The organism is Capnocytophaga sputigena (assembly GCF_900446695.1).
Classification (GTDB): domain Bacteria; phylum Bacteroidota; class Bacteroidia; order Flavobacteriales; family Flavobacteriaceae; genus Capnocytophaga; species Capnocytophaga sputigena.
In genome coordinates this window covers 173,015-230,685 of the sequence record NZ_UAVP01000007.1, presented here as the reverse complement: position 1 = coordinate 230,685, position 57,671 = coordinate 173,015, and the positions used below count along the sequence as shown (strand labels likewise).

55 protein-coding genes and 1 tRNA gene (2 of these 56 running past the window's edge) are annotated in these 57,671 nt (G+C 38.4%); 23 read left to right on the top strand and 33 right to left on the bottom strand.

The window, feature by feature from the left end; translation table 11 throughout:
- The 3 genes from DR017_RS04975 to DR017_RS04965 form a co-directional block, all read left to right on the top strand.
- Positions 1–516, top strand: the final stretch of a protein-coding gene (locus tag DR017_RS04975) for a bifunctional 3-deoxy-7-phosphoheptulonate synthase/chorismate mutase type II (RefSeq protein WP_002677381.1). The gene continues 564 nt to the left of window position 1, outside the view; 516 of the gene's 1,080 nt are visible here — the last part of the coding sequence; its start codon lies off the left edge, out of view; it ends in the stop codon at positions 514–516.
- A gap of 34 nt (positions 517–550) precedes the next feature.
- Positions 551–1,477: a Dyp-type peroxidase gene (locus DR017_RS04970; RefSeq protein WP_002677579.1), complete on the top strand. Its 927-nt coding sequence runs from the start codon at positions 551–553 to the stop codon at positions 1,475–1,477.
- 100 nt (positions 1,478–1,577) lie between these two features.
- Positions 1,578–4,760 carry a UvrD-helicase domain-containing protein gene (locus DR017_RS04965; protein WP_002677433.1) on the top strand — a complete coding sequence of 1,061 codons (3,183 nt, stop codon included), beginning with the start codon at positions 1,578–1,580 and terminating at the stop codon, positions 4,758–4,760.
- Positions 4,761–4,815: 55 nt separating this feature from the next.
- On the opposite strand, the gene DR017_RS04960 is transcribed toward DR017_RS04965, so the two are convergent.
- The 7 genes from DR017_RS04960 to DR017_RS04930 all read right to left on the bottom strand — a co-directional run bounded on the left by DR017_RS04960 (position 4,816) and on the right by DR017_RS04930 (position 12,815).
- Complete coding sequence (locus DR017_RS04960; RefSeq protein WP_002677362.1) at positions 4,816–5,463, bottom strand: hypothetical protein; 648 nt, start codon at positions 5,461–5,463, stop codon at positions 4,816–4,818.
- A 3-nt stretch (positions 5,464–5,466) separates the two neighbouring features.
- Positions 5,467–6,297, bottom strand: coding sequence for an FRG domain-containing protein (locus DR017_RS04955; protein ID WP_002677184.1), 831 nt, complete (start codon positions 6,295–6,297; stop codon positions 5,467–5,469).
- Positions 6,298–6,303: 6 nt separating this feature from the next.
- Complete coding sequence (locus DR017_RS04950) at positions 6,304–7,992, bottom strand: GTPase (protein ID WP_002677571.1); 1,689 nt, start codon at positions 7,990–7,992, stop codon at positions 6,304–6,306.
- Entirely contained in the window at positions 7,992–10,421 is a 2,430-nt protein-coding gene (locus tag DR017_RS04945; protein ID WP_002677410.1) for a GTPase, read from the bottom strand. Before DR017_RS04945 ends, DR017_RS04950 begins: the two co-directional genes overlap by 1 nt.
- Positions 10,422–10,460: 39 nt before the next feature.
- Positions 10,461–10,682 (bottom strand): DUF6140 family protein, encoded by a 222-nt coding sequence (locus DR017_RS04940; protein WP_002677265.1) that lies wholly within the window; start codon positions 10,680–10,682, stop codon positions 10,461–10,463.
- Positions 10,683–10,884: 202 nt separating this feature from the next.
- The gene (locus DR017_RS04935; RefSeq protein ID WP_040360662.1) at positions 10,885–11,796 is read right to left on the bottom strand and encodes a helix-turn-helix transcriptional regulator; all 912 of its coding nucleotides are present in this window, start codon (positions 11,794–11,796) and stop codon (positions 10,885–10,887) included.
- Between the two features lie 56 nt (positions 11,797–11,852).
- On the bottom strand, positions 11,853–12,815 hold the full coding sequence (locus DR017_RS04930; RefSeq protein WP_002677449.1) for an AAA family ATPase: 963 nt from the start codon (positions 12,813–12,815) through the stop codon (positions 11,853–11,855).
- 137 nt (positions 12,816–12,952) lie between these two features.
- On the opposite strand from DR017_RS04930, the gene DR017_RS04925 reads away from it, so the two are divergent.
- Both DR017_RS04925 and DR017_RS04920 read left to right on the top strand, forming a co-directional pair.
- The gene (locus DR017_RS04925) at positions 12,953–13,999 is read left to right on the top strand and encodes a WD40/YVTN/BNR-like repeat-containing protein (protein WP_002677298.1); all 1,047 of its coding nucleotides are present in this window, start codon (positions 12,953–12,955) and stop codon (positions 13,997–13,999) included.
- Complete coding sequence (locus tag DR017_RS04920) at positions 13,996–14,664, top strand: hypothetical protein (protein ID WP_040360664.1); 669 nt, start codon at positions 13,996–13,998, stop codon at positions 14,662–14,664. Before DR017_RS04925 ends, DR017_RS04920 begins: the two co-directional genes overlap by 4 nt.
- A gap of 6 nt (positions 14,665–14,670) precedes the next feature.
- On the opposite strand, the gene DR017_RS04915 is transcribed toward DR017_RS04920, so the two are convergent.
- From DR017_RS04915 to DR017_RS04905, 3 genes are all read right to left on the bottom strand, one after another.
- Positions 14,671–15,756, bottom strand: a complete 1,086-nt coding sequence (locus DR017_RS04915) for an ATP-binding protein (protein ID WP_002677472.1) — start codon at positions 15,754–15,756, stop codon at positions 14,671–14,673.
- A gap of 113 nt (positions 15,757–15,869) precedes the next feature.
- Entirely contained in the window at positions 15,870–17,285 is a 1,416-nt protein-coding gene (locus DR017_RS04910; protein ID WP_040360666.1) for a Gfo/Idh/MocA family protein, read from the bottom strand.
- A 101-nt stretch (positions 17,286–17,386) separates the two neighbouring features.
- Positions 17,387–17,581 carry a hypothetical protein gene (locus DR017_RS04905; RefSeq protein ID WP_095899110.1) on the bottom strand — a complete coding sequence of 65 codons (195 nt, stop codon included), beginning with the start codon at positions 17,579–17,581 and terminating at the stop codon, positions 17,387–17,389.
- Here DR017_RS04905 and DR017_RS04900 point away from each other — a divergent pair.
- The 4 genes from DR017_RS04900 (at position 17,573) to DR017_RS04885 (ending at position 22,345) form a co-directional block, all read left to right on the top strand.
- On the top strand, positions 17,573–18,682 hold the full coding sequence (locus DR017_RS04900) for an aminotransferase class I/II-fold pyridoxal phosphate-dependent enzyme (RefSeq protein WP_002677293.1): 1,110 nt from the start codon (positions 17,573–17,575) through the stop codon (positions 18,680–18,682). The two genes, DR017_RS04905 and DR017_RS04900, sit on opposite strands and share 9 nt — an antisense overlap.
- Before the next feature lie 197 nt (positions 18,683–18,879).
- Entirely contained in the window at positions 18,880–19,554 is a 675-nt protein-coding gene (locus DR017_RS04895) for a succinate dehydrogenase cytochrome b subunit (protein WP_002677443.1), read from the top strand.
- Positions 19,555–19,558: 4 nt separating this feature from the next.
- Positions 19,559–21,586 carry a fumarate reductase/succinate dehydrogenase flavoprotein subunit gene (locus tag DR017_RS04890; RefSeq protein ID WP_002677508.1) on the top strand — a complete coding sequence of 676 codons (2,028 nt, stop codon included), beginning with the start codon at positions 19,559–19,561 and terminating at the stop codon, positions 21,584–21,586.
- 6 nt (positions 21,587–21,592) lie between these two features.
- Complete coding sequence (locus DR017_RS04885; RefSeq protein WP_002677206.1) at positions 21,593–22,345, top strand: succinate dehydrogenase/fumarate reductase iron-sulfur subunit; 753 nt, start codon at positions 21,593–21,595, stop codon at positions 22,343–22,345.
- A gap of 72 nt (positions 22,346–22,417) precedes the next feature.
- Here DR017_RS04885 and DR017_RS04880 read toward each other — a convergent pair whose 3' ends face one another.
- Both DR017_RS04880 and DR017_RS04875 read right to left on the bottom strand, forming a co-directional pair.
- The gene (locus DR017_RS04880) at positions 22,418–23,200 is read right to left on the bottom strand and encodes a hypothetical protein (protein ID WP_146741532.1); all 783 of its coding nucleotides are present in this window, start codon (positions 23,198–23,200) and stop codon (positions 22,418–22,420) included.
- Positions 23,201–23,233: 33 nt separating this feature from the next.
- Positions 23,234–23,839 (bottom strand): DUF4254 domain-containing protein, encoded by a 606-nt coding sequence (locus tag DR017_RS04875; RefSeq protein WP_002677474.1) that lies wholly within the window; start codon positions 23,837–23,839, stop codon positions 23,234–23,236.
- 85 nt (positions 23,840–23,924) lie between these two features.
- On the opposite strand from DR017_RS04875, the gene DR017_RS04870 reads away from it, so the two are divergent.
- The 9 genes from DR017_RS04870 to DR017_RS04830 are packed head-to-tail and all read left to right on the top strand — an operon-like array spanning position 23,925 to position 30,166.
- A complete protein-coding gene (locus DR017_RS04870; RefSeq protein WP_002677460.1) occupies positions 23,925–24,479 on the top strand; it encodes a glutathione peroxidase in 555 nt (184 codons plus the stop codon).
- Between the two features lie 11 nt (positions 24,480–24,490).
- Entirely contained in the window at positions 24,491–25,666 is a 1,176-nt protein-coding gene (locus tag DR017_RS04865; protein WP_002677368.1) for a glycosyltransferase family 87 protein, read from the top strand.
- Positions 25,632–26,558 (top strand): glycosyltransferase family 2 protein, encoded by a 927-nt coding sequence (locus tag DR017_RS04860; RefSeq protein WP_002677188.1) that lies wholly within the window; start codon positions 25,632–25,634, stop codon positions 26,556–26,558. Before DR017_RS04865 ends, DR017_RS04860 begins: the two co-directional genes overlap by 35 nt.
- 16 nt (positions 26,559–26,574) lie before the next feature.
- A complete protein-coding gene (uraH, locus tag DR017_RS04855) occupies positions 26,575–26,979 on the top strand; it encodes a hydroxyisourate hydrolase (protein WP_002677529.1) in 405 nt (134 codons plus the stop codon).
- A gap of 11 nt (positions 26,980–26,990) precedes the next feature.
- Positions 26,991–27,758: a polysaccharide deacetylase family protein gene (locus tag DR017_RS04850; RefSeq protein WP_002677600.1), complete on the top strand. Its 768-nt coding sequence runs from the start codon at positions 26,991–26,993 to the stop codon at positions 27,756–27,758.
- Complete coding sequence (locus DR017_RS04845; protein ID WP_002677404.1) at positions 27,758–28,678, top strand: VirK/YbjX family protein; 921 nt, start codon at positions 27,758–27,760, stop codon at positions 28,676–28,678. Before DR017_RS04850 ends, DR017_RS04845 begins: the two co-directional genes overlap by 1 nt.
- An 18-nt stretch (positions 28,679–28,696) precedes the next feature.
- Positions 28,697–29,413 carry a bacillithiol biosynthesis deacetylase BshB1 gene (gene bshB1, locus DR017_RS04840; protein WP_002677214.1) on the top strand — a complete coding sequence of 239 codons (717 nt, stop codon included), beginning with the start codon at positions 28,697–28,699 and terminating at the stop codon, positions 29,411–29,413.
- A 7-nt stretch (positions 29,414–29,420) separates the two neighbouring features.
- Positions 29,421–29,615, top strand: coding sequence for a hypothetical protein (locus tag DR017_RS04835; RefSeq protein WP_002677630.1), 195 nt, complete (start codon positions 29,421–29,423; stop codon positions 29,613–29,615).
- Positions 29,615–30,166, top strand: coding sequence for an RNA polymerase sigma factor (locus DR017_RS04830; RefSeq protein WP_002677557.1), 552 nt, complete (start codon positions 29,615–29,617; stop codon positions 30,164–30,166). The genes DR017_RS04835 and DR017_RS04830 overlap by 1 nt, the downstream gene beginning before the upstream one ends.
- 32 nt (positions 30,167–30,198) lie before the next feature.
- Here the strand turns inward: DR017_RS04830 and DR017_RS04825 are convergent, their stop codons facing one another.
- Positions 30,199–31,557, bottom strand: a complete 1,359-nt coding sequence (locus DR017_RS04825) for a suppressor of fused domain protein (RefSeq protein WP_002677422.1) — start codon at positions 31,555–31,557, stop codon at positions 30,199–30,201.
- Between the two features lie 232 nt (positions 31,558–31,789).
- On the opposite strand from DR017_RS04825, the gene DR017_RS04820 reads away from it, so the two are divergent.
- Complete coding sequence (locus DR017_RS04820; RefSeq protein ID WP_002677338.1) at positions 31,790–32,107, top strand: hypothetical protein; 318 nt, start codon at positions 31,790–31,792, stop codon at positions 32,105–32,107.
- A gap of 52 nt (positions 32,108–32,159) precedes the next feature.
- On the opposite strand, the gene DR017_RS04815 is transcribed toward DR017_RS04820, so the two are convergent.
- On the bottom strand, positions 32,160–33,431 hold the full coding sequence (locus DR017_RS04815) for an adenylosuccinate synthase (RefSeq protein ID WP_002677160.1): 1,272 nt from the start codon (positions 33,429–33,431) through the stop codon (positions 32,160–32,162).
- 9 nt (positions 33,432–33,440) lie between these two features.
- Complete coding sequence (locus DR017_RS04810; protein ID WP_040360669.1) at positions 33,441–33,923, bottom strand: Fur family transcriptional regulator; 483 nt, start codon at positions 33,921–33,923, stop codon at positions 33,441–33,443.
- Between the two features lie 103 nt (positions 33,924–34,026).
- Between DR017_RS04810 and DR017_RS04805 the strand changes: the two genes are divergently transcribed.
- Positions 34,027–36,282, top strand: coding sequence for a helix-turn-helix domain-containing protein (locus DR017_RS04805; RefSeq protein ID WP_040361859.1), 2,256 nt, complete (start codon positions 34,027–34,029; stop codon positions 36,280–36,282).
- Positions 36,283–36,348: 66 nt separating this feature from the next.
- Here the strand turns inward: DR017_RS04805 and DR017_RS04800 are convergent, their stop codons facing one another.
- From DR017_RS04800 to DR017_RS04735, 14 genes are all read right to left on the bottom strand, one after another.
- Positions 36,349–36,852: a putative outer membrane beta-barrel protein gene (locus DR017_RS04800; RefSeq protein ID WP_002681723.1), complete on the bottom strand. Its 504-nt coding sequence runs from the start codon at positions 36,850–36,852 to the stop codon at positions 36,349–36,351.
- A 116-nt stretch (positions 36,853–36,968) separates the two neighbouring features.
- Positions 36,969–37,448: an ExbD/TolR family protein gene (locus DR017_RS04795; protein WP_002681696.1), complete on the bottom strand. Its 480-nt coding sequence runs from the start codon at positions 37,446–37,448 to the stop codon at positions 36,969–36,971.
- Positions 37,449–37,462: 14 nt separating this feature from the next.
- Entirely contained in the window at positions 37,463–38,077 is a 615-nt protein-coding gene (locus tag DR017_RS04790; protein ID WP_002681733.1) for an ExbD/TolR family protein, read from the bottom strand.
- A 6-nt stretch (positions 38,078–38,083) separates the two neighbouring features.
- Entirely contained in the window at positions 38,084–38,512 is a 429-nt protein-coding gene (locus DR017_RS04785) for a hypothetical protein (protein ID WP_002681701.1), read from the bottom strand.
- Between the two features lie 29 nt (positions 38,513–38,541).
- Positions 38,542–39,273, bottom strand: coding sequence for a MotA/TolQ/ExbB proton channel family protein (locus DR017_RS04780; protein WP_040361855.1), 732 nt, complete (start codon positions 39,271–39,273; stop codon positions 38,542–38,544).
- 65 nt (positions 39,274–39,338) lie between these two features.
- A tRNA-Ser gene (locus tag DR017_RS04775) sits at positions 39,339–39,426 on the bottom strand.
- Between the two features lie 69 nt (positions 39,427–39,495).
- The gene (locus DR017_RS04770) at positions 39,496–40,524 is read right to left on the bottom strand and encodes an asparaginase (RefSeq protein WP_002681713.1); all 1,029 of its coding nucleotides are present in this window, start codon (positions 40,522–40,524) and stop codon (positions 39,496–39,498) included.
- Positions 40,511–41,644 carry a 1-acyl-sn-glycerol-3-phosphate acyltransferase gene (locus DR017_RS04765; RefSeq protein ID WP_002681697.1) on the bottom strand — a complete coding sequence of 378 codons (1,134 nt, stop codon included), beginning with the start codon at positions 41,642–41,644 and terminating at the stop codon, positions 40,511–40,513. The genes DR017_RS04770 and DR017_RS04765 overlap by 14 nt, the downstream gene beginning before the upstream one ends.
- Before the next feature lie 72 nt (positions 41,645–41,716).
- Complete coding sequence (locus DR017_RS04760; protein ID WP_002681703.1) at positions 41,717–42,478, bottom strand: TatD family hydrolase; 762 nt, start codon at positions 42,476–42,478, stop codon at positions 41,717–41,719.
- 18 nt (positions 42,479–42,496) lie between these two features.
- The gene (locus DR017_RS04755) at positions 42,497–43,552 is read right to left on the bottom strand and encodes a PDDEXK nuclease domain-containing protein (protein ID WP_002681718.1); all 1,056 of its coding nucleotides are present in this window, start codon (positions 43,550–43,552) and stop codon (positions 42,497–42,499) included.
- Between the two features lie 3 nt (positions 43,553–43,555).
- Positions 43,556–45,193 (bottom strand): DUF6138 family protein, encoded by a 1,638-nt coding sequence (locus DR017_RS04750; protein ID WP_002681711.1) that lies wholly within the window; start codon positions 45,191–45,193, stop codon positions 43,556–43,558.
- A 170-nt stretch (positions 45,194–45,363) separates the two neighbouring features.
- Positions 45,364–46,578, bottom strand: a complete 1,215-nt coding sequence (locus tag DR017_RS04745; protein ID WP_002681692.1) for a DUF6051 family protein — start codon at positions 46,576–46,578, stop codon at positions 45,364–45,366.
- A 67-nt stretch (positions 46,579–46,645) separates the two neighbouring features.
- A complete protein-coding gene (locus tag DR017_RS04740) occupies positions 46,646–48,154 on the bottom strand; it encodes a RagB/SusD family nutrient uptake outer membrane protein (RefSeq protein WP_002681699.1) in 1,509 nt (502 codons plus the stop codon).
- 6 nt (positions 48,155–48,160) lie between these two features.
- Positions 48,161–51,169 (bottom strand): SusC/RagA family TonB-linked outer membrane protein, encoded by a 3,009-nt coding sequence (locus tag DR017_RS04735; RefSeq protein WP_050772815.1) that lies wholly within the window; start codon positions 51,167–51,169, stop codon positions 48,161–48,163.
- Positions 51,170–51,456: 287 nt separating this feature from the next.
- On the opposite strand from DR017_RS04735, the gene greA reads away from it, so the two are divergent.
- On the top strand, positions 51,457–51,930 hold the full coding sequence (greA, locus tag DR017_RS04730; protein ID WP_002681724.1) for a transcription elongation factor GreA: 474 nt from the start codon (positions 51,457–51,459) through the stop codon (positions 51,928–51,930).
- 31 nt (positions 51,931–51,961) lie between these two features.
- On the top strand, positions 51,962–52,348 hold the full coding sequence (locus tag DR017_RS04725) for an HIT family protein (protein WP_002681719.1): 387 nt from the start codon (positions 51,962–51,964) through the stop codon (positions 52,346–52,348).
- A 91-nt stretch (positions 52,349–52,439) separates the two neighbouring features.
- On the opposite strand, the gene trxA is transcribed toward DR017_RS04725, so the two are convergent.
- The gene (gene trxA, locus DR017_RS04720; protein ID WP_002681694.1) at positions 52,440–52,760 is read right to left on the bottom strand and encodes a thioredoxin; all 321 of its coding nucleotides are present in this window, start codon (positions 52,758–52,760) and stop codon (positions 52,440–52,442) included.
- Positions 52,761–52,870: 110 nt separating this feature from the next.
- Entirely contained in the window at positions 52,871–53,668 is a 798-nt protein-coding gene (locus DR017_RS04715; protein WP_002681706.1) for a proline and serine-rich protein 1 family protein, read from the bottom strand.
- Positions 53,669–53,844: 176 nt separating this feature from the next.
- Here DR017_RS04715 and DR017_RS04710 point away from each other — a divergent pair, with 176 nt between their 5' ends.
- Complete coding sequence (locus DR017_RS04710; RefSeq protein WP_002681731.1) at positions 53,845–54,315, top strand: lipocalin-like domain-containing protein; 471 nt, start codon at positions 53,845–53,847, stop codon at positions 54,313–54,315.
- 98 nt (positions 54,316–54,413) lie between these two features.
- Here DR017_RS04710 and topA read toward each other — a convergent pair whose 3' ends face one another.
- Both topA and DR017_RS04700 read right to left on the bottom strand, forming a co-directional pair.
- The gene (gene topA, locus DR017_RS04705; protein WP_002681710.1) at positions 54,414–56,900 is read right to left on the bottom strand and encodes a type I DNA topoisomerase; all 2,487 of its coding nucleotides are present in this window, start codon (positions 56,898–56,900) and stop codon (positions 54,414–54,416) included.
- A 90-nt stretch (positions 56,901–56,990) separates the two neighbouring features.
- Positions 56,991–57,671, bottom strand: the 3' end of a protein-coding gene (locus DR017_RS04700; RefSeq protein WP_002681705.1) for a translocation/assembly module TamB domain-containing protein. Its footprint extends 3,657 nt past the window's final position; only the last 681 of its 4,338 coding nucleotides appear in the window; its start codon lies beyond the right edge, outside the window; its stop codon occupies positions 56,991–56,993.

Here is a 57,671-nt window from a genome sequence, read left to right as displayed (position 1 = left end):
CAAAACAAATTCCCTAATTTGCCAATTATCTGCGACCCTTCACATATCACCGGCAAACGCGATTTGATATTCGATGTATCACAAACAGCTCTCGACCTCAATTTCGAGGGGTTGATGATTGAAACCCACTGCAATCCTGATGCCGCGTGGAGCGACGCTGCCCAGCAAGTCACCCCCGAGCGCCTTGTTGAAATAATGAACGATTTGCGTATTCGAAAAACATCTACCTCAGAAGAAGATTATGTAAGCCAGCTAGGAAATTTGCGCTCACGCATCGATATTATTGATGAGCAGTTATTGGATTTACTCAAAAAACGTATGGATATCGCCGATGAGATTGGCGGTTTGAAAAAAACAAACAACGTAGCCATTTTGCAAAACACCCGTTGGCACGAAATCCTTGGCAAAATGATTTTAGAAGGCGAACAACGCAATCTCAGTGAAGAGTTTGTTATTCAGGTATTTAAAGCCATTCACCAAGAGTCTATCAATCGTCAAGAAAGAGTCGTGAGATAATTTACCGATTTGCTAACAACTAAAAATAAAAATAATGAATTATCAAAATGTAACTGATTTGCCTAATAACAATACTGTATTTTTGGTATGGGCATTTAAGAAGAGTATAACGAAAAAACTACTAAACAGCACTTTTGAAAAAGTATGTGGGTTGGTAGGCAACCTCAACAACTCAGTAGCCGACCGCTTTCCTGAAGGTCGCGCTAGTGTAACCATAGGCATTAGCCACAGCGCGTGGCTTGCTTTGGGGCTATCCAAACCGCTCCCCAAAGAACTCAAAGATTTTCAGCCTATCAAGGGGAGTAAACACACGGCTGTAGCCACCAAAGGTGACTTGCATTTTCATATCCGCGCACACAACCAAAGTTTGGCTTACGATATGGCAGCTGCCATTAGTGAGGTAATGCAACCCATTGCCAACTGTATTGTAAACGTACAAGGTTTTAGATATTGGGACAGACGCGCTATCATTGGTTTTGTAGATGGTACCGAAAACCCTCGTGGCGCAGAACGCGAACAGTTTGCGGTAGTAGGTGATGAAGACCCCGATTACCAAGGAGGAAGTTACCTATTCGTACAAAAATACGTGCACGATATGAACGCTTGGCGTGCGCTCCCCGTTAGCGAACAAGAAAAAGTAATAGGGCGTAGCAAAGAAATGGATATAGAAATGGACGAGGATACCAAACCATCGAACGCGCACTCGGCACTTGCCAATGTAGGCGATGATTTGAAAGTAGTGAGAGACAATATGCCTTTCCACGACCCCATAAGTCACCAAATGGGTACTTACTTCATCTGTTATGCCAATACGTTTAGTACAGTAGAAAAGATGCTTACCAATATGTTTATAGGCAATCCCGCTGGCAATTACGACCGCCTATTAGATTTCAGCACAGCCGAAACAGGAACACTTTTCTTTGTACCATCTTTGGATATGTTAGATGAATTTGCAGGATAAAAGATTACTACACTTTACCAAAGTTTCACACTTTGGCAAAGTTGATTAACCTGATTGTTAAAACCTTATATTGAAGTTAGAAAAAAGCACGTGAAATAGTATGAGTCCATCAGCAAATTATACTATATACAACGCCTCGGCAGGCTCTGGAAAAACCTATAGCCTCGTAAAGGCTTACTTGCAAATTATCCTCGGCAGCAAATACCCCGATTTGTTTAGGCAATTGCTCGCCATTACTTTCACCAATAAGGCGGTCTTTGAAATGAAGAACCGCATTATTGAGCTTTTAGGCGTATTTAGTGAGGACAAAATGCTCACCAATCCTCACCCTATGTTTAGCGAGTTAGCAAAGGATTTGAAGCTCCCCGATGAGGAACTGAGAATGCGTTCAGCTAAAACTTTGGAGCATATACTGCACAACTACGCAGCCTTTAATATCAGCACCATTGATGGCTTCAACCACCAACTGATACGCCGCTTTTCACACGATTTGCACCTCAATCCTTTCTTTGAAGTGCAATTGGATAGCAAGGCTTTACTGGAGCGTGCGGTAGATAATTTGATGAGTAAAGCAGGGAATGATACTGAACTCACCCAACTACTCATCGATTTTGCCAACGAAAAAATAGACGACGACAAAAGTTGGGACACTACTAAAGAACTGCTTGACGTAGCCGAAATGCTTACTAACGAAAACTATTATGAGCCTTTACAATTGCTGAAAGACAAGGAAATATCTGATTTTAAAGCCCTCAAAAACACCCTACTCAACCAGCGCAACAATGCCCTAAAAACGATTAAAACTTCCGCCGATGACTTTATGCAACTGATGCGCGACCACAGTTTAGACAGAGGTGCTTTTAACAGAGGTTATTTATACGATTTCTTCGATAAACTCACCGTCAACAACCCTAAGGAACCTTCGTGGGGCGTTGGTTGGCAAAACAATCTATTACAAGGCGAACCGCTTTATGCTAATTCAGCAGCTAAGAAGTACGACACTGCCCTTATCGACAGTTTGCAAGAGGTGGTTGCCAACCTGTTTTTGGCTATCAAAGAGGCTTTTGGCACCCTTGCCTTTGCAAACAACGCGTTGAGATATGTTGTGCCTTTGGCTTTGCTCAACCGCATACAAAAAGAAATAGAAAACATTAAAGAAGAAGAAAACATCTTGCCTATATGGGAGTTCAACGGAGTAATTTCTTCAGAGCTCAGCAACCAGCCTGTACCTTTTATCTACGAGCGTATTGGCGAGAAATTCCGTCATTATTTCATCGATGAGTTTCAAGATACCTCAGTGCTGCAATGGCAGAACTTTATACCACTTATCCTCAATGCAGTACAAAGTGAGGTAAACAAACAACGCGGGTCGGTATTGCTTGTGGGCGATGCCAAACAATCGATTTACCGTTGGCGAGGAGGCAAGGCTGAACAATTTATGAGTCTGTATAACAATGAAATAAACCCTTTCCTCATCAAAGGAGAAGTAAAAGACCTCAACAAAAACTTCCGAAGTTTAGAAGCTATTATCGATTTCAACAACCTTTTTTTCAACTTTGCAGCAGACCTTTTTCAAAGTGAGACTTACAAAAACCTTTATAAAAACGCTGCACAAGAATATCCCAAAAACAAAAAAGAACAATCCTTACCCAAAGGCTATTTCAATCTCTCGTTTATCACTACAGAAGAAGAGGATATGTTTACGGAAGAGAATAACAACAGCAATGCCGTTATACTTTCACCGCGCGAACGCAGCTATTGTGAAGCCATTTTAGAAAAAATAGAACACGCTAACCGTGCAGGGGCTGCCGATAAGGATATTACTATATTGGTGCGCACTAACCGCGAAGGAGCTGCCGTTGCCTCTTTCCTCTCAGAACACCAAAGAAATGTGATTTCTCCCGATTCGCTATTGCTGAAAAACGTCGCTTCAGTACAGTTTCTCGTTACCTTGTTGCGTTTGCTATACCACCCCGAAAGTGAAGAACTCAAACTGCAATTACTCTTTGATTATCTGCGTTTTAAATCGACTAAAGACCCTCACCTATTCCTCAGCAAATATGTAGAGGAGCCCGTAAATACTTTCCTTGCCGATTTTCAGTTTTCTATAGAGCTGTTCAACCAATATTCTCTGTATGAAGCAGTCGCTTTAGCGGTAAATTGCTTTGATCTCGCCCGTCCTTCCGATGCTTATCTCACTCATTTTATGGATATTGTATTCGATTTCAAGAATGCACGCAAAGGAGGTTTAGCCGATTTTTTAGAGTTCTGGGACGACCAGCAAGAAAAACTCAGTATCAGTTCGCCCGAAGGGTTAAACGCTATTACGGTAATGACAGTGCATAAGAGCAAAGGTCTTTCTGCCCCCGTGATTATCTACGCTTTCGCCGATAGCAAACTCATCGACACTCACACCGAAAAACTTTGGTTTCCCGTAGACCACGAGCAATTTAACGGCTTTGACTATCTGCTGGTAAACAGCAATAAAAGTTTAGTGAACTACGACCCGCAAGCCGAGCTACTGATGACTCAACTACACGAACAAAACCTCCTCGACCAGCTAAATGTGCTATATGTAGCGATGACGCGCCCCGAATCGTTCCTTTATGTAATCACCTCACTCCCCAAAGGCAGTGCTGGAACGTATGGCACGCTCTTTAAAGAGTTTTTAGAAAAAAACGAACAGTGGAATGAGAATGTAGTGGAATATACCTTTGGGAACCCTGTATTTCCTGAGAAGAAAGAGAAAGCAGCAGCTGAAGAATCACCTATTCCTTTTCAAAAAGGTTGGCAACAACCGAACTACAAGATTGCGACGGGAGCTTCCCTGCTATGGGACACTCACCAACAAGAAGCCTTGGAGCGCGGTAACCTGATTCACGAATTATTCTCAAAAATCACTTACGCCACCGACCTCGACACTGTACTCAACGATGCGCTACAAGAGGGTACACTCACTGCCGAACAATACGAGCTATTGCAACCCCAAATGGCGCGATTGCTCAGAGACAGCACTTTAGCACCCTTCTTTAGTGAGGACTACGAATACTTTATGGAACGTGAGTTTATAGATGCTAATGGCAACTATTTCCGTCCCGACCGACTTGCCTACAACCCCACCACTCGCGAAGTCTATATCATAGATTACAAAACCGGACACCCCAACGACCAATACCGCACCCAACTACAACATTACCAACAAAACCTAACAGCCATAGGATGGCAAGTAAAAGGAAAATACTTAGTGTATTTGGATTTAGGGGAAGTGGTAAGTGAAAAATAAAAAACCTTTGTCAAAGTTCGAGGACTTTAACAAAGGTTTTATTACTTGTTACCTATTATCTCTTACCTAATAAAATTCTTACCAACTCTTCTTTCCCGCTACGCCCTTCATATTGTGTAATAGAACGATTCCACCACGCACTATTGGGGTGAGGTACACTCTTGGTTTTGCTAAGTAAGGCAGTAGCCCCTTCTGCTTGTGCCACCCGCACAAACGACTCGTAGGCTTTTTTACTCACGAAAACAATAAGGGCAGGCTGTAGCTGTTTTTCTAAGGCTACCAACTGCTGAAAGCTACACACTTCTTCCTCCCAGCCGTTTATAATAATACTCTCACCACATACCTCAGCCGGACGCAAAAAGTAATTGCCAAAAGCTATGTACTCCAACGCCTGTGGATAATCTCCTTTGGCAAACACCTCTCCATAGATCTTACCTATATTACGGTAGATATTATGAGCAGGGTTTTTATAGTTACTTTCTATCACATCGTGGCGTATGATAGCCGCCGTATTGAGCCACGCCAGCGCCTCTGCACTAAAACGATAGCTCACCGTACTACGTTCATACCATTCCTGCCCTACCTTATGATTATAAACAGCAGGCAAATAATGACTCTCTCCTAAGAAAAGTACTTTTAAGGGTGCTTTAGGGTAAAGTTTCCCGATAAATGGAGTAAGTTCAGGGTGTAAGTTATAAATCATTTTTTAAAGATTAAAAAGCCCCCCTCTTCTCTCCATTTGAGTTTGCATTCCTAAAAAATCAGGGTAAATAGAGTAGGAGTTAATATACAATTTATTTAAAGAATCTAATAATTCTTTTTTTGCCGTTTTTTCTATTACAATCCTAAAAGAGTATTCTTTAAACTCACTTAAATCATCTAAAGGAGTCTTAACCTCCCCTTGTATGGTAAAAACCCCTCTTTGATGTAAAATCCTACTATTTGTGTAGTTAGAAACAAAAGAAACCGGTTTTTCTATATTATGTTTTTCTAATAAATTGTATCTATACTCATATTCAATAAACTCTTTTATATAGTTAAAATCATTTGTAGAAGAAAGTAAAGCTCTTGAATGTATATAGATGTCGTGTATTCTAGGATGAGCCCCATAATCAATTATTTTTCCATTATATAGCCAAGGGTTAAAAACAATAACTTGTGCATCTACTTCCTCATCTTCTTTTTCGACAGCAAAATACAATGCATTCAAAGGAGAGACTGTCCAATCTAACAAACGAGTTGCTACACCATAGTGTTGCATATCTGTTAAGATTGTCACCCTATCTTTTTCAAAATCATAACTTAAATCGTGCTGAGGACTATAATGAACAAAATCGTTCAGTAAAGATTTCTCATTCCAGTTAAAACCTTTTTTTGTAGGTCTAAATACTGTTGGTAGCAATTTGTACTTTTCTGCATTTGAATGCCCTCTAAAGAATAAATGTCTATTTTTATTACAATTAGAACTGTAATTGTAAATTTTTAAAACAACATTTAAATATTCTTCAAGTGTTTTAATTCGAAGTTCTCTTTCCATATATTTTCAATTTTCAATAATTTCAATAAAATCAATATATTCACTATCTAATTTACTGATAGCTTCTTTTAATTTTTCATTGGTGTTTGACAGATTTACTATTTCTATCTTTTGGGTGTTTAAGTCTTCTAACTTTTGCTCGTAACTATTTCTAATGTAATCACTAAACATAGTCTCAAGTTCTTTTACTATTCCCGAAACAAAATCTCTTACACTTGCAAAAAACTGAGCTTTTGCTGCTACTATTTCTTTAATACGGTTTTCTTCTTTCTCCTCTTGAACAACATCTATTACTATACCTAAGCCAGCCAAGGCTGTTCCTGCAAATTTAGCTACTTTACTTATATTTCCTGCTATTTTAATAGCTCCCCAGGGTTTAAAATTATGTCCAAAAAATTTCCCTACAGAAAGAACCGCTCGATGTAAATTACTACCACTTACAGCTTTCAATCCATTTAAAGAAGCGTTCTTTATAGCCATATTTGCTATATTTCCAGTCCCTTTTTGCAAAAAACCTAAAATATCTCGTTGTTTTTCTAAACTAACCCGTTGTGTAGCTGATAGATTGATATTACTCTGCAATTTTTTTTCAATTGATTCTTGGTAAGCCACCACAGCATCTTTCTTGCTAAATTCCTCTATTTCTGTTATTAATTCCTCATTTTCTTGTTCTATTTGACTTTCTATAATATCTTTTGTTTCTTCTACTCTGTTCTTTACATATTGGTTATATTCATCTTGTGCTCTTTCAAAATCTTCTTTAGAGCATTCCCCTATCATATTACCTACCTCATATCCCTTGTTTTTTAACTCTTGTTCCAATTTGGATATTTCGAGCCTTACTACTCGTTCTATATCTCTTTTACTACCCTTAATTTTTTTAATTCCTTGTTCTAAAAGCACTTGCAAATTAGGATCCACTTCAGACATAGCTATATCTGAAACACTTCCCTTTAGCAAACGTATAGGAGTATCAAACTGTTTTTTTATAAGGCCTTTTCTATTTACGAAGTCGTTTAACGTGCTAATAAATTTATTGAAATTACTTAATTGAATAAATTCATCATCATTATCTTCTACTCCTTCTATATAGTCTGCAGCATCTATAAAGACTACTTCAAAGTCAAAATCATACCCCCTTTCTGCAAAAATTGATTTTATTGAAGTAGTATAATTTTTTTGTAACTCTTCAAATTCTCCAGCCTCCATTGACATTTTATTTACTGCAATAAGCATTTTATCTTTCAATGCTTGGTTGTAGGCTATATCAATAAAATTTTCAAAAATTATATCATCAAACAATTGGCTGGTAATTACATAAACAATAAGGTCACTTTTTTTCAACGCTTCCTTTGTGTGTTCATCGTGTCTTTCTACTTTCCCTGCTAAAATACCGGGTGTATCAAGTAACACAATATTATTCCAACGGTATTTAGATACTTTATCGGTTGCTACATTCGCATCAATTTTAATATCTTTGTTTCCTGTAATTGCCGAAATAATAGTAGACTTACCAGAACTATATTGTCCTACAAAAGCAACTGTTAAGTCTGTCCTATTTTTCAAGGCTTCCAACTCAGCTTTTAATTTTTTCTGTAACTCTATATTATTAGTTTTTTCTAAAAGCTCATACGTTTTATTAATAAGTGTTTGCAACTTATTACTTAGTTCTGCTATTTTTAAATTAGTATTCATTATTTTATAAATTTAATGTTTGTTTGTATTATTTCTTGTATTTCTTTTTCTTCTTTTGGTGATATATTGAAATCTGTTTTCACATTCAAATAAGAATTTTTATAACTCCTGTCTATTTGAGTAGATTCTAATTTTTTGCTTATATACTCTTGTAGAACATTTCCATTAACATCTATTTTCACCTTTCCTAAGTGCTCAAAAATTCTATAAACAAAAACCTTATTTAATATTTCCTGAACAACAGAAGACTCTTGTTCAATTTCTTCAAGAATACTCTTAATTTGAAGAAGGCTATTAATTATATAGTCTAATTTTTGATTTAGCGTTCCTTGAACTTTTGAAATATTTTCAACAAAATTATCTCTAACATTTTGTTTTATTTCCTTTTCTTGTTTTTGTAACTGAGGAAGTATACCTTTTATAACTTTCTCTTTAGCTTCCTTAACTCTATCCTCTTTACTTTTAAAAAGCAAATTTCCCAATAAAGCAAGCCCTGCCCAAACTCCCAAAACCCATCCTGCAGGATTCCAAAAGTTTGCAACTGCAAAAGTAGCTAATCCCAAAGTATAATTATACCAAAAACGATAATTAGTAGTATCTCCTGTTTTGAAATTATTTACATAGGAATACTGCAATTCCATTTGTAAATCATCAAAGAATTCTTCTATTTTGCTTTTTATGTTTTTTGAAAAGTTCATTATCTCATCTTCTATCTCTATTTTTAAAGACTTAAAATAGCCTTTTCTTTCAACAAATATTTCCCAATCTTTCCCTATTTCCTTACTTTCATAATGATCATTAGCAAAATTTGAAGATAAATCCCCTCGCATTAAAACAAATGTATTCGATATAGCACTATTTATGTTCAACAAAGCTTTTTGTTTTTCTTTATCTATATCCTTATTAAGCTCTCTTTTCTTATTTTTTATTGAATTGTATAACTTTTCTGCCTTTTTTCTCTCTTGTTCAATAGAATCTTTAGTGTTCGTAACGTAATAGTTAAATCCATCTATAATATTTTGACTCTTCTTTAAGTTACCACTCCTAAAAATAGATTGTTTAATTTTTTTTGTATATTCTTCTAAGTTAGAACCTTTTGCAAGGGCTTCAATTTCTTTTTTTGGTAACTCATTTATTTTTTGATTAGCAAGAAGAGCTGCTAAAAGCTGTATAGGAATAATTTCTACCAAGTCAGGATTATAATTATTTTTAGCAATCATTTCCCTAATTCTATCAATATGACCTTGTATATTTTTATCCCCTTTATCCTCCTTCCATTGTAAAGGATTCTTTATAAAGCGGCGTAATCTTGCACTATTTTCTAAGTTTTCTTTAATATTAAGTATAATAAACATCGGCTTATTCCTATCTTTTAATTCCGATAGAAAATTAAACTCTGTTTCTTGAATAGCGTCATTTGTTACAATGTAACATATTAAATCAGCTTCATCAACAATACTCCTCGCTGTTTCTGTATCAGCTTTTCCTCCTGGAGCTCCAATACCAGGTGTATCTACAATACGAATATTCTCCCAGTTGAAAACACGATTAAATCTTGTAGTTCTTAATTTTCCAACCCCTATATCATCTGTTTCTTCTCCTGTAATTACTTTATGAAAAGTACTTTTCCCTGCTTTTGTACGTCCCATAAATGCTATGGTAAAATAATCAATAGTCTTTTTTTTCTTTTTGAGAACCTCTAAGTTATTGGAAAACTCATTTATAAAGCCATTTTTTATTTTATCCTCTAACTCTTGTACAAAAGATAAAATTTCTTCAGATTCTTTATCTTCTCTTTTATTTTTCTCAATTTTTTTTGCAGCATTTTCAATGTTTTCTATCTTTTCAGAAAGTTTTTTATTGAGTAACTCTATATTATTACTTGTTATATTTAAATCTTCCTTAGCTCTTACCCCTATTTCACGAACCTTATTAACAAATTCTTTTCCATTGAGCAAAGTGTCTTCAAAAAAATCATTTTTTGTAATAGAATATAGTCCTTTACTAATGTTTTCTTTTACATTTTGCCAAAATGTTTGTTGTTTTTCAACATACTTATTAGATGACTCTTCTATTTCGTTACATATAACTTGAGCTTCTGCAGCAGAAAAATTTATTTGCTTAATAATGTTATCTATAAATTTTCTTTCATTCTGATGAAAAAAATTATCTGCATAAGCTATTTGATATAGTACCATAACTAATTTTCTCTTTTCATCAGAAGAAGCTCTGTTTTTAAAGAGAGTTATAAGCTCATTTAAAGATTTTTTATCTTCTTCATCTGAAAGAATTTTGTTATGCTCTATTTTAACTTGCTCGCTAATTGAAAAACTCTTTTTTTGTATCTCTATTTCATTAGAGTGAATTTCATAGTCTGAAACTATCAGATATGAAGCTATAAGAAAAGAAATATCGTCTATCGTATTCATAAATATATTCTTTAGTAAAGTTTATTATTTTTTACTTTCTCACCCAATTTTTTCCACTTTCAAAGCTGTTCTTAAGATGCCATAACTTTTGCTTACATCTATGCCGTAGATGCGTTGGAAAGCGGCTATTACCTCACGACCACCATTTACTGAGACGGGGTTGGTGGTAGTTTGGGTAGGTATGTCTACTGACATTCCTGGTTCTAAGCGTATGCCATTGCTGGCTACGGTACGGGTTACGGTTACTCGATATAATGGCATAAGGTTTAATGTTTAAAGGTTAATAATGCATTTTTCTTTGGGTACAAAATTACACCCTCTCTCTGCCAAAAAGCAGCACTGTAAAAATTTTCTTCTTTTTCAGGCGACAAATGTAAAAAATATTCTTTAACAATTCCTAATAAAATCTTAATTTTAACATTTTAAGCATTTTGCCAATTTGTCATTCGTATTTTGTATTTCGTCATTCGTAATTATCCAATGCTTGTTTGAGTCGCATCACAATATGTTCGCGATACCACTGTGGTTCAATTACTTGTACGCGGTTGCCCAACGATAGTAACTTTTGGTCAAAATCGTAGGAGGGAGTAAGATGTAGGCGTATTACGAGCTCTTCAGCATTGTCAGTAAGGATTTCTTGGGAGGGGTGCAAAGGGCGTACTTTGGCATAATTACCTTGATGACAGTCAAAACGGAGAATAATATCTTCAGGTGGGTCGGGTAAGGCTATCACTCCATAGGCATTGCGAAAATGTTCCTCTACATTAAAAGGTGTAGGTGTGAATGTTTCTTTGAGAATATCAAGGTCGGTAATGCGGTCGAGTGCAAAAACACTTATAGAGGGTAAGTCGTTATTAGGCGCAGTATCACAAGCGAGGAGATACCAATGGTAATCAAACTCTTTGAGAGCGTAGGGTTGTACTGTATGAGACAAATAGGTATCTTCGCGAAATTTGTGATAGGTAAATTGTAGCAGTTGGTGATTATCAATAGCGTAGATAAGTCCGTAGAGCCAATTGAGTCCGCGTGTGGGACGTTTTTCAAAGTGTATAAAATGTTTTTGATACGGATTTTGGCGAAGCGCTTCTTGTAGCCAGTCGTTTTCTATCTGGAAGTTCTGTTCCTCGCTAAGCTCGCTCCAATTGATGGTATAGATATTGCTAGAACGAGTGTAGTTAAGCTGTATATCACGTTCAGTGAGAAGGTCGCATTTGTCGCGTTCAAAGGTGCGTTCCTTATAATTGTAAGGAATATCCTTATCCTCGAAACGGCGTTCGATATAATCTTTGATATCAGCGAAAGAAGCTCCACTATCGCCTCTGTTTTTTAAGAGCTCCAATAGGAATTGAAAACGGAGATTTTTATAATTTGCCATAATATTAATAGGGTGCAAGCCACGCAAGTAGTTAATAAATTAGTAATAAAAATGTTTTACAATGCTTTTTGAAATTCGGTTTGGTATTTATTGAAAATTTGAAAATAACGTTTCATATTCTCAAGTTCCCACCATTTAGATAAACTTACAGGGCGGGTATCAAGATTGTATATTTTTGCATTAGGAATAGAAAGCAAAAAGGGTGAATGTGTTGCAATAATAAACTGCGTATTAAAAGCTCGTGCTGAAAGCTCAATGAACTCTACTAATTTGAGTTGCGTTTCGCACGACATACTGTTCTCAGGTTCGTCTAATAAGTATAGACCTGGATTGGAAATCTGCTCCATAAGGTACATCAGTCCTGTTTCGCCATTAGAAAATGAAGGTCCTATATCCCCTATCGTTTTTTTGATGTATTGGGTATAGCTACTTTTTCGCATACTGAGAAAATCATTAAAACGTTCTATACTTGTCTCATCCTCCAAATTGATAGACTTAGGTACTATTCCTGCTGCTGCTCTCTTCTCTTCAATAATCATCTCGCTCTTAAAGCGTTTTTGGTCATCTCTAAGGCGTTTGTCTATCATTTTTTTAAACACATCATCGCTAGTAATCATCTTGCTAATTTCTAAAATATCGTACTTGTAATTAGTCTTATTCACAAGATCTAAATCTTTATTTGTATAGTGAAAATTGCTCTTAAAAGAACACATTTTTACGTATTTTTCCATTAAATAAGACGAATTGTAAGGAGCTTCTCTCGAAATATGCAATTTGTTTGAAATTACATTTAAAATAGTAGATTTACCCGAACCATTACCTCCATAAAGGATAGTAATAGGCTCAAAATCTAAACAACTAAGATGATGGGCTAAAAGGCTAAAAGGATAAACATTTTGAGCAATGTAATTAAGCGCTGGCTTTATAGGACGCTTACATTTTTTATTATAGAAAAACTTTTGTAGTTCATCTTCCTCTTCTTTTACCGAAGGAAAATAAAAAGATTCTAAGTATACCATTTTTTATTAGTTTTTTAGTTTCACGGGGCAAAGATAAGGCACTACTCTGACAAATCGTGTCAGTGATAAAAAAAATACATCCTTCCTTGGTTATTCCAACCAAAAACATTATCTTTGCCTTTGTTTATCACTGAGATATGAAACATATTGCTATTATTTTTATATTGCTTTGCCTTGTGGCGTGTAAGCACTCCAATCCTTATAAGGACACTACTATCGAATTGGTAGAAGTAAAGTCTTTTCCATTGGAGAAAATAAGCGTGCGTGCAATGGTACTCTTAGAGAAAAACGTGGCTTTTGCAGGCTCCGATGCTACCTTTGGTTTTATCAACACTCAAAACCAAACTATTGCGACTTCTAACTTGAAGAATCGTGGGGTGATTTCCGATTTTCGTGCGGTGGCAGCTACGAGTCAGAACTTTTTTATGCTCTCTATCGGCAACCCCGCATTGCTTTACAAAGCTGAACAAAGTGGTATGGAAGAAGTATATCGAGAGGAACATCCTGAGGTATTCTACGATGTATTGCGCTTTACGGACGACCAATTTGGCATCGCTATAGGCGACCCTATCGACAATTGCCTATCGGTAGTAACAACGCTCAATGGTGGACAACAATGGACGAAACTCACATGGTCACAATCGCCGAAACTCGAAGAGGGTGAAAGTGTATTCGCCGCTAGCAACTCGGCTTTGGCGCACTATGGCAACAAACTATGGGTAGTAACAGGCGGCAGTAAGAGCAGGGTGTTGTTCTCGGACAACAAGGGCTATAAATGGCAAGACCTCGCTACCCTACCTCTCGCTCAAGGTTCGGCTACTCAAGGGGCTTTCACTATAGCTTTCTACAACGACCAGCAGGGCATCGTTCTCGGCGGTGATTATGAACAACCTACAGAGCGCAAAGGCTCTGGCGCACTCACTTTCGATGGGGGTAAAACTTGGCAGCCTATCGCAACCGACAAGGCTATTGGTTATGCGAGCTGCGTGCAATACATCCCTAATAGTGAGGGAAATGCTTTAGTGGCAACTTCGCCTAATGGTCTTTTCTTCTCTAACGACCAAGGCAAGAGCTGGCAACAACTTTCGGATAAATCCTATCACGCACTCCTTTTTGTTGATGAACAAACTATGGTGGCTTCGGGCAATGAGAAAATCACCCTTTTTAGAGTTGTAAAGAAATGATGGTAAGTGAGGTAACAGCTTTGCGAAAGGCAGGTGAATTGGATGAAGCATTGCGTATCGCTCTCGAGGAATTTAAGGAAAACGATAGCAGTATCAACAAATATTCGTTGGGCTGGGTGTATTACGATTTTTGCAAGAAGGCAATAGCCGAAAACGACTTAGATGTTTTCCTGCAATATGTACAAGCTCTCAAAGACCTGCATTTCAGTACTGAAGAAGTACTCATCACCGACCAACTGCTTTGGCAATATGTAAAGCTCTTTGCTCAATTGCGCAAAACGGAAAGAACAGCACTTATTGATGTGCTGTATGAGAGTTTGAAAGGTATGTATTTCACAATGCCTTCTGAAGGGTTTTCTGCCTTAATAGAACAGTTGCACAAAGCTTATAAAGACCGTGATGAATATTTGGAAGTAATTACTGATGTAATGCCTTTTCTGCGCACTGAAGATTTTGCACCTAAATCATACCAAGGTACACTTATAACGCCTTTGGCAGAACAAATTTACCGAACTTATAGCAAACATATATTAAAAAGTGGCGATAAAGAAATTATCGCCACCTTTATACCTATCTTACATCAGTGGATGCAGGCACATCCTGAATACAATTCACTTATTTATTACTATGTGGAAATGTGCAATTTTGCGAATATACCAATGTAATAATTATCAGTTGTTCATTGCGGAACATTGGTTGTAGAGTTCACGCCACGATGCTCCGCGTTTCTTCATTACATTTTCAAGGTATTCCTTCCACACCATTTTATCTTTATCTTCATCTTTCACTACAGCGCCTTGCAATCCCGATGCTAAATCTTCATCGGTAACAGTGCCGTTGCCAAAACTGCCTGCTAATGCCATACTATTGGTGATAAGCGAAATAGCTTCAGCGGTAGAAATAACTCCGCTAGGCGATTTGAGTTTTTGTTTTTCGTCTAAAGTAGCTCCTTTGCGCAATTCGCGGAAAATAGTTACAATCTTCTCTATAGCTTCATTGCTTGGCAAGGCGGCTTTGAGTTTGTAGTTGTTAGAAATTTCGGCTACGCGCTTGGTTACGATAGACACTTCGGTTTCTAAAGTAGCAGGAGCAGGTAGCACGATAATATTGAAACGTCTTTTAAGTGCTGATGACATTTCGTTCACACCACGGTCGCGAGTATTAGCTGTCGCAATAATAGAGAAACCACGCTGAGCTGGCAATTCTTCACTGAGTTCAGGAATAGCTATATTCTTTTCTGATAGAATAGAAATCAATGCATCTTGTACTTCGGAAGCACAACGCGAAATCTCCTCAAAACGAGCGACAGTTCCTGTTTCCATCGCGCGATAAATAGGTGATTTGAGTAAGGCTTCGTGCGATGGACCGTTAGCCAAAAGCATTGCATAGTTCCACGAATAGCGTATATGTTCTTCACTGGTACCCGCAGTTCCTTGAATCACTTTGCCTGAGTCGCCACAAATGGCAGCTGTAAGATTTTCGGAAAGCCACGACTTGGCAGTTCCTGGCTCACCTATGAGCAACAGAGAGCGGTCGGTAAGGAGTGTAGCAATAGCAATTTCCACCAAACGATTATGACCGATGTACTTAGGAGTAATTTCCACCCCGCAGGCAGTACCACCAGTTACAAATTTCAACACAGCTTTAGGCGACAATTGCCAGCCTATGGGCTTTTCTTGTTTTTTATCCTCTTCTTTTAAAGCCTCTAATTCCTTAGCGTAGAGTTGTTCCGCAGGAAGGCGTAATACATTTGACATAAGCTCTATAATCCTCCCCACCTCCTCCCAAGGAGGGGAGAATGCAATATAAATAGTTAAAAAAATATATTATCCTACCCCCTCCCCTTGGGGGAGGGAAAGGGGAGGGGATACTAATTAACAAACGCGTGTTTATAGCCTTTTTGTTTATTCCAAGCACCACGAGTGAAATCAGGGATTTCTACTGGAGCACTGCCATTTTCGAGTGACAGTTTAGAAAGAGGTGCTAAGCAGCACCATTCGGCTAAATCGTATACGTCCATATCTAAAGGCAAACCATTGCGCAAACAGTAGATAAGACGGTAATCCATAATGAAATCCATGCCGCCATGTCCGCCTACTTTTTTAGCTTGTTCTTCCAAATCTTTCAATATGCGTGGTTTGTATTTTTCCATCAACGCTTTTTTAGCATCTTCAGGCATAAAGTTGTGAGCCGATAGATTTTCGTGATTAGGAACTTCAGCTTTTGCCACACTTTCGGGCTGTAACAAATAGCCTTCCATAGGGTATTTATTAGCGAAACCTTTAGTACCAGTAAGTTGATACATACGTGAATATGGGCGTGGGGTTACTACATCGTGCTGAATTTGAATAGTTTTACCTTGTTCAGTTTTAATCATTGTAATGGTAAGGTCGCCATTTTGAAAATCAGCAGCGTCTTTACCTGTTACTTTTTGGTATACTTCCTTACCTCTAAAAGGTTTAGTATCTACCGAAACCAAGTAGTTCATCTTGTCACCTCGGTGGATATTTAATGCCTGACAAACAGGACCTATACCGTGTGTAGGGTATACATCACCACGGTGTTTATGGTTATAATCAAGACGCCAATTATTCCAATATTCTGTCCAAAACTCATCGAGATTGTGGATATAAGAGCCTTCACCGTGAATCACCTCCCCTAAGAGTCCTTGTTGTACCATATTAAGAGTTGTAATCTCAAAGTAATCGTACACACAATTTTCGAGCATCATACAGTGGCGGCGTGTTTTTTCACTTGTATCAATAAGCGCCCAAATCTCATCCATATCAAGCGCTGCAGGTACTTCTATAGCCACGTGTTTGCCGTGTTGCATTGCGTAGAGTGCCATTGGGGTGTGGTGCTTCCAGTCGGTTACTATATAAACAAGATCAACATCAGGGCGTTCACAAAGGGCTTTCCAAGCATCTTCACTGCCAGTGTATTGCGGCACACGTGGGCGACCTGCTTTTTCAATTACTTGTTGAGATTTTTCCACCATTTCAGGGCGAATATCACAAATAGCGGTAATTTTAGCGCCCTCAATGTGCATATAGCGCTCCACGGCACTATAACCGCGCATTCCAAGACCGATAATCCCCACACGTACGGTGTCTAACTTATCGGTTACAAGGTTCAACACATCAGTTTGACCTTGCGTGCGCTGAGGTGTTTCTACCTTGATAGGCGTATTAGAATTTTCAGATTTAGGGTTGGTTTGAGGTTGATTGCAAGCGGTAAAACCTGCTGATAGAAAAATGCTGAGGAGCATCGAATACAATTTTTTCATAAAAGTTAAAGGTTAAAAGTGATAAGTTAAAATTTTACAATGGGCAAAGGTATAAATAATTTGTTAATTAGCAAATTAGAGAATTAGAAAAGTTTGCTTTTTCATTCAGGCATTCCAGGATACCAAGTACCACCATAGCGCGTATCTTCCCACACTTGTTTAAAATCGGGGATATTGTAATAGTTATGCTTTTTAAACTCTTCTTCGGAAGCCTTAGAATGTGGCAAAGGTAACAAATTTTCGTCATTTGTCATTCGTAATTCATCATTATTTTCTACTTTTGCAATATGAAACACATCCGAGAAAAATTAACTGAACGCCAAAAAAACAATGCCTTGCGCAAACTTAGTGAACGATCGTTTGCTATTGATTTCTACTCTAATGATTATATAGGTTTTAGCACAAATCCCACTATCACTGAACGTGTTAGCCAACTGATAAGCACCACAACACCTCACGGTGCAACAGGCTCTCGATTGCTGTCGGGAAACTCTCATTTATTCACAGAAACCGAACGCTATATTGCTGACTTTCATCAAGCTGAAGAGGCTCTTCTGTACAATTCAGGCTATGATGCCAATGTAGGTTTTTTCTCTTGCATCGTAGGTCGTGGCGATGTGATTTTATATGATAGTTATAGTCACGCTTCTATACGCGATGGCATTTCACTCAGTTTAGCACATTCGTATAAGTTCAAACACAACGATTTAGACGATTTAGAAAAATTGCTCAAAAAGTTTGCAACGGGTGACAAAACAGTGCTCATCGCTACTGAAAGTGTTTTTTCAATGGATGGTGATAGTCCGGATTTAGTGCGCTTGGTAGCTTTAGCGCAACAATATGGTGCTTATATAGCAGTGGACGAGGCGCACGCTATAGGTGTTTTTGGCAAACACGGCTGTGGATTAGTACAAGCCTTAGGATTAGAAACTGAAATCTTCGCGCGCATTGTCACCTTTGGCAAAGGCTTGGGGGCTCACGGAGCAGCGGTAGTTGCTAATGATGAGGTGATACAATATTTGGTAAACTTCTCACGCTCATTTATTTATACAACAGCTATGAGTCCGCATAGTGTAGCGACTATTCGCGCAGGTTACGAACAGTTGCAACAAACGGAGGCTATGAATGCTCTTCACCACAATATAGAATATTTCAAATCGTTGATAATCCAATACGGCATTGAAGGATTTATACCTTCCGATTCAGCTATACAAGCAATGGTTGTAAGCGGCAACGATCGCGTGAAAGCTCTTGCTGAGCGTTTGCAAGCACAAGGCATAGGGGTATTGCCTATTTTAGCCCCTACGGTACCTGCTGGTCAGGAGCGTTTAAGGGTGTGTTTGCATAGTTTTAACACCGAAAAAGAAATCAAACAATTAGTTAATTTGACAATCTGACAATTCAGTAACTAACTTCTAATTTCTAATTCCTAAAATTTGTTAAATCCTTACATTCAATGAGTAACTCGCTTCTTCTTCTTTAAACCGAATATAAATTAGTTATTTTGTGTAATTTTTGTTGTATAGATAATTAAAAAGCCTTACTTTTGTAGCGAAATTATTTAACGTAAATATATAAAAAAACTATAAAACGAATGGCAGGATTATTTAAAACATCTGTTGCAAGAAAGGTGGCGATGGCTCTCTCGGCACTCTTTCTCATTCTCTTTCTAATCATCCACTTGGCGGTAAACCTTACCTCAGTGATTAGTGAGAGTACTTTCAACGAGTTATCCCACTTTATGGGTACGAACCCGCTAATTCAGTTTGCTATGCAACCTGTATTGCTCGCTGGGGTGTTATTCCATTTCATTATGGGATTTGTCTTGGAAATCCAAAACAAAAAAGCTCGTGGTAGTGAGGCATATTACAGCTACAATGGGGGCGCTAACTCCACTTGGATGTCTCGTAATATGATCATTTCGGGAATTGTAATTCTTCTTTTCTTAGGGCTTCACCTCTATGATTTTTGGGTAGGTGAAATGAATTACAAATACATCGAGCAATTAGCTCCAGACCCTACCCGCTACTACGATGAATTAGTAGAGAAATTCCACGACCCTCTACGTGTGGGATTCTATGTATTGTGCTTTGTGTTCTTGTGCTTGCACTTGCTACACGGATTCCAATCTGCTTTCCAATCTATGGGCTGGAAAGACGACGCTCGCAAAAAACTCATCAGCAGCGTAGGTAATTGGTATTCTTACATTATCTGCGGAGGCTTTATCTTCATAGCCCTCTTCCATTACATTAAATTTTTAACAGCTTAATCTTATGAGTACATTAGATTCTAAAATTCCTGAAGGTCCTATAGCGGACAAATGGACGAAATATAAAGACCATATCAACCTCGTAAACCCTGCTAACAAACGTAATATCGACGTGATTGTGGTAGGTACTGGTTTGGCTGGTGGTTCGGCTGCAGCTACCCTTGCTGAATTAGGCTACAACGTAAAAGCATTCGCTTACCAAGATTCTCCTCGCCGTGCGCACTCTATTGCTGCTCAGGGGGGTATCAATGCCGCTAAAAACTATATGGGCGATGGCGACTCTAACTATCGTTTGTTCTACGATACTGTAAAAGGGGGTGACTACCGCGCTCGTGAGGCTAACGTGTATCGCCTTGCTGAAGTATCTGGCAATATCATCGACCAATGTGTGGCACAAGGGGTTCCTTTTGCTCGTGATTACGGCGGACTCTTAGATAACCGCTCTTTTGGTGGGGTATTGGTTTCTCGTACTTTCTATGCCAAAGGGCAAACAGGGCAACAGCTTTTGCTTGGTTGCTATTCAGCTATGAACCGCCAAATTGCTCGTGGTAAAATTGATATGTACAACCGCCACGAAATGCTTGATGTGGTAATTGTAGATGGCAAAGCTCGTGGTATCATCGCTCGTAACCTTGTTACTGGTGAAATTGAACGCCACTCTGCTCACGCTGTGGTTATCGCCTCTGGTGGTTATGGTAATGTATACTTCCTTTCAACCAATGCGATGGGCTCTAACGCTACTGCAGCTTGGAAAATTCACAAAAAAGGTGCTTACTTTGCTAACCCTTGTTTCACTCAAATTCACCCTACTTGTATCCCTCGCTCAGGCGACTATCAGTCTAAATTGACTTTGATGTCCGAATCTTTGCGTAACGACGGACGTATTTGGGTGCCTAAGAAAATGGAAGATGCAGTAGCAATACGCGAAAAACGCAAAAGACCTACTGAAATCCCTGAAGAAGACCGCGATTACTACTTGGAACGCCGTTATCCTGCTTTCGGTAACCTCGTGCCTCGTGACGTAGCTTCACGTGCTGCCAAAGAGCGTTGTGATGCAGGCTATGGAGTAAACGAAACAGGTGAAGCTGTTTATTTGGATTTTGCTTCAGCTATTGAGCGTTATGGTAAAGAACAATGTAAAATTCACGGCGTAGAACCTACTAAAGAAGAAGTTATTAAACGCGGTGAAAAAATCGTAGAAGCTAAATACGGTAACCTTTTCCAAATGTACGAAAAGATTGTAGCCGAAAACCCTTATAAAACACCGATGATGATTTATCCTGCTACTCACTACACTATGGGTGGTATTTGGGTAGATTACAACTTGATGACCACTATCCCTGGTTGTTATGCTATCGGTGAGGCTAACTTCTCCGACCACGGAGCTAACCGCTTAGGGGCTTCAGCCTTGATGCAAGGTTTAGCCGATGGTTACTTTGTATTACCTTACACTATTGGCGATTACTTAGCCGCCGATATCCGCACTGGTAAAATCCCTACTGATACCCCTGAGTTTGACGAAGCAGAACGCATCGTAAAAGAGCGCTTGGCTTACTTCATCAACAATAAAGGTACGCACTCTGTAGATTACTTCCACAAGAAACTTGGTAAAGTGATGTGGGATAAAGTAGGTATGGCACGTAACGCTGAGGGCTTGAAAGAAGCTATCAAAGAAATACGCGAAATACGCGAAGATTTCTGGAAAAACGTAAAAGTACCTGGTGAACTCACTGGTATGAACGTAGAGCTTGAAAAAGCGGGTCGTGTAGCCGACTTCCTTGAACTCGGTGAGCTCTTTGCTAAAGACGCTTTAGAGCGCAACGAGTCTTGTGGTGGTCACTTCCGCGAAGAGTATCAAACTCCTGATGGGGAAGCCCTCCGCGACGACGTGAATTACGCTTATGTAGCCGCTTGGCAATACACTGGTAATCCTAAAGAAGTAGTGAATACTTACAACCCTAGTGAAGAGGTAATGCATAAAGAACCTCTTGTATTTAAAGATATTGAATTGAAACAACGTAGTTATAAATAGAAAGATATGGCAACGATGAACCTAACACTCAAAGTGTGGCGACAAAAAAACTCGCAAGAGAAAGGTCGTATGGTAGATTATAAAGTAACCAACATTTCAGACCACATGTCTTTTTTGGAAATGTTGGATGTACTCAACGAACAACTCATTGAAAAAGGAGAAGAACCTGTAGCATTCGACCACGATTGCCGTGAAGGTATTTGCGGTATGTGCTCGCTCTTCATCAATGGGGAAGCTCACGGACCCGACCGTGGGGTAACTACTTGTCAGTTGCATATGCGTATGTTCAAAGATGGTGATACCATCACTATTGAACCTTGGCGCGCTACTGCTTTCCCCGTTATCAAAGACTTGATAGTAGATAGAACCGCTTTTGAACGCATTCAACAAGCAGGGGGATATATCTCTGTAAACACTTCTGGTAATACCCAAGATGCTAACGCTATTCCTATCCCTAAACGCGATGCCGACCGCTCTATGGATGCTGCGGCTTGTATAGGTTGTGGAGCTTGTGTGGCTACTTGTAAAAACTCTTCAGCTATGCTGTTTGTAGCTGCCAAAGTATCGCAATTTGCCCTCCTTCCTCAAGGTCGTGTAGAGGCTACCGAACGCGTACTCAATATGGTAAACCAAATGGAACACGAAGGTTTTGGTAACTGTACCAACACTGGTGCCTGCGAAGTAGAATGCCCTAAAGGTATTTCACTTGAAAATATTGCACGCCTCAACCGTGAGTACTTAAAAGCAAGCATTAGATAATTTGCCAATTTGGCAATGTAGTAATAAAAAAACTGCCTCAAATTGTTTGGGGCAGTTTTTTTTATAAGTTTCTTACCAGAAAAACCTCGAAATGAACAGTAATAGGGAGAGTAACAATATCACCAACCAAAATTGGTTTTCTCTCCAAAATACTTTAAAACCTTTTTCTTTAAATTCTCCATCAAAAATAATGTCTTTATAAGGATAATCATTGAATTTTTCGGCTTCAAATAGGGCAGCTATCACAGGTTTGGCAGAGGGGTAAGGATTATCCCCCGTAAAAGAGTTGATTGCTTCCCATACAATGGTTTCAGTAGTTTCACTTTCATCATCTATAAAAGGCGATTGTAAAAAGAAAAACAAACTGTCGCGTTGTTCCAAAGGCGTGAGATAAATAGCCATACAACAAATCATTACTTTTTGTGCTTCGGAAACAAAATTGTCTGCTTTGATATATTTCCAACATTCTCGCAGTATTTCAGGTTCATCAGAAGGCGTATCTACATCATAATCACAATTCCAATCAATATAAGCTAAAGTAGTTGCATCGGTATTGCAAAAATACACTTCTAAAAAAGATTGTATGCTTTTAAATGAAGGTATAAAAGCAGTAGCCTCCAAGTCGGTTATCACCACTTTTCCCTTTAAGAATCCTGTAGTATAAATCAATAGATAGCTATCTTCAGTATCTGTGAGGAGTGGCAATAGCTCAAACCCCATCTTAACTTGTGAAATTCTTTCTTGAGCCAGACGAAATTGTTCCTTGTTGAGTAATGTAATCCCATCTCTGGAAGCAAACAACCTTAGAAAGCTATCATCAATATCGTTTTCCCTGCAAATTTCTTTCCAATTCATAATGATAACACGTTAGTTTCACCTTCTTATCTCTTATTTACTTCCTCTCAACACTGGGTTCAACTCATCATCATTGTACATTTTCATTTGTTTATAGACTTTCATATACTTGCGACCTGCGGCAATATCGTCTAAAAGCTGGTTGAGAGCGGTAGAGAGGTCTTTTTTCTGTTCGAGGAGTACATTCAGTTTTTCTTGGCATTTAGCGCGATGTTCAGGAGTGGCATCGGGGCGGTTTACCTCTTCCTTCATATGATAAATTTTCAGTGCTAAAATCGAAAGTCTATCCACTGCCCAAGCAGGACTTTCAGTATTGATAGTAGCCTCAGGAAGTGGTTTTACCTCCTTATATAAATCCAAAAAATAACTATCTATATACTCTACCATATCAGTGCGATCTTGGTTAGAAGCATCAATTTTGCGCTTAAGGTCGAGGGCAGCCACTGGGTCGATATGTGGGTCGCGAATAATATCCTCATAATGCCATTGCACGGTGTCAATCCAGTTCTTGCGATAAAGCAAGTGATTGAGCAAGTCGGTTGAGGGATAAGGATTTACAAAAGGCTGATATACATCGTCGGCAATATGGTATTGCGCGATACTTTCTTCAAATATTTTAAAAGCTTTTTCTGAAAACATAGTTATTAATTTTTGGGCAAATATAAAGTTTTTCTTTAATAAATCAAACCTTTTGCGTAACTTTGCCACAAATTTTAATTTTTCTATGAAATACTTCACTTTTATTATCACTTTATTCATCCTCACTATGGAAAATCTACAAGCACAAAACAACGCTGATAATCAAACTATTTATCAGTTTACCGTAGAAGATATCAACGGCAAACCCTTTGCTCTTGCCGACCTCAAAGGCAAGAAAGTAATGATTGTAAACACCGCCTCAAAATGCGGTCTCACCCCTCAATACAAAGAACTCGAAGCGCTTTATCAGCAGTATAAGGACAGAGATTTTATCATTATAGGATTCCCCGCTAATAATTTCTTAGGACAAGAGCCTGGTAGCAATGAACAAATCGCTTCGTTTTGCAGTATCAACTATGGAGTAACATTCCCAATGATGAGCAAAATATCAGTAAAAGGAAAGAATATGCACCCTCTATATCAGTTTCTTACCCAGAAATCGAAAAATGGTGTAGAAGATTCTAAAGTAAAATGGAATTTTCAAAAATACCTCATCGGGCGAGATGGCAAATTAGAAAAGGTAATCGACCCTAAAACCTTACCTTCTAGCGATGAAGTGAAACAATGGATTGAAAAATAACACTGATAACAATGCTGAAAAAACTATTTGAAAATTACCGCTTTATCACGATACTATGGTTTGCCCTTGTGCTGGCAACTGTGGTACAGAACGTGTGGATAGCAGGCAAGTTCAACAACTACCTAATTTTTGACGGGGTGTTTTGGCATACCCTCAAGCAATTGCCCCTCTACCTCCCCTACCCCGATGAGTATTTTGATACAAACCATTACGGCATCTTGTTCAGTGCGGTTATTGCTCCTTTTGCCCTGTTACCCAAGTGGATAGGTTGTACTTTATGGATAATGGCAAATGCAGCTTTCTTGTATTGGGCAATTAGGCAATTGCCTCTCTCTAAAAAGGCGATTATAGCGGTACTGCTCATTGCTGCTCACGATATGTATACCGCAGCAGCTATGCAGCAGTTCAATATCAGCGTGATAGCACTATTAGTAGGTGCTTTTGTATTTATAGAACGCAGGCAGAGTCATTGGGCAACCTTGCTCATTGTAATAGGTACACTCACAAAACTCTATGGCATTGTAGGCTTAGCATTTTTCTTCTTTGCTAAGGACAAATGGCGATTTATTTGGTCGGGGTTATTTTGGCTCATCATTTTATTTTGTTTGCCAATGCTCTACTCTTCACCCGATTATGTAGTTTCTCAATATTTTGATTGGTATGCTTCTTTGGCTGAAAAGAATGTATCCAACCTAAGTACCACCACTTACAACTTGCAAAACCTATCTCTTTTAGGCTTTTTGCAACGCACAGGCATTTATAACAACAACAGTATAGTTATTCTCCTCGGGTTAGGGCTATTTGCGCTACCTTATTTGCGCATTCAGCAATATAAAAATCTCAATTTTAGATTGTTGTTATTAGCTTCAGTGAGTATTTTCCTCTGTTTGTTTAGTACAGGCACTGAAAATAGCACTTATATAGTAGCTTATGTGGGGGTTGGGATATGGTTTATGGTAAGTGAACTCCATCCTAAACTCAAAATAACCTTATTGGTATTGGCTATGTTAGGCTCACTTTCCCCTACTGATTTATTCAAGCCACTGAAAGAACCTTATATTATCCGATATTCGCTGAGAGCTGTACCTGTAACCTTGGTTTGGCTTGCAATAGTGTATGAAATGTTATTTATTCAGGTAAGAGATAAAAAAGATGAAAACAATAGAAATAATAGTACCGTGTTATAACGAAAGTGAAAATATACGTCCGTTATATGAAGCTATACAGCGTATTTTTGCTGAAAAACTCCCTGATTATAGCTATACTTTGCTTTTTGTAAACGACGGCAGCAGCGATAATTCTCTTGAGGTGCTCAAATCTTTAGTTGAAAGTGATGTTCGCGTGAAATATCTATCGTTTTCGCGTAACTTTGGTCATCAATTAGCAGTAAAAGCAGGATTAGACCACTCGTTTGCTGATGCTGTTATCTCTATGGATTGCGATTTGCAACACCCTCCTGCCCTTTTACCCGAGCTTATTGCTAAATGGGAAGAAGGCTATCAAGTAGTGGCAACCTTGCGCACCTATCCCGCCGATACCCCTAAAAAGAAACAAAAAAGCTCTCAACAGTTTTACAAACTTCTCAATCTGCTTTCGGATATAGAAATCAAAGAAGGTTCAGCTGATTTTAGACTCTTAGACCAATCGGTGGTAAGGGTCATTCGCTCTATGAAAGAGAATGAACCTTTCTTGCGAGGCATCGTACCTTGGGTAGGATTCCGCCAAACTTATATCCCTTACACTGCAGCTTCTCGTTTTGCAGGTGAAAGTAAATACACAGTTAAGAAGATGCTACAATTAGCAATTACAGGTGTTACGGCTTTCAGTATCAAACCCTTATATTTCGCTGTATTTTTAGGCTTTGCATTCTCTGCCCTATCACTATTATACATTCCTTACGTGATATACGCCTTTGCAAGTGGCACTGAAATATCGGGCTGGGCTTCACTGATTATGACGATTGTTTTCTTTGGTGGGTTACAACTCATCATTTTAGGTATCATAGGTATTTACATAGGAAAAATCTTTAAACAAACTAAAGACCGCCCCTGTTATATTATTCAAGAACAAAAATTGTAAATAAAAACACATAAAAATGAGAAATCCGATTCTAATATTGCTAATACTTTTTAGCACATTCATCCAAGCACAAGAGAAATATCAATTATCAAGTCATATTTTAGATATTTCACAAGGTAAACCTGCTCCAAATGTAAAGATAGCTCTATCTAAGCAAGATAAAAATCAAAACTGGGTATTGATAGATGAGAAATACACAGATAACAATGGGAGAATTAAAGATTTTTTGAAAGAAGAATCTAATAAAAATAATAATGGGGTTTATAAACTCACTTTTTATATTACTCCTTATTTTGAAAAGTTGAAACAAAAAACATTTTATCCCTTTATAGAAGTAGTTTTTGAGATAAAAGATAATCAACATTATCACATCCCGATTACATTATCTCCGTATGGTTATTCTACTTACAGAGGAAACTAATTACTATAAAAATGATTTATTTAAGTTTCGACATAGAAGAGTTTGATATGCCCAAGGAATACGGCTACGACATTGCTTTCGAGCGACAAATAGCCATTTCACGCGAGGGGCTTACCACTATATTAGACCTACTCAAAAAACACAATGCCAAGGCTACCTTCTTTTCAACAGTAGTCTTTGCCCAGCAAGTGCCCGACCTTATAGAGCGACTTCTTAGTGAAGGACACGAATTAGCCTCTCACACTTATTATCATTCCGAATTTGAGAATGCACACCTCAAAAGCTCTAAAGAAGCTTTAGAACAACAATTTGGGGTAACTATTGAGGGATTGCGTATGCCAAGAATGCTTGAAGTAAGTGCTGAGGAGGTAAAAAAAGCCGGATATCACTACAATTCATCGGTAAACCCTACATTTTTACCAGGGAGGTACAACAAATTACATGTACCAAAGCGATTTTTCAACGAAAATAGCTTATGGCAAATCCCTACGGCAGTGAGTTGGTTTAGGATTCCTCTATTTTGGCTATCATTTCACAATTTTCCTCTGTGGATTTATAAGTTTTTGCTAAATAGATGTGTAGCCTCTACGGGCTATGCTACTTTGTACTTTCATCCTTGGGAATTCACCAATTTACACCAAAAAGAATTCAATTTTCCAGCGTACGTAATGCGTAACAGTGGTAAGCAGATGATAGCGCGTTTTGAGCAGTTATTGCAATATGTAGATAAAAAAGGCTGGAAAACAAGCCTCTACAAACAATTGACAATTGAGAATTAATGACGATAAAAGAGTTGCTACACGATGCCCTTACACTCACAGAACAAGGCTTTGCCAAGGAGCATCCCAAATACATTAAAAAGCAAAAGAACAAGATACTCTTCCATACTCTATTAAACATTCCATTTGCTAAAAAATGGTTTAGTTTGATACAATCAGAAGAGTATAGATGGGTGCTTTCACAGCGTCCGCGTTTCTATTTTAAGCCTTTTAGAGTGTATATGTCTACAAGGTGGACAAAACAACAACGGATGAATGCTTTGCTTAATTGTTATGCTTTTATCAAACAACGACCTTTGCTAAAACGTATGGTAGAAACAGAAACTCCCATTAAACTGGCTGAGTTTACAATGAAATACAACGGCGAGAAAGGACAAATCTATTTAGGTCATAACGATCGCTACCGCAAAGAGGGCGAATTAGTTGTTTCACTACATTGTGATAGTTATCAAGAGGCTATCTGTGAAGCTTCGTTTGTGATTGATAAGAAAAATGATGAATGGATATGCTATATAGGGTGTGTGCAAGGCAACAAAAGTGCCGAAACTGAGAATGCTATCAAAGAACTACAAAAACAAATGTATGCTCTTCGTCCTAAAGCTTTGATGATATTTATTATTCAGGAGCTTAGCCGACAGTTAGGATGTAGTGCTCTCTATGGGGTAGGCAGTAAAATTCAGGCTCATAATAAAAAGCACTTTATCCATATAGAATGGTTGCACAAACTCAGTTTTAGCTATGATACTTTATGGAAAGAAGCCGATGGCTCTCCCGATAAAGATGGATGGTTCAAACTACCCATTCAAATGCAACGTAAGTCTATGGAAGAAATCAAATCGAGCAAACGGTCTCTTTATCGCAGTAGATATGAGATGTTAGATAAAATTGCAGCTGAAATACAGGAAACAATTAACAAATAACAATTAACAAGTAACAAGATGAAATTAGATATATTAGCTTTTGGGGCGCACCCCGATGATGTAGAATTAGGAGCAGCAGGCACTATTGCCAAAGAGATTAGTTTAGGCAGAAGTGTGGGCATTATCGACCTTACTCAAGGGGAATTGGGCACACGTGGTAGTGCTGAAATACGTCACCAAGAAGCGACTAAAGCCAAAGAACTATTAGGTGCAATAGTACGCGAGAATTTAAAATTCCGCGATGGCTTTTTTGTAAATGATGAAGCTCACCAAATGGAGATTATCAAAAAAATACGCCAATATCAACCTGATATAGTGCTTTGCAACGCCATAGACGACCGCCATATCGACCACGGTAAAGGCAGCAAACTCGTGAGTGACGCTTGTTTTCTAAGCGGTTTGCGCCGCATCGAAACTACTCTCGATGGCGTAGCACAAACAGCTTGGCGACCTAAAGTGGTGTATCATTATATTCAGTGGAAGAACATAGTCCCTGATTTTGTGGTAGATATCACAGGCTTTATGGAAGCCAAAGTGAATGCTGTATTAGCGTACAGCTCTCAGTTTTACGACAGCAATAGCAATGAACCTACTACTCCTATTTCGGATAAGAACTTTTTGGATAGCGTTACTTACAGAGCACGCGATTTGGGTAGGCTAATTGGTACAGATTTTGCGGAAGGTTTTACTTGTGAGAGAGTTCCATCCGTAGAGTCTCTTTTTAATCTTAAATAACTAAAAAATGAAATTAATATTATTAACTATTGGTATATTACTGCTATGTGTGGCAGGTATGGCAATTAAGATTTGGGGCAAGAAAGGCGGTAAGTTCGCTGGCACTTGTGCAAGCCAAAATCCACATTTGAATCCTGAGGGAGAGGCTTGCAGCTTCTGCGGTCGCTTACCCGATGAACAAGAGTGCAGAAATAATAAGTAATGGCAGAGGCAGTAGCTGAAAATATAGCCGCTGCAAAAGCAGGTAAGCAACGAGCTTTTAGCTGGTTGCTTGATGAGTTTTGGACTGATGTGTACAACTTTCAGCTCAAACGTGTGAATGATGAAGTAGAGGCAGAAGACATTAGCATACAGACCTTTGCTAAAGCGTTTGACAAGCTGCATACTTACGACGAACATTACTCTTTCCGCACTTGGCTCATCACTATTTCTAAAAATATTCATATAGATAACCTCAGGAAACAAAATGAAACGCTGCTGCATTTAGACCGAGAGGAAAAACAATCTAAAACACTGATAGATGAGACTCCTATTATAGAAGATAGCCTCATAATGGAGCAACAATTCGACTACCTTTTAAAAAGCATCAAGCAACTGAAAGAACCTTACAGAACGGCTATACAACTGCGATACCTGCACGAGAAAAGTTATAAAGAGATTGCCGAAGAAATGCAATCACCGATGAGTAGTGTGAAGATTACCCTGCTAAGAGCCAAGAAGATGCTGGCAGAGATATTAAAGAAAAACAGATGAAACCTCAAGAGATTTCATCTGTTTTTTTATGTTTATAACGCTACATTTTTGCGGTGAATATCTATTACTTCAGAGATTTCGTACTCATCAAAAAGGTTGAGAAGTTCATCTACTCCTTCTTCTAATTTCAAATCCATTTCTTCTGGATAGATAGGCAAAATACTGTAGAAATTGATAATTGTACCATCTTTAGTTTGCAACTTCAAGAAATCTTGAGGAGCCGATAAATAAGGAGGCATCAGCAGGATGCAACCAAAATCGGTGTTGGCGATAGGCTCGGCATCAGGACCGTTGGGAATAGTGTGCCCTTCAGCCATCCACGTTTTGTATTGGTGAGGAAAACGCGCTATCATTTTAAGGAAGTACACAGGCCAATAGTTATCGTCGTCCTTAAAAGCCTCATCGCTGATAGGCCAGCTTTCGGGGAGATAAACCATTAACTCGGCGTGGCTATAATCGTTCGGGTCTTCCAAACCTTCGGGCAAATACATAGGATAATCGCTCATACCGGTAGTAAATAGTACGTGGTAAGGTGTTTCGGGGGTAGGTTTAATCCAATGTACATCAATATGTACGTACTCTGAGATGAGTTCGTGGAACACACTATCTATTTTGCCGATATATTTCTCGAAATGGTCGCAAATCTCGTCCATATACACACAAGAGCGATCGGGGAATACGAAATCGCTACGGTCTTTTTCGGAATAGTTATAGACATTAGAACCACCTTCGGATACATAATCGGGAGTAGGAGCGAAAATATTAGGGATATCGTTTTCGTCGTCATAAGAAATGGATTCAACGAGCGAGTGCATCTCGTTGTCGTAATACACGATTCCCCTTTCAATATCATCCGTAAGGAATTCTAGCCATTCATCTATAGAATCGCATTCTAAATCCATAAAAGAATCTTCGATAGAATCAAGCACCAAATCTATTTCGGCTATTTGCCCTACAACACCTTCTTTGTCGGGGTCGAGGTCGATAAACATAAAGCGTGCGCCATTAGAGAGGAATGGAATCCATTTAGGGTTATAGAATTGATTTTTCAGCACCCCATCCCAGCACATATCAATAGCTTCTTCTTTATCGAAGTGGAGAGATTGCCAATTAGGAACACTTTCTAACTGTTCGATCCAATGTTGCTGAGTGCGTTTAATTTCTTCTAAAGGGATAAAGCGCATTCCATCTAAAAAGAAACTATCATTTTCACCTTCTTTTTGTCCGTTGAAATTTTGATATAATTGTTTTACCTCTGTAGGGAGGGTAATCCCCATTTCAGCTTCAAATTCAGCTATTTGTGCCTCGCTAACCCCTTTGTTAAGCGTTGCAATAAGAGGGGTAGCTTGGTCGAGGATAACGTCTAAGAATCGTTTAACTGTCTTTTCCATATTGTTCTTTTATACAATTAGTTTTTCGCTACAAATGTACAACTTTTAATTTAGAAAACAAAAATATTTCTGCTTTTTTAGGCAAGAAGTAAGAGGTAGCATATTATAGTTTCTTTATTCAAAACTGTTAAGATATTAATTGAGTTAATTATTTTTCATTTTTATTTTCTAATATTGAAAATATTATTTAATTTTGCAGCAAATTAATTTTTAAATAAAACAAAATCAATTTATGAGTAGTAAAGTAACTTCAATTTTAAGCTATTTTGGCTTGATTGGCTGGCTAATTGCTTTTTTTGCAGGCACTAAAGATGATAAATCTATCTATCACCTTAGACAAGGTTTTGGACTTTTCCTTATAACCTTTGTTTTTAGTATTGTAATTCAAATTCTTTTAAGAGTTTCAGAATCTTTAGCCTTAGTAGGTACTGTATTATGGATTGTTCTTTTAGTGTTATTCATCTTTGGATTGATTAATGCAATAAAAGAAGAGAAAAAACCGCTTCCTATCATAGGAAAATCTTTTGAAGGATTCACTTTCATCAAATAAGCGGCAACTTAAAAACACAAAAAAAGGCTATTCTTAAGAATAGCCTTTTTTATTATCTCATAATGGTTTGTGTTCTATCAGGTCCTACAGATACTACTTTGATAGGTACTTCTAATTCCTTTTCTAAGAAACTGATGTAATCCAATAGTTCTTTAGGGAGTTGCTCATAGGAGTTGAGCTGGGTGAGATCTTGATGCCAGCCTTTGAGTTCGGTATAGACAGGCGTTACGTTCTGTTCTTCGATATTATAAGGCAAATGCTTGATTTCTTTTCCTTTATATAGATAAGAGGTACATACTTTTAGCGTTTCAAAACCGCTGAGTACATCGGCTTTCATCATTATAAGTTCGGTTACTCCGTTTACTTGTACGGCGTATTTAAGAGCTACCAAATCAAGCCAACCACAACGGCGGCGGCGACCGGTAGTCGCACCAAATTCACGACCTACTTGGGTCATTGTTTCGCCTACTTCATCAAATAATTCAGTAGGGAAAGGACCACTACCTACGCGAGTAGTATAGGCTTTGAAAATACCTATCACCTGACCGATACTGCGAGGTGCAATCCCTAAGCCCGTACAAGCGCCTGCAGCAGTGGTATTGGAGGAAGTTACAAACGGATAAGTACCAAAATCAATGTCGAGCATAGAGCCTTGAGCACCTTCGGCAAGTATTTTTTTGCCTGCTTTGAGGGCTTGGTAGAGGTATTCTTCACTATCGATGAGTTGGAACTCCTTGAGCACTTTCACAGCCTCAAAAAACTCAGCTTCTAATTCTTTAAGGTTATATTGTATATCCACCTTGTAGTTAGCGAGCATTTCTTCGTGTTTATCGGTGAGGTTGCGATAGCGTTCACTAAAATCGGATAGTTCTATATCGCCTACGCGCAACCCATTACGACCTGTTTTATCCATATAAGTAGGACCTATTCCTTTAAGGGTAGAGCCTATTTTAGCTTTGCCTTTAGCAGCTTCGGAAGCGGCATCCAATAGGCGATGGGTAGGCAAAATGAGGTGAGCTTTTCGCGAAATCAGTAAGTTTTTTTTCAGATTGACTTCATAAGGAGCAAGTGCTTCTATTTCTTTTTTGAAGATGATAGGATCTATCACCACCCCGTTGCCTATAATGTTCACTGCACCTTGGTGGAAAATGCCCGATGGAATGGTGTGTAACACGTGCTTGATACCATTGAACTCGAGGGTATGACCAGCATTGGGTCCTCCTTGAAAGCGAGCAATGATATCGTAGTTTTGGGTGAGGACGTCTACGATTTTTCCTTTTCCTTCGTCTCCCCACTGAAGACCTAATAATAAATCTACTGCCATTTTGTTTGATTATTTAGTTGTAGTACTCTCTTGGGTTGGGGCGGTATCAGTTCTGCGTGTACCGTAGAAATAAAGAGAGTGATTGGTAATATTGATGTTAAATACTTCTTCTATTGTTTTTTGGATAGTTTGGATACGAGGGTCGCAGAACTCTACAATCTCTCCTGTATCGGTAAGGATAATATGGTCGTGCTGGCGATCGAAATACGATTTTTCGTAGTAGGCTTGGTTTTGCCCGAACTGGTGCTTGCGCACCAAACCACATTCTAATAGTAGTTCGATAGTATTGTAGAGGGTTGCTCTACTCACTCGGTATTTTTTATCTTTCATATTGGCATAGAGCGTTTCTATGTCGAAATGATCATTATACTCGTAAATTTCCTTTACGATGGCATATCTTTCAGGAGTTTTGCGATGCCCGTTATCTTCTAAGTATTTGGTAAGTACCTTTTTAACTATTTCTAAGTTTTCTTCTGATACAGGTGTATTCATAGTTCAATTTCTAATCTTTTGTGGCAAAGGTAGTTTATTTTTTTTATTTCACAAAATATTTTATACTTTTGTGCTCATAAAACTACATCTGCCGAACAAGAGTATGGAAGAGCGTATTCTTACACTTATCAACGAAACCAATAGAAATATTTTTTTGACGGGAAAAGCAGGAACTGGAAAAACTACTTTGCTTCACAAAATCATAGAGACCAGCTATAAAAACACAGTGGTGGTTGCCCCTACGGGAATAGCAGCACTCAATGCGCGAGGAGTTACTATTCACTCTCAATTTCAGCTGCCTTTTGCTTCATTTTTGCCCACCTTTGAAAATCCGCCTATAGCCAATGAGTTTTTTAGGTTTGAAAACCGACAATCACTAAAAAAACACTTCCAAATGCATCGCAACAAACAGCAAGTTATCAAGAATATGGAACTGCTAATTGTAGACGAGGTGAGTATGTTACGCGCCGATGTGTTAGACGCGATGGATTATATAATGCAGTTTATTCGCAAAGATAGGCGACCTTTTGGAGGCGTACAGGTGCTTTTTATAGGCGATTTACTGCAATTGCCGCCCGTGGTAAAACAAGAGGAATGGGAGGTGCTAAAGCATTACTACACAGGGATGTACTTCTTCCAATCACAAGTAATCACCCAGCACCCATTGCTGTACATAGAACTCGAAAAAATATACCGCCAAACCGATGGGGTGTTCATTTCTATACTCAATCACCTGAGAGATAACAAGCTCACACAAGAAGATTTGCGACAATTGGCTTCACACGTGCAACCAGAGTTTGCTAAACAACACAAAAATGAATACATCACCCTCACCACTCACAACAACAAAGCCGATGCAATGAACCAAGAGGAGTTAGAAAAACTTCCCTCTCCTCTATTTTCTTACGAAGCCGATGTTGTAGGCGATTTCCCTGAATATCTCTACCCTATTGAAAAAGTAATCCAGCTAAAAGAAGGTGCCAGAGTGATGTTTATCAAAAATGACACTTCGGGGGAACACTTATTTTTTAACGGGAAAATGGGTACGGTGGTAGCTCTTGGTGAAAAAGAGGTGAGTGTAGCTTTGGACAACGGAATGACCATAAACGTAGAGCGCTACGAATGGGAAAATGTGCGCTACAAAGTGAATGACTCTACCAAAGATATTGAAGAAGAACGCTTAGGCACTTTCACTCAATACCCCTTGCGATTGGCGTGGGCGATTACCATACACAAAAGTCAAGGACTCACTTTTGAAAAAGCAGTGTTAGATTTGGCGAGTGTATTTGCTTCGGGGCAAGCTTATGTAGCATTCTCTCGCTTGCGTTCCTTAGACGGATTAGTGCTATTGTCATCGGTAACACAAAACGGCATCGATAATGATGAGAAAGTGATAGACTACGCCGACAACAAAGCTACTGAAGAGGAAATGCAACAAGCCTGCCGCGAGGGTAGAATAGATTTCTTAAGAGAATACATACTGAAAACATTTGATTGGCAGCCCTTATTAGAAGAGTGGTACACCCATAGTCATAACTATATAGGTGATTTGGGCAACAAAAATACCTATAAAAGCTGGGCAATGCAACAATACGAGCGAGTAAAGGAACTTGTAGCTGTATCTGAAAAGTTTAGCAAACAACTATTAGGCTATTTCCAAAATCCAACTCCTATACAAACAATTTTTGAGAGAATACAGAAAGCTGTTGCCTATTTTAGTCCGCTATTAGAAACGATATGGTACGAATTGTTATATGTAGAAACCAAAGTAGCAGGACTGAAGAAAGTAAAAGAGTTTAGCAAAGAATTGAAAGAGTTAGACGATAGTCTCACAGAACTCATTAAGAAACTATTCCGTTTAGAGCAAATGGTAGTGCTGTTAGAAAAACAAGAACCTTTTAGCAAAGAAAATATACAACCTAAGAAAATGGAAGCAATGCGCAACCAGCTAATGGAGAGAGTATATACTACTTTGAAAAATGAACAATTGTTCACCAATCCGCCTAAAATAAGCATTCAAGAAGAGAAATCTAAAAAAGAGAAGAAAGAAAAGATTTCTACTTATGACATCACATTGCAATTATGGCAACAGAACAAAACAGTAGCCGAGATAGCTAAAGAACGTATGCTTACTGAAGGAACTATCTATGGACATTTAGGCAAGTTGATAGAAAGGGAAGTTTTACCAATAGATATTGTAGAGGCAATTTTCACTACAGAAGCTATTAAGGAATTAAACGAACTATTTACTGCTGAGGAAGATCTCAGTTCTTTGGCAGGAATAATCGAAAAGACCCAAAGGAGATATGAGTATGGGCAACTGCGATTGTTTAAAGAATATTTTTTGAAAAAAAATTAAAGCAACAAAAGAGGCTATACCCGCATAGAGTATAGCCTCTTAATGTATAAAGTACAAAAATAAGTTTTAGAATCTATAAGTAACCCCAGCTTTGAAACCTCCTGCAGCGAAAGAGTTGTGTTCTACAAATAGTTCAGCATTCACACCAAAGTTTTCGGTAAAGAAGTAACGACCACCTGTTTGGAGGCGTACCGCAAATCCTGAATCGTAGTAAGGACTATCATAGTACCAATTATTTCTATTATTAGACCAGTTGTAATAGCCTAATGACAAACCGCCATAGAAATCTACATTTGAAGGGATTCCTTTGATGTGTTTAGCAAAGTGGTAATTACCATTAGCTAAAAAGCCAATGCTATTGTATTTTACATTACCATAATTTCTACCGCGGTAAAAGAGTTCACCACCAATGGTGATTTTATCAGCAACACCGAAATCGGCGGAGCCATAAACCATAAAACCAGGACCAGAATAGCCTATCCCGCCATTGATTTGTACATCACCAGCTGATTGAGCTGAGGCTACTCCTGCAGAGAGAAGTAATCCAAAAAATAAGATAATTTTTTTCATAAATATTTACTATTAAAATGTTTTAATAGTGCAAAGGTAATATTAATTTTGAGAATAACAAAAAAAGACACATAGTTTTATGTGTCTTTTTTATGATAGAAAGTTTAAAAAAGTTTCTATTTTTGATTCAAAGGAGACCCTTGACGAGCGATATAGTTGAGTTTCAAAGCGTTTATTTCTTGCAATTGCTCACGGATATCACTCACAAGTCCCATATTAGTATCGGCATCCACTTTCAAGGCAGTGATATAAACATCTTTAAGGGCGTCGCGTAATCCTTCACGATAGTTAAGGATATAGTGGCTTACTTCAGAAACGTCTATAAATTTATCATTTACTTGAATTTTGGCATTAGCCCCAAACTTAGATTGATATTTAGGAAGGGGTTTACCAGCATAGATATATACTACAGGGTCTTTTTTGTCCAATTTTTGAATTTGATCGGCTACGGGCAACTTATTTTGCACCATCAAGTCACTATCTTTTGATTCTGTTACAGTCATAAAGAAAAACAAAAGCATAAAGATAATGTCAGGCAAAGAAGCCGTAGAAACTGGAGGTACTTCACCACTTTTCTTTTTAGTAAATTTTGACATATTCTCTTTAGTTTTTAGTGCTTTTTAGGCGCGGTTTCTATAAGTTTTCTTGGGAAGCGTTTTTGTAGTTCCAAGATAATAGGTTCAAGGTGGTCTTTACGTGCTTGAGGAGTACGAGCCGCGTTGAACTCTTCTTCAATTTGAACATAAGGAACCTCGTTAGGGAATTTCTTTTGGCGTTCACGTTCGCGGAGTTCGTTATAAGCTGCAATGAGTTCGTTCTGTACAGCTATATAAGTTTTGTACGAAGTTTCACGGTCGTTACGCAAAGAGATAACAGCTTTATCTGGGTTATCGGAAGATAATGGATCACGTTTACCTTTACAATGAGCGCAGGTACCATCACCATTGTTATCCAAGAAATCAATAGCTGTTTGTTTAACGTCTTTAAGTTCCTTCAATTGGTTGTTTATTAACAACTGATTGTTTTTATTCACTACCACAACCAATACGTTTTTCTCCTTCACTGGTGGAGGTGGAGGTGTATTTTCTTGTGGTTTAGGAGGCAGTTTTACAGTAATACCAGTATTGCTTTCGATGGTAGTTGTTACCAAGAAGAATATCAACAAAAGGAAAGCAATATCCGCCATAGAACCTGCATTTACCTCAGGTATTGAACGTTTTGCCATAATTTTTTATTTCATTAGTGCTTTTTTCACATTGGAAGCGATAAGTGCTGCAACGGCAGCTGCTACCAATATATACAAAGCGATTAGACCTGTGCTTGTCCATTTTCTTACAGATTCGCTGGCTTTTTTCACTTCTTCACTTGCATTAGCTTCAACAGCTCCTGAAGAGAAGATGTAGGCTAATAGAAGGATAGCTACAAAACCACCTGTATAGATAAGCGTTTTTTTGAGTGCTTTTGGTGAAGACAAGATATTTTGTGCTGCTGAAGCTACTACTGCGACGAAAGCAATAGCTAATAGTACATAGGTAAGCACAAAGAGAGCTTGCATAGCACCATTATTAGGGTCATCGGAATTAGTAGAAGACAATACTCCCCATAGGATTACCCCGATGGCTCCTAAAGCAAGAGCTACATATTTTGATATTTTATACATACTAAAATTTGTTTAATGGGTGAGTAAAATTATTTAATTTTTCTTGCTACTAAAAGGTCGATAAGAGAGATAGAAGCATCTTCCATATCATTTACGATAGTGTCGATTTTAGCGATGATGTAGTTGTAGAATACTTGGAGGATCATCGCAACGATCAAACCGAACACAGTAGTAAGCAAGGCAACTTTGATATCACCAGCGATCAAAGAAGCGTCCAAACCACCAGCAGAACTAATTTTATCGAAGGCTTCGATCATACCGATTACGGTACCCATAAACCCTAACATTGGAGCGATAGAGATAAATAGAGAAATCCAAGAAACGTTTTTCTCTAATTGTCCCATTTGAACACCACCGTAAGATACTACTGATTTTTCAACCATATCAATACCTTCGCTAGCGCGGTCTAAACCTTGATAGAAGATAGAGGCAACAGGACCTTTGGTATCGCGGCATACTTCTTTAGCAGCTTCAACACCTTTGCTATCGAGAGCTTGTTCGATGTCGGCGATTAATTTTTTAGAATTGGTAGTTGCCATATTGAGGTAAATAATTCTCTCAATAGCTACTGCCAAACCGATGATTAAGCAGAGCAAGATAGGAGCCATATACATAGGACCCCCCTCGATGAAACGCTCTTTAAATACTTGGTGGAAGCCTTTACTTTGTTGCGCTGCATCAGCTGCTTCCTGAGCGCTAACCATAGCTACGTTTAAAATTAACATTGCTACTAGAAGTAGCTTAGATGACATTTTTTTCATTTGTTTAATCTTTTAATTTGTTAGTTGATAATTTAATGTTTAATAATATTTTTTTAGAAATAAAGCAGAGAGGAAGGGATTCGAACCCTCGATACGCTTGTGGCGTATATACACTTTCCAGGCGTACTCCTTCGACCACTCGGACACCTCTCTCTATGCTGTTTCTGAATGCCAAAGTAACAAAATATTTTTCTATCTCACAAATTTTTTCTTAATTTTTTGCTAAATTTCTCCAGCTATATTTTCTTCAAACTTGATTTTGAACATTTTATGAGAAATATTTTTTCTAAGTAAAAGCATCAATTTTGTGATTGCCGACTCGGTTGTGAGGTCTTTTCCGTCTATCACTCCCATCTTTTTGAGGGCTTCGCTTGCCTCGTATTTGCCCATTATCACACTGCCTCCGGAACACTGGGTTACATTCACGATGTGTATTCCTTTTTCAATTGCTTTTTGGAGACTTTCTACAAACCAGCTATCGGTAGGGGCATTGCCTGAACCATAGGTTTCGAGTACTACCCCTTTGAGATTGGGAATATTAAAAAAGCCATTGAGCACAGCGGGGGTTATACCTGGGAACATTTTGAGGATTGCTACATTTGTCTCGAAATCTTTCCACACTTGCAAGGTTGTTCCTCGCTTGCGCGGCAAAAGATTTTCTTTCATTACCTTTAAATGTACTCCACTTTCTACTAATAGCGGATAGTTGAATGAAGCAAAAGCTTGAAAATGTTCGGCATTTACTTTGGTTGTACGGTTACCTCGGTAGAGCTTGTATTCAAAATAGAGTCCTACCTCTTGTATTACCGACTCGCCATTCTCTTTCAAGGCTGCTAATTGTATGGAGGTAATGAGATTTTCTTTGGCATCAGTTCGCAAATCGCCTATGGGCAGTTGTGAGCCTGTGAATATTACAGGTTTGGTAAGCCCTTGTAACATAAAACTCAAAGCCGAAGCTGAGTAGCTCATTGTATCACTACCGTGAAGCACTACAAAACCATCGTAGTTGTTATATTCTTTTTCAATCACCTCGGCAATTGTTATCCAATGCTGTGGATTCATATCCGAGGAATCTATCACTTTTTCAAATGAATGTACGGAAATATCACAATCTAAATGAGACAATTCGGGGATACGCTTATAGAGGTTATCGAACTCGAAAGCGCGCAAAACTCCAGTTTGGTAGTCCTTAATCATCCCGATTGTTCCTCCTGTATAGATAAGGAGTACTTTTGAATTATTGGTTTCCATCAATTTTATTTTTTACAGGGTTGGCATACATTTCTAAAAACTTTTTTTGTGAAAGGTCTTCAGAATTGCTTCGGTTGTTCATTCGGCGTTCAAACTGTCTAAATTCTTTTTCGTTGTAGTAATCTTTATATATAGAAGTTTTGTTGAGCAAATCATAAGCGATATAGTTAGCAGGAAACAATTTGTACTGCTGGTGAATCGCACGATCTAAGCACTCGGCTAAGGCTTGTAGCTGTTTGTTTAGGTGTTGATGAGCCTTTTCTATAGCATCTATTTCCTCATATAAAGGTTGACCTACCGAAATATGCACACGCCCTTTTTGCCCCAATAGTCCTTGAATGATATTTTCGAAATCCTCTTTTTTAGATTTTACATACTCTACGCCGTTGTGTTGAGCGATGAGAGCAGGCAATTTCAGTACATCGGTAGGGTCAAACTCATAGGAGATAGACATTGGCACGATGTTGAGCGTTTTGAGATATTGCAAAGGAGTTACGCCTTCAGGGGTATTGAGGGTAAGCATTTTCAAGACACCTTGCTGGGTGCGATCATCGCCATTTTTGGTACGCCCTTCGCGTTGTGCGATCCACACATTGCGGTGATTCTCTGTAATACAATGATGTATAAATTCTGAAACCAATTTAGAATGCTCTAAAGCCTCACGAGGGGGCAAACTCCTATATATAATAATATTTCTATTGAGCATTGCTAATATCTTGAGATACTTTTTCTTAAGTAGATTATCGCCCATAGCCGATGCGGTCATTGAGAGATGATTGTCGTGCAAAGCCACATTTAACAAAGAGGTATCTAAGATAATATCACGATGGTTAGAAACAAAAACATAAGCCTTTTTAGGGTCTAAAGCACTAAAGCCATCGCAAGTAAATTCGGTGATACTTTTTTCGATTGCTTTAGTAACCACTTGGTACATTATATCCACCTGAAAATCGGATACTTTTTGGCAAGCGAGGAGTCTTTTCTCTCGTTGTGCAGGAGTATCTTCAGGAAACGCATAAGCCATCATTGCACGAATCAAAGGAGTATCTTTAATTTGTAATAAGGCTTTAGGCACTTCGTCGTCATTAAACGGACGTATGGATTTAAAATAATCGGTCATTTCAGCGATTTTGTTTGCTTATTCTTTGTATAACGAAAGGCAAAATAACGAAATATATTTGATAACACCTAATTAAATGTTAAATATTTTTATAGCATTCATATCAGTAAGACGGACTATCTCACTTTCAGGAAGCTCATATATATCCGATAGTTTTTCTACAACTTTCACAATATAAGCACTTTCGTTACGCTTTCCGCGATAAGGCACGGGAGCTAAATAAGGACTATCAGTTTCTAAAACTATATGACACAAATCAATATTTTTTAAGAATTGGTCGATTTTTCCATTTTTAAAAGTTACGACTCCTCCTATTCCTAAATGCAATCCATAATCAATAGCGCGATGGGCTTGCTCTTCTGTGCCCGTAAAGCAGTGGAAAATACCAAAGAGGTCGCCGCTTTTTTCGGATTCTAAAACTTCAAAAACCTCATCAAAAGCCTCACGGCAGTGAATAACAATAGGCAAATGGTGTTTTTTTGCTAGCTGTATTTGCCAAGCAAAAGCTTCTTGTTGTTCTTTGAGGAAAGTTTTATCCCAATAGAGGTCAATCCCTATTTCACCAATGGCACAGAAAGGATGTGTGGGCATTAAGGCTTCTACGTGAGCGAGCTCTTCTTTATAGTTCTCTTTTACACTACAAGGATGCAGACCGTTCATCAGGAAAACATAATCAGGGTATTCGTTTTTCAGTTGGAACATTTGCTGGGTATAACTTGCATCAATAGCAGGGATAAAGCAACGGGTTACGCCTGCTGCTTTTGCGCGTGCTATCATCTCAACGCGGTCGGTATCAAATTCTTCTGAATATAAATGTGTATGGGTATCTATCATTAGATCTTAGGACACGAGCTACAAACTCGTATCAACGGTGTTTAATTGTTTTTCAATTTCTTCTATACTTGGCAAAGATGATTTATAATCCTTTGATAACTGATCAAATAATTTATAAGATGAAATGCCTATTGGATTATGTATATCATCTAAGGTATATTCAGCTACTACATCATTTTTATCTTTGCAGATTAACAAGCCAATAGTAGGATTGTCAGCTTCAGTGCGTAACTGTCTATTTATTGCTGTTACATAAAATTTCAATTGTCCTATATGTTCTGGCTTAAACTTGGTTGTTTTGAGTTCTACCACTACATAACAGTGCAGTTGTACGTTATAAAAAAGCAAATCAATATAAAAATCATCTCCTCCTACATTTATATGTACCTGTTTTCCATAGAAACAAAAGCCCTTCCCAAGCTCCAACAGAAACTTCGTCATATTATCTTCTAAATACTGTTGAAGTTCTTTTTCGGTATAACTTTCTGTTATTGAAAGAAAATCGAACACATAAGGGTCTTTAGTAAGTTCTTGGGCTAAATCAGAAGTAGCAATAGGTAACTGTTGCTGAAAATTAGTGATCGCTTTCCCTTGTCGCTCATATAAATTCAGCCCCATTTGATGTTCCAATACCGACCGGCTCCAGTGGTTTTCTATTGTTTTATAAACGTAGAAAATAGCCTCTTGTATATCCTTACAACGCTGCATAATCATTAGATGATGCCCCCAAGGCACACTAAACAAAGAAACTTCTAATTGGGAAACAAGTTGTTTCCCAATTGTATTTTGTTGATTATAAAACAAATACCATTGTCGCATTGATTTTAGATTCCTATAAGAAAAACCTTTCATTGTAGGAAACATCTCACACAAATCAGCACTAAGCGTTTGCAAAAAACCATCGCCCCACTTGGATTGTGCTTGCTTTTCAACTATATCTTTTCCCATTTGCCAATAAAGGCGTAACAACTCACTATTTACCTGTATAGCTGCTTTTATTTGGCTTTGCTGTATTCTCCTTTTTAAGGATTGCAACCAGTTTTTGTAATCGGTAATGTTGGTTATTTCATTCATAAATTATGAGTTTATTTTCTTCTTCCACTGCTTGCCATAGATCGCATAATAGATATCTTCTTCGTAATATTTGTAGAAACCAGGTTCTTTGTTGGCAATAAAAAAGGCTTCTTTTTCTTTGAGGAATTTCGCAAGTAACTCCTTGTTCTCTGGCTTTTCCATTTCTTTTTCCAAATTCTTAAATACCATATCAAACTGTGCAGAAGTGATTCCTTGGCAGATAAGTGGTAAGGATTTTTCATTCACTCCATAACGGTCGATAAGGGCGCTCACAAAGTATTTATGTACCATTTGGTGCTCGTCATCCAACAGCGAAAAGTATTGGCTCACCAAAGGAAAGTACTCCTCCCCTATCAAGCCCAAACCAAAGACGGCATAACTGCCCGGCATACAGCTTTTCTCGCCCTCTTCTACATCATTATACCACTGAAATTCTTTCATAGCCACCTCAGCATAAGTTACTAATTTAGGACGCAACTCCTCGTATTGCAGTGCTTGGGCAAAGAAGCGATGGGTTGGCGACTTTTCAATGCCTTTGATAGATAAAAACTGTTTAGGAGCTTTGCTGCTGAACTTGATATGGTAACTTGCAGGGAAATCGGCTTTGAGCAGAGCAATGATAAAATCTAAAGCCTTGTCATAAGCCGTAGCTGACTCTTGTTTGATTTTCACACTGATTTCAGCAAAAACATCATTGGCATCGCATTCCACTTCACTATCCTTGTAGTGAATAAGGTCGTTGGACAAAATACCTGTCCCCTCTTTGAGGTACATCGCTGCTTTTTTAGAGCCTAATTCCTTAGCGGCTCGCTCTAAATCTTCGCAAGCAAACTTTACATCCCAACTATATTCTTTGTGTTTGATATGCCAAAGAGCTTGTGCGACAAATAGATTTAGTTTAGCGTTATCTATATCTTTTGGTTGCAAACCTTCCTTGAGTGTATATTTCTTTGACCAATCACTTCCTTCTACTTTGTAATATAGTTTCATAAAAACCTTTTCTTTCCACTCTCGTGTATGGTAGAGCAAGCACCATTGATATTCTTTTAAAGTCTTTTTCCACTTAGGGTCTATGAGGGCAATCCCTTTGTTAAGAATTTCAATTACCTTGTCCTCACTATAACCTGTGAGTTCAAAATCAAAAAGTTTATCAAAGAAAGTATGCACTTCCTTCTCTTTCATTTTTTCGGTAGCCTCATAGATTACCTTTTGGACATAGGTATCCAAGCGCTCTTTGAGTTCAGCCTTGCGCTCAGGGTGTTCTAATCGCAGTTGCTTGCGAGCGTGATGACCTGAGGCAGAAAGAAAATCAAACACTAAGGTAAGTTTGTACTGAAAGCGATAATACAACTCAGGGTTGAAGAACATTTGAGTAAGTTGCTCTTCCAAAGCAGGAAGCAACTCATTGTCTATAAAATCGTCAGGAAGCTGGTCAAAGTCTTTGATGGTAATAGAAGGACAAGTATATTCTTCCTCATTATTATGAAACTCTATTTTGTTCTTTCGCTGCTTGATTTTTAAATAATCGGTGATGCCTTCCCAGAGTTCATTTCTGCCATAAGGCTTTTTAGGAAGATCTAATTCGTCAAAGGTAGCAGCTACCCCTGGTAGAATTTCTTTGATAATGCTTTCTGTGTTCATTGTTAATTAGTTATATTTAGTTGTTAAGGTGCGAGCTGTGAGAGCTGTGAGAGGTGCGAGCCGCACGGGTGAAAATGGGAGCTGTGAGAGCTGTGAGACCTGTGGGAGCTGTGGGAATTTGTAATATTCTCTTTTAACTCTTACCTATTTTAACTCTTACCTCCTAACTCTTAGCAATTATAAAATGCTGCTGCTGATGTTATGAAACGATTAAAGGCTTCGGTTACTTGTGGGGCATTTTTGGTGGTGAGGGCAAAGGGGTTGATATGGGTATAAGGATAATCGTAATCGTCTATCTGTACTTCTATGTTGATATTGCGATAACCACCTTTTAGGGTATTGAGAGCTTCGATAGGAGGTGTTACCTCATCTTTTTCTAATACCAAAGCTTTAATTTGATTTTCGAGTTGCAAAAAACGTTGCTCACGCTCTTTCTGGTAATAGTTATAGCGCAACATCGTTTTGAACCAACCTTCATCAAAATGAAGTTCACTATCTTGATAATGCCTTAGGCGATCGTCGTTCTTGAAGTTGGTGCTCAACAACTCGGCAAAGGTTTTTTGCATTGTTATGGCAGCACGACCGTCCATTATGTATTTAGAAATAGGGAACATACGATCGATGGTCATTCCCCCACAAAAGCAGAAGAGTTTGGCATTGGCAAAATATCCTTTGGGGTTTGCCATCATCAGTATTACCGAGAGGAAAGAGCCTATGGAGTAGCCAAAGAGGTCTACTGTAGCCGTTGGGGTAATGGTAGGGAAAGTTCCCGCTTTTAAGTCGGTAATGAACTGCACTATATCGTTATAGGTTTGCAATCCCGACCAAAATAGGCGCTGAGGGAAAGCGTCTAAACGCGTGGAGGTCGCTGCATTCACATAAGAAGTTTCGGAATTATCGGGGAACTCATTCATACGCTTTTGAGCAATGGCATACATCTCTTGGCGAGAACTCCAACGCTCAGGGGCGCGATTCATATGAAATGCTATGGGGAAAAGCACTATCGCTTTGCCTGTTTGAGTTGCCAAACCATAAGCCCACGGCAGATATTTATCCCATTTTTTCTCGTTGAGCCCGTGAAAAACGATAATCACCCCATCGGACTTTTCTGTGTTGAGAGGTTGCACGATATGATATTGGAAGTGGATATTACAATCCACATCATAGTCAGCCCAGTGCAAATCGTCTTGAGCATCATTGAGTTGAGAGGAGAACGCTAAATTATGCTCTTGGCAAAACAAATGCGGACTCCCTGGCAGGTAATGCTTAGCTCCTTCGGAAAAGAAGTTGTTATGCAAAATACGAATACCCAGTTCTGGCACTTCAGTATTGCGCTGGATATCGAAAATCTTTTTTAGTTTGTTGTACAATTCATAATATTCCATATTTTTATAAATTAGAAAATTAGCAAATTAGCAAACTTTTACATTTGCTAATTTGCTAATCATAGGGTTACCAACCTGGATTTTGTTTCCAATTACCTTGTTCATAATCAATATCATTCACAGGTATAGGCCATACTATTTTATAATAGTTTGTGCTTCCTACTTGTATATTGAGTTCACTGTAATCTTCAGCTGGGGTGTTTCTGATAGAGTTTAAATTTTGAGGGGTACCGCGTTTCACAGCTAATCCCCAACGATTGATATCGTATAGACGGAAGTCTTCAAAAGCTAACTCTCTATTGCGTTCGTTTTGTATATCGGCAAAGAGATTGCTACCCGAAGTAGTAACAGCGCTAAGTCCTCTGGCAGCACGCAATAGATTTAAATATTTTTTAGCGTTAGTCTCGTCATTATTTCTATAAGCAGCCTCAGCAGCTATTAGGTAAGTTTCGGCTATACGGAAGAGTTTAGCTCTATGCCCATAATAAAAGAAATAACTATCAGTAGGCTCCAAATTTTTATTACGAGGGTATTTATTCACTGCATAAAGGCTAAAGAAACCTATATCTACTTGTTTTAAAAACACACCTTTACGCCAATCACCCGTTTCAAATAAATCTACAAAATCTTGTGTAGGTAACACATTAGGGCTTGCTTCTGTTTGCCCTGGAAAAAAGAAACTTTCTTGTTCACTCAAATAAAGTTCATTTGTATTTCCTGAAGTTTCGGACACTCCCGATTTGATCGCAGCATATAATTGTGTAATACTCTCGGCGTCATCATCTTCAGCCCATATTTTGCTAAGAGCATCGGCAGAAGTTGCTAATGGATAGCTATTTGTGTTGATAAGCTGTTGTGCTACTTGGTAAGCCTGTGCCCAATTGTTTTGATAGAGCAAGACTCTTGCTTTGAGAGCTCTGGCAGCATCGAGGGTGAAAGTATCAGCACCTGCTGTTCCTGCTTGCCCTGCCAATAAAGTTTCGGCTTTTTGAATATCACTAAGGATAAAATCAAAAGTTTCGGCTACAGTGCTACGAGCTGGAAAATTTTTAAGTGAAGAGACAGTGAGTATAGGCAAACCTAAATCGGTAGCGGCAGTTCCACTATTATAAGGTTTACAGAAGTGCGTAGCTAAATAGGTATAGCAATAGGCACGCCCTAAATACAATTCGCCTGTAAGTCCTTTTATCTCATCTTGTTCTGGTATATTAGGAAAGCCTTTAAGTGCTATATTGATATCTTGAATGATTAAAAATCGTTCTTTCCATATAGTAGCTGTTGTATTTTCTGAAGCTCCAAAAATTGACCAACGGTGCATATTAGGAAGTTTTTCCATTGCCCCTTGCACTGCATTTAGATAATCGGCTTGGATATCGGATGCGTACATCTGTTCTCCTTGATTGGCATTGCGCAAGGCGTTGTACATTCCATTAACCCATTGTTCAGCATCGCGTTTGTTGTTGAATAGGTTGCTTTCATCCACTTCGTTATAGGGTTCTAAATCCAAGCGTGCACAAGCTGTTGGCAATAAGCTAATGGCTGAAAATAACAATGTTGTATATAATATCTTTTTCATTTGTTTTTAAAATTTAAGTTCAACACCCATAGTAAATTGTCGAGTAGGAGGATAACCACCTCTTGATAATGTATTAGAGAACTCAGGGTCGGCACCTGAATATTTGGTGAGAGTAAAAATATTACGTGCCGATGCATATATACGTACCCCTGAAAAGAATTTCATTTGGTCTATTAGTTCTTGAGGAAGTGCATAACTTATACTTACACTTTTCAATCGCATATACGATGCATTTTCTAACAATCGGGTATCTTTTCGCATATAGTAAGCACTGTTTAGTCTTGGCAACTCGGTGTCATCACCCTCTTGTTTCCAGTAGTTTAACAAGTCTTTGCTAAAGTTCTTTGCTCCAAAACTTCCTTGATTGAGCGTATAATACTTATCTTCATTGATGAGCCATTTGCCTAAAGAATATGAGAATGCCAAGTCTAACGATACATTACGATAAGTGACTGCTACTCCAAAACCTCCATTTACTGGTGCGTACATTTTCTTGCCTGTGGTTTGCATAAGTTGTTTCTCATCAAATTGGTAAGTTGTTTTGCTATCGTCTTTTTGCTGTATCATATAGTTGGTTTCATTAGGCAAATACCACTCTGCATTCCCATCCTTATTAATACCTTTGAATATAGGCATTGTCCATTGTAGTGCTTCATTTAGTCTATAGCCTGCATAACTGAAACTATTGGCAAAAAATTCTTTGTTTAGATACAACGATGTTACTTTTTGCTGATTGTAGTTCATATTGAAATATGGACGGATATTCCAATTGTTATTTTTGCTTCTGAAAGCAATAGTAGAAAAAGTAAAATCAATACCTCTATTTTGCATATCACCTATATTGTGAGGGATAGAAGTAAAGCCCGAAGCTGAGTTGATATAGCCTTGTGCAAGAGTTTTATGAGTATTGCGTTCGTAGAACTCTAAGTTGATATTGGTACCTTTCACTATTGAAATGTGTAACCCTAATGTAGTTTTCTGTTGTTCTTCCCACATAATATCGGGGTTACCTAACATAGAAAGGAAATAGCCTGATTTTTCCTTGTAAGTATTAGAAGGAGTTATCAAAGTTCTATTGCGGTAATCACCAATAGACGAATTGCCAGAAATACCTGTGCTAAAACGCAAATCTAAGCTAGTAAGCCAATTCACGTTTTGCAAAAACTTCTCTTCTTTGAGTTTCCACATCGCTCCTACAGCCCAGAAATTCGCATAACGATTGTTTGCCCCAAAGGCTGAAGAACCATCACGACGAGCTGATAAATCTAAGAAATAACGGTTTTTATATGAATATTCTAAACGAGTGAAAAAAGAGTTAAACCCAGTTTCCGATTGGCTATCGCGCACTGTAGGCTCTTTAGGTCCGTGACTAAGCATTGTTAGCCTATCGGAAGGTTGCCCTTTTGAAGAAGCACTAAAAGAACGCATTACTGACTCCACAGACTCTTGTCCTAACAAGAAATCAAAATTGTGTGACTCTTTTATGTTCCATCTATATTCTAACAAGTTCGTATAAGTGCGTTGCAAATATTTGCTCATTTGTCGCTCGGTTTGTCCTACTGTTTTGTTAGAATCGGTATCATAACGGTATTCTATAAATGAAGGTAGAGGTCCTCTACTATAATCTTCATCTACATTGTATTGTATCCCCAATTGAGTTTTGAAAGTCAAGTTCTTTACTGGTTCTATCTGCAAATAACCTATAGGCATAATATTATCACTATATCTATCGGCAGGATATTTTTCAGCTAAATAATCAGGATGATAAAAACCATTCTGATGACCTGTAATAGAAGGAATATAATTCTTGCGTTTTCCATCAGTTTGAGTAGGTGAATAGATAGGCAGTGACAAAATATCAGTTTCAGCACCACCTCCGCCTGAAACTGATTGCATATCAGTATGTGCTAGCGATATAGAAAGTCCAGCCTTTAGCCACTCGGCTATTTGTGTATCTAAATTAGCATTGAGATTGTAGCGTTTATAATCTGAACGCGCTTTTATTCCTTGCTGATCTAAATAACCTAAGGAAAGGAAATAAGAAGTTGTATTACTTCCTCCTGAGATAGATGCATCAGTACGTGAAACAGGAGCAAAATCGTGAAAGAAAACTTTATCCCAACGCGTATTGTAAGGATTTTCGGCTAAAATTCTATCTGCAATTTCTCTAGGGGTGGTTTCAGTATATCCCAAACGTCTACCGAGTGAAGTTAAAGCACTAGGTTCCTTGAGTATCCAAAAATCCATATACTCCTCAGGAGTAGCCATATTTTCAAAGAATTTTCGGGTTACATTGGTACGCATTGAAAATCCTAACTGATGATTGATAGCAATATGAGTGCGCTCATTGCGTTTACCTCTTTTAGTAGTAATTAAAATTACCCCATTGGCAGCACGAGCCCCATAGATAGAAGTAGAAGCTGCATCCTTGAGTACTGTTATACTCTCAATATCAGCAGGGTTATACATTGTCATTATATCGCTGGTTACGACAGCACCATCTATTATATATAGAGGTTCTGAAACTATAGTTTCGTCGAAAACAGAGAAAAAAGTATTTAATCCGTGTATGAGTACTGAAGAATTTGCCCCTGGTCGTCCAGAATCTGTAGAGATTACTAAGCCAGCTACCTTACCTTGCAATGCGTCAATAGCGCTTGCATTAGGTGTTTCGGCAATATCTTTTCCTTTTACTGTAGCAACTGAAGCGACTGTACGACTGGCAACTTTTTTACCTCCATAGCCTACTACTACAGTGCCTTCAAGCTGTTGTACATCCTCTTGCATAGTAACATTGAGCTCTTTAGTGCCTGCAGTGAGTTTTTTCTCTATTGTTTTCATTCCTAAGAAAGAAAACTTAAGCACATCACCCACATTCGCTTTTAGGGAGTAATGTCCATCAAAATCGGTAGTTGCCCCTCGTTGGGTACCTTTTACTAAGATAAAAACACCTAATAAAGGCTCACCTTTGTTATCCTTTACAGTTCCTGAAATTTCTATTTGCTGAGCGCTCATAGAGCCTACTATCAGCAAAAAGAATAGCCAAACATAGTTTGTTGATAATCTTTCTCTCATAATTACTTTTAAAAAATAGGCGCAAAGTTTTTAAAAAAAAAATGAGATATGCAAATTAATTTGTTGATTTGTCCATTTGCTGATTTGCCAATTTGGCGATTCGATTTGATATTTTATTTTTTGCCAATTCAAAAAAATGTATTACCTTTGCGCCCAGAAATCCTCAGAGAGACTATTTGAGGATTTTTTATTTTTATATAAACATAACAACATCTAAAAAGAATATTATGAAAAAAGTATCATATTACACCCCTGAAGGACTGAAAAAGCTCCGCGATGAGCTCAACCAGCTAAAAGATGTAGAGCGCCCTCGTGCCTCTCAAGCTATTGCCGAAGCCCGCGATAAAGGTGACCTATCAGAAAACGCTGAGTATGACGCTGCTAAAGAAGCGCAAGGTTTATTGGAAATGAAAATAGCTAAACTCGAAGAATTAGTAGCTAATGCCCGCATCATTGATGAATCTCAACTTGATGTGAGCAAAGTGCTTGTACTTTCGACCGTAAAACTGAAAAACCTCGCTAACAAGATGGAAATTACCTACACCCTTGTAGCCGAAAGTGAAGCCGACCTTAAAGCAGGAAAAATATCGGTAAGTTCGCCTATTGGCAAAGGACTTTTGGGTAAATCAGTAGGTGAAATTGCTGAAATTAAAGTACCTAATGGAACTCTTAAAATGGAAATCTTAGAAATAAGTAGATAACATAACAAGTAATAGGTAACAAGTAAAAAATATGAGTATCTTTACAAAAATTATCAACGGAGAAATTCCTTGCTACAAAGTAGCTGAAGACGATGAATTTATCGCTTTCTTTGATATCAATCCTAACGCTAAAGGACATACCCTCTGTGTACCTAAACAAGAAATCAGCTATATCTTTGATATGGAAGATGCACACTACTTGCGCTTGATGGCTTTTTCGAAACACGTAGCCAAAGCTCTTGAAAAAGTAGTGCCTTGCGAGCGTATAGGCGTAGCAGTTGTAGGACTCGAAGTCCCTCACGTACACGTACACCTCATTCCTATTAGCGAAATGAAAGAAATGACTTTCCAACACAAGGTTAAACTCACCGATGAAGAGTTTAAAGCCCTTGCACAGAAAGTGAGTGAAGCGCTTTAAAGGGGACAAAACACAATACAAAAAAGGCTATCAACAATATTATACGTTTGTTGATAGCCTTTTCTATTGTTTGTCAAAGTGTTAGTGGTACTTATGACAATAATCCGTCAAGAGCATCGGTGTAAGTCTTTTTAGGAGCTACTCCCACTTGGCGACCTACTACCTCTCCATTTTGGAATACCAATACGGTAGGGATATTGCGAATGCCATATTTAGCAGCAAATTCTTGGTTGTTATCCACATCTACTTTACCTACTACTACTCTACCCTCGTATTCTTTAGAGATTTCTTCAACTACGGGAGCAAGCATACGGCAAGGACCGCACCACACTGCCCAAAAGTCTACTAATACAGGTTGGCTGCTTTTAAGTACCAACTCTTCAAAATTTCCATCTGTTATTTCTAATGCCATACTAATATGTTTTTTGTATTGTTGTTAAAAATTTGAGGCAAAGGTACGATTTTTATCGAATATGCCAAGCCTCTAAGTAATAGTTTTTCGTTATACTGTTATAACATTCATTATCTACGTACTGATTGCAAGAATTCGGAAAGTTTCTTTTTACCAGAGGGAAAAGTAAATTTAGCTTGCAACTGGTAGTAATTTTGAGGATCTACTACATTGGGGTAGGCTTCTTGAGCGATGATAAATTTATTATCGTCAAAAGAAAGTTCTTCCATCAATTGTCCTACTTGCTCGGTGGTAAATGAGACAATATTTTTTTGAGCGCGGAAGAAAGAGAGTTTATCTTTATCAAAAGTTTCATCCTTGTACATTTTAAAGAAGTTGTTGAAATCACTTTGACGCATCATAGGGGCGCCTCCATAACCACCGTAAGAGCGATTCCACACATCATTCCACTGACGACCGTGATAGGAAGGCTGATTGTTATTCAAAGTAATTTCATCTAACAAATACAAGCCATCACGCGAAAAGAAGTCCATTACCATACGAGTATTGTCACTCGGATTGATAGTTACGCGGTAAATCAGTGTGCGTCCTTGCCAGATACTGAGAGGCTGAGGAGTAGCAGTTAGGTCGAAAAATCGATACATACCAGTAGTACTAGTAATTTCTTGATCGCCTATACTCACCGTAAAGCGACCACGTTCAGGAATGCGGATAAACACTTCGGCATAACCACCGTTATAGTCGTATTCCCAATCGATATTTACCGAGATACCTCCACGCCCCATCACAGCGCGTGCTTGTTTGTTTTGGCGGTACTCGTTTTGTAATAAACGTCCAGCTGAGCCTACTTCTTGAGCCCAACTTACAGAGGCAAGAGCCCCTAAGCATAGTAATAATAACTTTTTCATAAAGTGTATAGTATTTTATTGACAATAGGTAGCGAAATTCGTGCCAAAAGTATTTTTTAGGTAAGAGATAAGAGGTAAGAGATAAGATTAAGTGATTTTTAACAATGCTTTAAGATACGAGAAAATGTTAAATTTGTATCTTTGCACCGTTGAACTAATAAAAACAATGTAAGCAAATGAAAAAACTTTTAAAAATGGCTTTTATAGCCGCAGCATTTTTTGTAACATCGTGTGGAAAATCGGACGATCAAACAAATAATCAAACAAATAATCAAACAAATAATCAAACAAATAATAATAATTTAGTAGGAAGTTGGATTATTGAAAGTGAAACAGAAAATGGTATTGCAAAAGTTCTTAATGAATGTGAAAAGAAAAATACTTACACTTTTACTGCTGATAACAAATATTCTTTAGTTTCTTACGACAAAAATCCTGCAAATAATCAATGTAAAGAAAATCTGGAGGAAGGCACTTACACTATTACTGGAAAACAGATTGTTTTAACAGAAAAAGGAGATAGAATAGGCGAAGCTGATGAAGCTACTTTTTCTATAGCCAACAACAAACTCACTCTTACTTTTGAAGATTTCAACCAAAGTAGTAGTGCTACAGAAACTACAGTTTATATCTATAAGAGAAAATAACTTTAGCTTTTACAAGTTAAAAAAGCGCAACGCCTTGAAGGGCATTGCGCTTTTTTTATTTCTTTGAATAATTGAAAATCCTTTAACCTTACAATTACCTACTTTTTAGCAGTGGTTTTCTTGCGGGTAGTAGTTTTCTTAGGGGTTTTCTCGGTGAGGAGTGCAAGGGCTTGTTCTTTAGTGAATGTTGCTACATCGGTATCTTTAGGGAGTTCTACCTTAGTTTTACCTTTGATGAGGGTAAAACGCCCCCAACGCGCTTTCTCTATACGAATAGTTCCTTCATCCCATTCTCTTACTACTTTCTCCGATTCTTTTTTGAGTTTATCTTCTATAAGTTCTTGTACATCTTGCTGAGTGAGGTGATCGAAATTGTATTTCTTAGGCACATTGATATAGGTGTTGTTCCACTTGATAAAAGGACCAAAACGACCTACTCCTTTGGTTACCTCTACCCCCTGATAAGTAGCTATAGGGGCATCGGCTTTTTTCTTTTCGCCAATGAGTTGTTTAGCGCGCTCAAGGGTTACACTAAATACATCTTCTCCTTTATCAAGCGATATAAAAGCTTCACCATAACGCACATAAGGTCCAAATCTACCTACATTCACCTCTACATTCTTGCCTTCTACAATACCTAACTGACGAGGGAGTTCAAAGAGTTTGAGGGCTTCCTCAAAAGTAATAGTTTCTATAGACATACCAGCTAACAGACTCGCATAGATAGGCTTCTCGACATCATCGGGGTTTCCTATTTGTGCCATTGCACCGTAACGCCCTAAGCGTACGCTGAGAGGACGCCCTGTTTTAGGGTCGGTGCCAAGTATACGCTCACCTGTTTCGCGACCTGTGTGCTTTTCTACATTTTCTACCACAGGGTGAAAATGTTTGTAGAAATCAGAAAGCATCTCTGTCCAGTTCTCTTTACCTTCGGCTATTTCATCGAAGCTATTTTCTACTTTAGCCGTGAAGTTATAGTCCATTATGGTATCGAAATGGTTTACGAGGAAATCATTCACCACACTACCTATATCAGTAGGGATAAGTTTACCTTTATCGGCGCCTACGCGTTCACTGAGGGTTTTGGGTGTAATCACATTAGCTTTAAGAGTGAGTTGGTGATAAGGACGAACTTCCCCTTCAAGAGTGCTACGCTCCACATAACCGCGATTTTGAATAGTGGAAATAGTAGGCGCATAAGTAGATGGACGCCCGATACCAAGTTCCTCTAATTTTTTCACTAATGAAGCCTCAGTATAACGAGGTAACGGACGTGTAAAACGTTCTGTAGCAGTGATATGCTTATTAACGAGTACTTCTCCTTTTTTAAGATTAGGCAACATTCCTTCTTGTTCTTCTTCCTCATCGTCGGTGCTTTCTAAATACACTTTTAGAAATCCGTCGAACTGTACCATTTCACCATTAGCAACGAAATATTCTTTGTGCTTATCGGCTTCTATTTTCACGGTGGTACGCTCTATTTGAGCATCTGCCATTTGGGAAGCCAAAGTACGTTTCCATATCAGTTCGTAGAGTTTATTTTGGTCGGTTTCTGCTGGAATACTAGAGCGGCTCATATCGGTAGGGCGAATTGCTTCGTGAGCTTCTTGCGCTCCTTTGCTTTTGGTAGCGAAGTTGCGCACTTGGCTGTATTGCTCTCCAAAAAGCTGTACAATAGCATTTTTGGCAGTGCTAAGAGCTTCTTGTGAAAGGTTCACGCTATCGGTACGCATATAGGTAATAAATCCAGATTCGTACAAGCGTTGGGCTACCGTCATTGTTTTGCTAACTGAAAAATGCAATTTGCGCGCCGCTTCTTGTTGAAGCGTGGAAGTAGTGAAAGGTGGCGCAGGCATTTTTTTAGCGGGTTTAGTTTCTAAGGATTGTACCTTGAAGTGTGCTCCTATATTCTGTTGCAAGAAAGCCTCAGCTTCTGCTTGAGTATCAAAATTTTTGGGTAAGGCAGCTTTCACCACCTTTCCTTCAGAAGTTGTAAATTCGGCAGTAATTCTGTAAGACGATTGCGTTTTGAAGTCTTGTATTTCGCGTTCGCGTTCCACAATAAGGCGTACAGCTACCGATTGCACGCGCCCTGCTGAGAGCCCGCTTTTAATTTTTTTCCAAAGTACGGGGGAGAGTTCATAGCCCACGAGGCGGTCGAGTACGCGGCGTGCTTGTTGTGCATTTACCAAATTGTAATCGATGGTGCGAGGGTTCTTAATTGCATTCTCAATAGCCGATTTGGTAATAGAGTTGAAAACAATACGTTTGGTATTCTCATTTTTCAGTTTGAGAGTTTCGGCAAGATGCCACGCAATAGCTTCTCCTTCACGGTCTTCATCGGAAGCCAGCCATACGGTTTCGGCAGTAGCAGTGAGTGATTTAAGCTCTTTTATAAGATTTTTCTTATCGTTAGAGATGAGGTAATTAGGTTTAAAACCGTTGTGGATATCTACCCCTAACTCGTTAGAAGGCAAATCTACAATATGCCCATAGCTGGACACCACTTTGTAGTCCTTACCCAAGAACTTTTCAATAGTTTTAGCCTTTGCAGGCGACTCTACAATCACTACATTCTTAGCCATACACTTGTTTGTTATTTTGAGTTATTGGGGGCAAAAGTACGAAATAATTACGAATGACGAACGACGAATGACGAAAAAATGCTTTTCTTTCTATTTTTCATTCTTTGGTTCGAGTACTTTGCCTCCTTTTTTAAATATTTTCTGCATCAACCCTTTGAAGGTATTGAAATCTACTGAATAAGTGAGTCCTACCCCTTGGGCATACCCTATACGATCGAGCATATACTGCTGCCATTCGTTTTCACGGTTGAATATTTTGGCTGTGAGGCTACCATCGGGGTTGAGGCGGAATTGCACTTCTACATTCCCCGCTACAGCAGTGCGGCTTACCCCCCCTACAGGGATACCCACTTTGGCATTTACACTCGCCCACTCAGTAATTTGAGTAGAAACAGTGAAACCTAAACGGTCACTATTGATATCGGACGAACCATCGTTAATACCTGCCTCGTACGATACTCCCAAGTTCAGCTTGTTGTCTTCATCAGATAACAATTGGTTAAACAAACCTGCAGCTGTTTCAAAAAGGTTGTAGGCAACCAAACGATTATCGGTGTTTTTCTCACTTATAAATGAGCCTTGAGCCAAGAGCGAGAAGGCTTGTAACTGCTTGCGGTCTTGATCTTCTAACTTGTAGTTGAGTTCAGACACTAAACTTGGACTACTATCGGGGAAAGTAATATCAAACAAGGTTTCGGGACGCATTAATTCGCCTTCTAACTTGATGACTACCTGAGTGTTGATTTTGCGGTTGTACTGATTACTTTCTAA

Excerpts from the sequence above, each read along its gene's own strand:
- DR017_RS04970 (WP_002677579.1), top strand. The coding sequence starts at position 551 with ATGAATTATCAAAATGTAACTGATTTGCCTAATAACAATACTGTATTT.
- DR017_RS04965 (WP_002677433.1), top strand. The coding sequence starts at position 1,578 with ATGAGTCCATCAGCAAATTATACTATATACAACGCCTCGGCAGGCTCT.
- DR017_RS04960 (WP_002677362.1), bottom strand. The coding sequence starts at position 5,463 with ATGATTTATAACTTACACCCTGAACTTACTCCATTTATCGGGAAACTT.
- DR017_RS04955 (WP_002677184.1), bottom strand. The coding sequence starts at position 6,297 with ATGGAAAGAGAACTTCGAATTAAAACACTTGAAGAATATTTAAATGTT.
- DR017_RS04950 (WP_002677571.1), bottom strand. The coding sequence starts at position 7,992 with ATGAATACTAATTTAAAAATAGCAGAACTAAGTAATAAGTTGCAAACA.
- DR017_RS04945 (WP_002677410.1), bottom strand. The coding sequence starts at position 10,421 with ATGAATACGATAGACGATATTTCTTTTCTTATAGCTTCATATCTGATA.
- DR017_RS04940 (WP_002677265.1), bottom strand. The coding sequence starts at position 10,682 with ATGCCATTATATCGAGTAACCGTAACCCGTACCGTAGCCAGCAATGGC.
- DR017_RS04935 (WP_040360662.1), bottom strand. The coding sequence starts at position 11,796 with ATGGCAAATTATAAAAATCTCCGTTTTCAATTCCTATTGGAGCTCTTA.
- DR017_RS04930 (WP_002677449.1), bottom strand. The coding sequence starts at position 12,815 with ATGGTATACTTAGAATCTTTTTATTTTCCTTCGGTAAAAGAAGAGGAA.
- DR017_RS04925 (WP_002677298.1), top strand. The coding sequence starts at position 12,953 with ATGAAACATATTGCTATTATTTTTATATTGCTTTGCCTTGTGGCGTGT.
- DR017_RS04920 (WP_040360664.1), top strand. The coding sequence starts at position 13,996 with ATGATGGTAAGTGAGGTAACAGCTTTGCGAAAGGCAGGTGAATTGGAT.
- DR017_RS04915 (WP_002677472.1), bottom strand. The coding sequence starts at position 15,756 with ATGTCAAATGTATTACGCCTTCCTGCGGAACAACTCTACGCTAAGGAA.
- DR017_RS04910 (WP_040360666.1), bottom strand. The coding sequence starts at position 17,285 with ATGAAAAAATTGTATTCGATGCTCCTCAGCATTTTTCTATCAGCAGGT.
- DR017_RS04900 (WP_002677293.1), top strand. The coding sequence starts at position 17,573 with ATGAAACACATCCGAGAAAAATTAACTGAACGCCAAAAAAACAATGCC.
- DR017_RS04895 (WP_002677443.1), top strand. The coding sequence starts at position 18,880 with ATGGCAGGATTATTTAAAACATCTGTTGCAAGAAAGGTGGCGATGGCT.
- DR017_RS04890 (WP_002677508.1), top strand. The coding sequence starts at position 19,559 with ATGAGTACATTAGATTCTAAAATTCCTGAAGGTCCTATAGCGGACAAA.
- DR017_RS04885 (WP_002677206.1), top strand. The coding sequence starts at position 21,593 with ATGGCAACGATGAACCTAACACTCAAAGTGTGGCGACAAAAAAACTCG.
- DR017_RS04880 (WP_146741532.1), bottom strand. The coding sequence starts at position 23,200 with ATGAATTGGAAAGAAATTTGCAGGGAAAACGATATTGATGATAGCTTT.
- DR017_RS04875 (WP_002677474.1), bottom strand. The coding sequence starts at position 23,839 with ATGTTTTCAGAAAAAGCTTTTAAAATATTTGAAGAAAGTATCGCGCAA.
- DR017_RS04870 (WP_002677460.1), top strand. The coding sequence starts at position 23,925 with ATGAAATACTTCACTTTTATTATCACTTTATTCATCCTCACTATGGAA.
- DR017_RS04865 (WP_002677368.1), top strand. The coding sequence starts at position 24,491 with ATGCTGAAAAAACTATTTGAAAATTACCGCTTTATCACGATACTATGG.
- DR017_RS04860 (WP_002677188.1), top strand. The coding sequence starts at position 25,632 with ATGAAAACAATAGAAATAATAGTACCGTGTTATAACGAAAGTGAAAAT.
- uraH (WP_002677529.1), top strand. The coding sequence starts at position 26,575 with ATGAGAAATCCGATTCTAATATTGCTAATACTTTTTAGCACATTCATC.
- DR017_RS04850 (WP_002677600.1), top strand. The coding sequence starts at position 26,991 with ATGATTTATTTAAGTTTCGACATAGAAGAGTTTGATATGCCCAAGGAA.
- DR017_RS04845 (WP_002677404.1), top strand. The coding sequence starts at position 27,758 with ATGACGATAAAAGAGTTGCTACACGATGCCCTTACACTCACAGAACAA.
- bshB1 (WP_002677214.1), top strand. The coding sequence starts at position 28,697 with ATGAAATTAGATATATTAGCTTTTGGGGCGCACCCCGATGATGTAGAA.
- DR017_RS04835 (WP_002677630.1), top strand. The coding sequence starts at position 29,421 with ATGAAATTAATATTATTAACTATTGGTATATTACTGCTATGTGTGGCA.
- DR017_RS04830 (WP_002677557.1), top strand. The coding sequence starts at position 29,615 with ATGGCAGAGGCAGTAGCTGAAAATATAGCCGCTGCAAAAGCAGGTAAG.
- DR017_RS04825 (WP_002677422.1), bottom strand. The coding sequence starts at position 31,557 with ATGGAAAAGACAGTTAAACGATTCTTAGACGTTATCCTCGACCAAGCT.
- DR017_RS04820 (WP_002677338.1), top strand. The coding sequence starts at position 31,790 with ATGAGTAGTAAAGTAACTTCAATTTTAAGCTATTTTGGCTTGATTGGC.
- DR017_RS04815 (WP_002677160.1), bottom strand. The coding sequence starts at position 33,431 with ATGGCAGTAGATTTATTATTAGGTCTTCAGTGGGGAGACGAAGGAAAA.
- DR017_RS04810 (WP_040360669.1), bottom strand. The coding sequence starts at position 33,923 with ATGAATACACCTGTATCAGAAGAAAACTTAGAAATAGTTAAAAAGGTA.
- DR017_RS04805 (WP_040361859.1), top strand. The coding sequence starts at position 34,027 with ATGGAAGAGCGTATTCTTACACTTATCAACGAAACCAATAGAAATATT.
- DR017_RS04800 (WP_002681723.1), bottom strand. The coding sequence starts at position 36,852 with ATGAAAAAAATTATCTTATTTTTTGGATTACTTCTCTCTGCAGGAGTA.
- DR017_RS04795 (WP_002681696.1), bottom strand. The coding sequence starts at position 37,448 with ATGTCAAAATTTACTAAAAAGAAAAGTGGTGAAGTACCTCCAGTTTCT.
- DR017_RS04790 (WP_002681733.1), bottom strand. The coding sequence starts at position 38,077 with ATGGCAAAACGTTCAATACCTGAGGTAAATGCAGGTTCTATGGCGGAT.
- DR017_RS04785 (WP_002681701.1), bottom strand. The coding sequence starts at position 38,512 with ATGTATAAAATATCAAAATATGTAGCTCTTGCTTTAGGAGCCATCGGG.
- DR017_RS04780 (WP_040361855.1), bottom strand. The coding sequence starts at position 39,273 with ATGAAAAAAATGTCATCTAAGCTACTTCTAGTAGCAATGTTAATTTTA.
- DR017_RS04770 (WP_002681713.1), bottom strand. The coding sequence starts at position 40,524 with ATGGAAACCAATAATTCAAAAGTACTCCTTATCTATACAGGAGGAACA.
- DR017_RS04765 (WP_002681697.1), bottom strand. The coding sequence starts at position 41,644 with ATGACCGATTATTTTAAATCCATACGTCCGTTTAATGACGACGAAGTG.
- DR017_RS04760 (WP_002681703.1), bottom strand. The coding sequence starts at position 42,478 with ATGATAGATACCCATACACATTTATATTCAGAAGAATTTGATACCGAC.
- DR017_RS04755 (WP_002681718.1), bottom strand. The coding sequence starts at position 43,552 with ATGAATGAAATAACCAACATTACCGATTACAAAAACTGGTTGCAATCC.
- DR017_RS04750 (WP_002681711.1), bottom strand. The coding sequence starts at position 45,193 with ATGAACACAGAAAGCATTATCAAAGAAATTCTACCAGGGGTAGCTGCT.
- DR017_RS04745 (WP_002681692.1), bottom strand. The coding sequence starts at position 46,578 with ATGGAATATTATGAATTGTACAACAAACTAAAAAAGATTTTCGATATC.
- DR017_RS04740 (WP_002681699.1), bottom strand. The coding sequence starts at position 48,154 with ATGAAAAAGATATTATATACAACATTGTTATTTTCAGCCATTAGCTTA.
- DR017_RS04735 (WP_050772815.1), bottom strand. The coding sequence starts at position 51,169 with ATGAGCGCTCAGCAAATAGAAATTTCAGGAACTGTAAAGGATAACAAA.
- greA (WP_002681724.1), top strand. The coding sequence starts at position 51,457 with ATGAAAAAAGTATCATATTACACCCCTGAAGGACTGAAAAAGCTCCGC.
- DR017_RS04725 (WP_002681719.1), top strand. The coding sequence starts at position 51,962 with ATGAGTATCTTTACAAAAATTATCAACGGAGAAATTCCTTGCTACAAA.
- trxA (WP_002681694.1), bottom strand. The coding sequence starts at position 52,760 with ATGGCATTAGAAATAACAGATGGAAATTTTGAAGAGTTGGTACTTAAA.
- DR017_RS04715 (WP_002681706.1), bottom strand. The coding sequence starts at position 53,668 with ATGAAAAAGTTATTATTACTATGCTTAGGGGCTCTTGCCTCTGTAAGT.
- DR017_RS04710 (WP_002681731.1), top strand. The coding sequence starts at position 53,845 with ATGAAAAAACTTTTAAAAATGGCTTTTATAGCCGCAGCATTTTTTGTA.
- topA (WP_002681710.1), bottom strand. The coding sequence starts at position 56,900 with ATGGCTAAGAATGTAGTGATTGTAGAGTCGCCTGCAAAGGCTAAAACT.